The 57,671-nt window shown below is 68.9% G+C and carries 53 protein-coding genes (1 of these 53 running past the window's edge); 28 read left to right on the top strand and 25 right to left on the bottom strand.

The genetic code is table 11. The annotated features are described in order from the left end of the window. Positions 1-1,082 (top strand): hypothetical protein (locus tag MJ777_RS04645; protein WP_239373452.1); only part of this gene is annotated, 1,082 nt, incomplete at its 5' end. A gap of 102 nt (positions 1,083-1,184) precedes the next feature. Beyond that, the gene (locus tag MJ777_RS04650; protein WP_239373454.1) at positions 1,185-1,952 is read left to right on the top strand and encodes a hypothetical protein; all 768 of its coding nucleotides are present in this window, start codon (positions 1,185-1,187) and stop codon (positions 1,950-1,952) included. Between the two features lie 249 nt (positions 1,953-2,201). Here MJ777_RS04650 and MJ777_RS04655 read toward each other — a convergent pair whose 3' ends face one another. The 3 genes from MJ777_RS04655 to MJ777_RS04665 form a co-directional block, all read right to left on the bottom strand. After that, a complete protein-coding gene (locus tag MJ777_RS04655) occupies positions 2,202-2,843 on the bottom strand; it encodes a response regulator transcription factor (RefSeq protein WP_239313527.1) in 642 nt (213 codons plus the stop codon). 122 nt (positions 2,844-2,965) lie between these two features. Continuing rightward, on the bottom strand, positions 2,966-4,987 hold the full coding sequence (locus tag MJ777_RS04660; protein WP_239373456.1) for a hypothetical protein: 2,022 nt from the start codon (positions 4,985-4,987) through the stop codon (positions 2,966-2,968). Positions 4,988-5,081: 94 nt separating this feature from the next. Then, positions 5,082-6,293, bottom strand: a complete 1,212-nt coding sequence (locus MJ777_RS04665) for an aminotransferase class V-fold PLP-dependent enzyme (protein WP_239310182.1) — start codon at positions 6,291-6,293, stop codon at positions 5,082-5,084. A gap of 716 nt (positions 6,294-7,009) precedes the next feature. Here MJ777_RS04665 and MJ777_RS04670 point away from each other — a divergent pair. From MJ777_RS04670 to MJ777_RS04690, 5 genes are all read left to right on the top strand, one after another. Then, entirely contained in the window at positions 7,010-8,368 is a 1,359-nt protein-coding gene (locus MJ777_RS04670) for a S1 family peptidase (RefSeq protein WP_239310181.1), read from the top strand. A 363-nt stretch (positions 8,369-8,731) separates the two neighbouring features. Continuing rightward, complete coding sequence (locus tag MJ777_RS04675) at positions 8,732-9,424, top strand: hypothetical protein (protein ID WP_239310180.1); 693 nt, start codon at positions 8,732-8,734, stop codon at positions 9,422-9,424. A 159-nt stretch (positions 9,425-9,583) separates the two neighbouring features. Further along, entirely contained in the window at positions 9,584-9,814 is a 231-nt protein-coding gene (locus MJ777_RS04680) for a hypothetical protein (protein ID WP_239310179.1), read from the top strand. After that, positions 9,801-10,103: a hypothetical protein gene (locus MJ777_RS04685; RefSeq protein WP_239310178.1), complete on the top strand. Its 303-nt coding sequence runs from the start codon at positions 9,801-9,803 to the stop codon at positions 10,101-10,103. The genes MJ777_RS04680 and MJ777_RS04685 overlap by 14 nt, the downstream gene beginning before the upstream one ends. Before the next feature lie 43 nt (positions 10,104-10,146). Next, positions 10,147-11,034: a 2-dehydropantoate 2-reductase gene (locus MJ777_RS04690; RefSeq protein WP_239373458.1), complete on the top strand. Its 888-nt coding sequence runs from the start codon at positions 10,147-10,149 to the stop codon at positions 11,032-11,034. Between the two features lie 83 nt (positions 11,035-11,117). Here MJ777_RS04690 and MJ777_RS04695 read toward each other — a convergent pair whose 3' ends face one another. The 3 genes from MJ777_RS04695 to MJ777_RS04705 all read right to left on the bottom strand — a co-directional run bounded on the left by MJ777_RS04695 (position 11,118) and on the right by MJ777_RS04705 (position 17,089). Further along, positions 11,118-13,634, bottom strand: a complete 2,517-nt coding sequence (locus tag MJ777_RS04695) for a G8 domain-containing protein (protein ID WP_239373459.1) — start codon at positions 13,632-13,634, stop codon at positions 11,118-11,120. Between the two features lie 240 nt (positions 13,635-13,874). Further along, on the bottom strand, positions 13,875-15,158 hold the full coding sequence (locus tag MJ777_RS04700) for an L-2-hydroxyglutarate oxidase (RefSeq protein ID WP_239373460.1): 1,284 nt from the start codon (positions 15,156-15,158) through the stop codon (positions 13,875-13,877). 98 nt (positions 15,159-15,256) lie between these two features. Beyond that, on the bottom strand, positions 15,257-17,089 hold the full coding sequence (locus MJ777_RS04705; protein WP_239373461.1) for a glycoside hydrolase family 15 protein: 1,833 nt from the start codon (positions 17,087-17,089) through the stop codon (positions 15,257-15,259). 331 nt (positions 17,090-17,420) lie between these two features. Here MJ777_RS04705 and MJ777_RS04710 point away from each other — a divergent pair, with 331 nt between their 5' ends. The 4 genes from MJ777_RS04710 (at position 17,421) to thrS (ending at position 20,886) form a co-directional block, all read left to right on the top strand. Further along, positions 17,421-17,861, top strand: coding sequence for a hypothetical protein (locus MJ777_RS04710; RefSeq protein WP_239373462.1), 441 nt, complete (start codon positions 17,421-17,423; stop codon positions 17,859-17,861). Between the two features lie 122 nt (positions 17,862-17,983). Beyond that, the gene (locus tag MJ777_RS04715) at positions 17,984-18,262 is read left to right on the top strand and encodes a type II toxin-antitoxin system Phd/YefM family antitoxin (protein ID WP_239310172.1); all 279 of its coding nucleotides are present in this window, start codon (positions 17,984-17,986) and stop codon (positions 18,260-18,262) included. Continuing rightward, on the top strand, positions 18,259-18,651 hold the full coding sequence (locus MJ777_RS04720; RefSeq protein ID WP_239310171.1) for a type II toxin-antitoxin system VapC family toxin: 393 nt from the start codon (positions 18,259-18,261) through the stop codon (positions 18,649-18,651). The genes MJ777_RS04715 and MJ777_RS04720 overlap by 4 nt, the downstream gene beginning before the upstream one ends. A gap of 267 nt (positions 18,652-18,918) precedes the next feature. After that, positions 18,919-20,886: a threonine--tRNA ligase gene (thrS, locus tag MJ777_RS04725; RefSeq protein ID WP_370652646.1), complete on the top strand. Its 1,968-nt coding sequence runs from the start codon at positions 18,919-18,921 to the stop codon at positions 20,884-20,886. Between the two features lie 69 nt (positions 20,887-20,955). On the opposite strand, the gene MJ777_RS04730 is transcribed toward thrS, so the two are convergent. Together MJ777_RS04730 and MJ777_RS04735 are read right to left on the bottom strand one after the other, a co-directional pair. Further along, positions 20,956-22,221 (bottom strand): DUF5925 domain-containing protein, encoded by a 1,266-nt coding sequence (locus MJ777_RS04730; protein WP_239373466.1) that lies wholly within the window; start codon positions 22,219-22,221, stop codon positions 20,956-20,958. A 104-nt stretch (positions 22,222-22,325) separates the two neighbouring features. Next, entirely contained in the window at positions 22,326-23,876 is a 1,551-nt protein-coding gene (locus tag MJ777_RS04735; protein ID WP_239373468.1) for an NAD(P)/FAD-dependent oxidoreductase, read from the bottom strand. Between the two features lie 359 nt (positions 23,877-24,235). Here MJ777_RS04735 and MJ777_RS04740 point away from each other — a divergent pair, with 359 nt between their 5' ends. The 3 genes from MJ777_RS04740 (at position 24,236) to MJ777_RS04750 (ending at position 26,884) form a co-directional block, all read left to right on the top strand. Further along, positions 24,236-25,483 carry a cytochrome P450 gene (locus MJ777_RS04740; RefSeq protein WP_239373470.1) on the top strand — a complete coding sequence of 416 codons (1,248 nt, stop codon included), beginning with the start codon at positions 24,236-24,238 and terminating at the stop codon, positions 25,481-25,483. Between the two features lie 319 nt (positions 25,484-25,802). Then, entirely contained in the window at positions 25,803-26,663 is an 861-nt protein-coding gene (locus MJ777_RS04745) for a helix-turn-helix transcriptional regulator (RefSeq protein WP_239346334.1), read from the top strand. Continuing rightward, positions 26,660-26,884, top strand: coding sequence for a DUF397 domain-containing protein (locus MJ777_RS04750; protein WP_239310165.1), 225 nt, complete (start codon positions 26,660-26,662; stop codon positions 26,882-26,884). The genes MJ777_RS04745 and MJ777_RS04750 overlap by 4 nt, the downstream gene beginning before the upstream one ends. Positions 26,885-26,914: 30 nt before the next feature. Here the strand turns inward: MJ777_RS04750 and MJ777_RS04755 are convergent, their stop codons facing one another. Then, positions 26,915-27,592: a hypothetical protein gene (locus tag MJ777_RS04755; RefSeq protein ID WP_239373472.1), complete on the bottom strand. Its 678-nt coding sequence runs from the start codon at positions 27,590-27,592 to the stop codon at positions 26,915-26,917. A gap of 15 nt (positions 27,593-27,607) precedes the next feature. Between MJ777_RS04755 and MJ777_RS04760 the strand changes: the two genes are divergently transcribed. Further along, entirely contained in the window at positions 27,608-27,793 is a 186-nt protein-coding gene (locus tag MJ777_RS04760; protein WP_239373474.1) for a hypothetical protein, read from the top strand. Positions 27,794-28,058: 265 nt separating this feature from the next. On the opposite strand, the gene MJ777_RS04765 is transcribed toward MJ777_RS04760, so the two are convergent. From MJ777_RS04765 to MJ777_RS04820, 12 genes are all read right to left on the bottom strand, one after another. Next, the gene (locus MJ777_RS04765; RefSeq protein ID WP_239373476.1) at positions 28,059-28,913 is read right to left on the bottom strand and encodes a thiopeptide-type bacteriocin biosynthesis protein; all 855 of its coding nucleotides are present in this window, start codon (positions 28,911-28,913) and stop codon (positions 28,059-28,061) included. Between the two features lie 15 nt (positions 28,914-28,928). Then, positions 28,929-30,167 (bottom strand): lanthionine synthetase C family protein, encoded by a 1,239-nt coding sequence (locus MJ777_RS04770; RefSeq protein ID WP_239310162.1) that lies wholly within the window; start codon positions 30,165-30,167, stop codon positions 28,929-28,931. Beyond that, entirely contained in the window at positions 30,164-33,256 is a 3,093-nt protein-coding gene (locus tag MJ777_RS04775) for a lantibiotic dehydratase (RefSeq protein WP_239373478.1), read from the bottom strand. The genes MJ777_RS04770 and MJ777_RS04775 overlap by 4 nt, the downstream gene beginning before the upstream one ends. 94 nt (positions 33,257-33,350) lie before the next feature. Further along, entirely contained in the window at positions 33,351-33,560 is a 210-nt protein-coding gene (locus MJ777_RS04780) for an FxLD family lanthipeptide (RefSeq protein ID WP_239310792.1), read from the bottom strand. Positions 33,561-33,630: 70 nt separating this feature from the next. Beyond that, the gene (gene fxlM, locus MJ777_RS04785) at positions 33,631-34,857 is read right to left on the bottom strand and encodes a methyltransferase, FxLD system (RefSeq protein ID WP_239373480.1); all 1,227 of its coding nucleotides are present in this window, start codon (positions 34,855-34,857) and stop codon (positions 33,631-33,633) included. Between the two features lie 573 nt (positions 34,858-35,430). After that, entirely contained in the window at positions 35,431-35,961 is a 531-nt protein-coding gene (locus MJ777_RS04790) for a PGPGW domain-containing protein (protein ID WP_239373482.1), read from the bottom strand. 239 nt (positions 35,962-36,200) lie between these two features. Then, entirely contained in the window at positions 36,201-36,920 is a 720-nt protein-coding gene (locus tag MJ777_RS04795) for a response regulator (RefSeq protein ID WP_239373484.1), read from the bottom strand. 233 nt (positions 36,921-37,153) lie between these two features. Then, entirely contained in the window at positions 37,154-38,041 is an 888-nt protein-coding gene (locus MJ777_RS04800; protein ID WP_239373486.1) for a potassium-transporting ATPase subunit C, read from the bottom strand. A 5-nt stretch (positions 38,042-38,046) separates the two neighbouring features. Further along, positions 38,047-40,236 carry a potassium-transporting ATPase subunit KdpB gene (gene kdpB, locus MJ777_RS04805; protein ID WP_239310787.1) on the bottom strand — a complete coding sequence of 730 codons (2,190 nt, stop codon included), beginning with the start codon at positions 40,234-40,236 and terminating at the stop codon, positions 38,047-38,049. Next, the gene (gene kdpA, locus MJ777_RS04810) at positions 40,236-41,897 is read right to left on the bottom strand and encodes a potassium-transporting ATPase subunit KdpA (RefSeq protein ID WP_239373495.1); all 1,662 of its coding nucleotides are present in this window, start codon (positions 41,895-41,897) and stop codon (positions 40,236-40,238) included. Before kdpA ends, kdpB begins: the two co-directional genes overlap by 1 nt. Continuing rightward, entirely contained in the window at positions 41,898-41,987 is a 90-nt protein-coding gene (locus MJ777_RS04815) for a potassium-transporting ATPase subunit F (protein ID WP_239310785.1), read from the bottom strand. Then, on the bottom strand, positions 41,984-42,214 hold the full coding sequence (locus tag MJ777_RS04820; protein ID WP_239310784.1) for a hypothetical protein: 231 nt from the start codon (positions 42,212-42,214) through the stop codon (positions 41,984-41,986). The genes MJ777_RS04815 and MJ777_RS04820 overlap by 4 nt, the downstream gene beginning before the upstream one ends. Positions 42,215-42,472: 258 nt before the next feature. On the opposite strand from MJ777_RS04820, the gene fabI reads away from it, so the two are divergent. The 5 genes from fabI (at position 42,473) to MJ777_RS04845 (ending at position 44,951) form a co-directional block, all read left to right on the top strand. Then, entirely contained in the window at positions 42,473-43,246 is a 774-nt protein-coding gene (gene fabI / locus MJ777_RS04825) for an enoyl-ACP reductase FabI (protein WP_239310783.1), read from the top strand. 335 nt (positions 43,247-43,581) lie between these two features. Beyond that, positions 43,582-44,139, top strand: coding sequence for a Panacea domain-containing protein (locus MJ777_RS04830; RefSeq protein WP_239310782.1), 558 nt, complete (start codon positions 43,582-43,584; stop codon positions 44,137-44,139). Further along, on the top strand, positions 44,132-44,428 hold the full coding sequence (locus tag MJ777_RS04835) for a hypothetical protein (RefSeq protein ID WP_239373497.1): 297 nt from the start codon (positions 44,132-44,134) through the stop codon (positions 44,426-44,428). The genes MJ777_RS04830 and MJ777_RS04835 overlap by 8 nt, the downstream gene beginning before the upstream one ends. 98 nt (positions 44,429-44,526) lie before the next feature. Continuing rightward, on the top strand, positions 44,527-44,676 hold the full coding sequence (locus tag MJ777_RS04840) for a hypothetical protein (RefSeq protein WP_239310780.1): 150 nt from the start codon (positions 44,527-44,529) through the stop codon (positions 44,674-44,676). Next, positions 44,667-44,951 (top strand): hypothetical protein, encoded by a 285-nt coding sequence (locus tag MJ777_RS04845; RefSeq protein ID WP_239373499.1) that lies wholly within the window; start codon positions 44,667-44,669, stop codon positions 44,949-44,951. Before MJ777_RS04840 ends, MJ777_RS04845 begins: the two co-directional genes overlap by 10 nt. Here the strand turns inward: MJ777_RS04845 and MJ777_RS04850 are convergent. Further along, positions 44,897-45,655: an SDR family NAD(P)-dependent oxidoreductase gene (locus tag MJ777_RS04850; protein ID WP_239373501.1), complete on the bottom strand. Its 759-nt coding sequence runs from the start codon at positions 45,653-45,655 to the stop codon at positions 44,897-44,899. The genes MJ777_RS04845 and MJ777_RS04850 overlap by 55 nt on opposite strands. Before the next feature lie 145 nt (positions 45,656-45,800). Between MJ777_RS04850 and MJ777_RS04855 the strand changes: the two genes are divergently transcribed. Then, positions 45,801-46,583 carry an SDR family NAD(P)-dependent oxidoreductase gene (locus MJ777_RS04855; RefSeq protein WP_239310778.1) on the top strand — a complete coding sequence of 261 codons (783 nt, stop codon included), beginning with the start codon at positions 45,801-45,803 and terminating at the stop codon, positions 46,581-46,583. Between the two features lie 119 nt (positions 46,584-46,702). Here MJ777_RS04855 and MJ777_RS04860 read toward each other — a convergent pair whose 3' ends face one another. Next, positions 46,703-47,017 carry a DUF167 domain-containing protein gene (locus MJ777_RS04860; protein ID WP_239310777.1) on the bottom strand — a complete coding sequence of 105 codons (315 nt, stop codon included), beginning with the start codon at positions 47,015-47,017 and terminating at the stop codon, positions 46,703-46,705. Positions 47,018-47,186: 169 nt separating this feature from the next. Here MJ777_RS04860 and fabG point away from each other — a divergent pair, with 169 nt between their 5' ends. The 3 genes from fabG (at position 47,187) to MJ777_RS04875 (ending at position 49,995) form a co-directional block, all read left to right on the top strand. Beyond that, positions 47,187-47,903: a 3-oxoacyl-ACP reductase FabG gene (gene fabG, locus MJ777_RS04865; RefSeq protein ID WP_239310776.1), complete on the top strand. Its 717-nt coding sequence runs from the start codon at positions 47,187-47,189 to the stop codon at positions 47,901-47,903. Between the two features lie 253 nt (positions 47,904-48,156). Continuing rightward, on the top strand, positions 48,157-49,353 hold the full coding sequence (locus MJ777_RS04870) for a ferrochelatase (protein WP_370652645.1): 1,197 nt from the start codon (positions 48,157-48,159) through the stop codon (positions 49,351-49,353). Between the two features lie 117 nt (positions 49,354-49,470). Beyond that, a complete protein-coding gene (locus MJ777_RS04875; protein ID WP_239310775.1) occupies positions 49,471-49,995 on the top strand; it encodes a DUF3090 domain-containing protein in 525 nt (174 codons plus the stop codon). Positions 49,996-50,403: 408 nt separating this feature from the next. On the opposite strand, the gene MJ777_RS04880 is transcribed toward MJ777_RS04875, so the two are convergent. Further along, entirely contained in the window at positions 50,404-51,921 is a 1,518-nt protein-coding gene (locus MJ777_RS04880; RefSeq protein ID WP_239373503.1) for an FAD-binding oxidoreductase, read from the bottom strand. A 132-nt stretch (positions 51,922-52,053) separates the two neighbouring features. On the opposite strand from MJ777_RS04880, the gene MJ777_RS04885 reads away from it, so the two are divergent. The 4 genes from MJ777_RS04885 (at position 52,054) to MJ777_RS04900 (ending at position 56,259) form a co-directional block, all read left to right on the top strand. Then, positions 52,054-53,316, top strand: coding sequence for a glycosyltransferase family 1 protein (locus tag MJ777_RS04885; protein WP_239379993.1), 1,263 nt, complete (start codon positions 52,054-52,056; stop codon positions 53,314-53,316). Next, a complete protein-coding gene (locus MJ777_RS04890) occupies positions 53,313-54,536 on the top strand; it encodes a glycosyltransferase (RefSeq protein WP_239373514.1) in 1,224 nt (407 codons plus the stop codon). The genes MJ777_RS04885 and MJ777_RS04890 overlap by 4 nt, the downstream gene beginning before the upstream one ends. Next, positions 54,536-55,411 (top strand): GDSL-type esterase/lipase family protein, encoded by an 876-nt coding sequence (locus MJ777_RS04895; protein WP_239310228.1) that lies wholly within the window; start codon positions 54,536-54,538, stop codon positions 55,409-55,411. Before MJ777_RS04890 ends, MJ777_RS04895 begins: the two co-directional genes overlap by 1 nt. Positions 55,412-55,473: 62 nt before the next feature. Beyond that, positions 55,474-56,259, top strand: a complete 786-nt coding sequence (locus MJ777_RS04900) for a hypothetical protein (RefSeq protein WP_239310224.1) — start codon at positions 55,474-55,476, stop codon at positions 56,257-56,259. Positions 56,260-56,314: 55 nt separating this feature from the next. Here MJ777_RS04900 and ftsH read toward each other — a convergent pair whose 3' ends face one another. Further along, positions 56,315-57,671 carry the 3' portion of an ATP-dependent zinc metalloprotease FtsH gene (gene ftsH / locus MJ777_RS04905; RefSeq protein WP_239373524.1) on the bottom strand. It continues 623 nt past the right edge of the window, so the window shows 1,357 of its 1,980 coding nt (coding positions 624-1,980); the start codon falls outside the window, past its right edge; the stop codon is at positions 56,315-56,317.

Genomic DNA, 57,671 nt, shown 5'->3' on the forward strand with positions numbered 1-57,671 from the left:
GGCCGCCGGGGCCCGCGCCGGAGCGCGCGCACGCCGCGCGGCCACCGGGCCCGGATGAGCGGCCACGGCCGTCAGGCGGGCAGCGGCCAGCCGTGGCCGACCGGCCCGAGGCGTCCCGCCCGGTCCAGGGGCGTGACACCCTGTACCCATTTCCGCAGCATCGGGACTTCGACGTTCCGTCCGCTCCGTCCGCCGAGCCGGGCGGGGTGCAGCGAGGCCCGGTCGGGCACCGGCCGGCGTATCCCAGTGCCGACTCGGTGTTCGGGTACCACGGGCGTACCGCCGAGCCGCCCGCTCCCACCAGCGGCCCACGGGAGCGCGATCGTGGTCCTTTCCGTGCTCCGGCGGAAGCCGGCCAGCCTGGCGCCGGACCGGCCGGCGGATGGGAGCCGGCTGCGGCAGCCCCGGACATGAGCCTCGACGGCCGGGCCGGTGAGCTGCCCCAGGCGCGGCTGCGAGCCCCGGCAGGGAGATCTGGGCAGCTCCTTTCGGCCGAGCCTGCCGTTGCCCGGCAGCGTGCCGGCTGGGATGCCGATGCTCGGGAGAGCGCTGCCGAGGACGCCCCTGCCAGCGGTGTGGCTGCCGAACCGCCGCTGGGCATCGAGCGTGGCATCGTTGATCCGGATTGGGCTGTGCCGCCGCCGCGGCCGGCCAGGGCCGGCCGGCTCGCCGGCCTCGTCGTCGGTACGGCGGGCGCGGTCACCGGAGCGGGCGCGGTGTTGCCGTGGAGCACGCTGAGCAGCGGGGCGGAGACCCGTACCTTTTCGGGGCTGACGGTTGGCGACGGTCGTGTGACACTGGTTGTCGGTGTCGTCCTGTTGATGATCGGCTTCGCGCGCCTGTTCGGGCGTCCGGCGGGGGCAGCGGATGGGGTGGTTGCGCGGGTGCTCGCGGCCGGGGTCACGGTGCTGTCCACGATGGACATCATCGCGGGGCCGCCGCCGCTGGCATCCTTCCGTGGCATTTCCGCTGATCAGATGAGCGTTGTTCCCGGGCCCGGCGTCGTCCTGACCCTGGTTGCCGGGCTGGTCGCGCTTGTTGGTAGCTGGCTGTTGCGGCCCGCGCGCGTGATCCGGCGGTGAACATCCAAGGATCATGACTGGCCGGCTGGTTGGTCAGTCAGCTCCGCGGGGCGGCTGGCGCCATGGCCGGCCCGCGGCAGCTGACCGTACAGGGAGGAAGGCGTGTCCGAACAGGATCGCAGTCCATGGGGGCCGCCGACCGAGCGCATCGCTGACTGGAGCGGCGAGACCGATGCCGGCGGCCCGCAATCCCGACCCACTGGCGAGGACCGCGGACACGAGCAGGCACGGCGGTGGCGAGCGGAAAGGCGCGCGGCAATGGCCCGTACGGCCGATCCGCGCTGGGCCCGATCCGACGATGGCCCGCCGCCGGCGGACTGCGTCGCCGTGGCCGCGCTGGACGCTTGGGACGTCCCGAATGAGCTGGCGAGCGCTGGAGAACATCAGCTGTGGGGCGCGCCGCTGGGGGCCGACGCGAGAACAGCCGGTGGCGGGCCGGGCCTGAGCCGAACGCTCGGCGGCTTGGTGGTGCTTGCCGCCGGTGCCGCGACAGCCCTCGCTTCGTTCATGACGTGGGCTACCGTGAGCGCTTTCGGGCTGATCGAGATCTCGGTCAAGGGCACCGACGCGGAGCAGTACGGCGCGACGACGCTGCTGTTCGGTGTCGTGTCCGCCGTTCTCGGCGGGACGCTGATGGTCCGTGCGCGAAGCGGCCTGCTCTGGATCCTCGCCGCGGTCACCGGGTCCATGATCGTTCTTATGGCGATGCTCGACCTGTTCCAGCTCCTGCGTGGCACCCGGCCGGCCGGTCTGGATCTTGGCATGTCGGTCCGGGTCGGGCCAGGTCTGTGGATCACGCTTCTCGGCGGCTTTGCCGTTGTCGGCGGTTCGCTGTTCGCCCGCTTCGGGTCACGCCGCGGCCGTCCCTGACAGGGTTATCCCTGACAGGGCCGTCCCCCAGATGGGGGTCCTTTCGTCCTGAGCTGTGGGGTCATGACACCGCGTGGCATCCGGGCCAAGCTGGGTGACGGTCGCTCAGCGGCCCCGAATGGCGCGCGTTTCCACCCTGAGACGGGGGGCGGGGTGGGACGCGGCCTGACGGCACGGGCGACGGATGGGCTCAGGACACGGCATGCCGCGGGTCCGCCCAGCTCTCTGGCGGGGCGGGTGGGCGTGGGGTCAGCCGGCGCTGTCGGGCCTGAGATGGCCGTCTTCCACCGCCCGACGGTACAGGTCGATCTTTGTTGTCGCGTCGCGGCCGACCTTGCGGTACTTCATCCTGACCCGTTCGATGTACTGCTTGGCGGTCTCGGTCCCCACGTTCATGCGTTTGCCCACCAGCTTCATGGGCATCCCGCCCGCGTACAGCCGCAGCGCCTCGCGCTCCTGTGCGGACAGCGCCGGGCGATCCGGCGCGTCGTCGGTGAACAGGACGAAGGCGAGCTGGGGCGATACCCAGCCATTTCCGGCCGCCGCGGCCCGGATAGCCGTGGCTAGATCATCAACGGTTTCGGTCTTCGGCACGAAACCGTACGCACCGGCACGGATGGCCTCGCGGACAGCGGCCGGCGCCGCTGTCGCGCTGAACACCACCACGGCGGGGCCGGTGTCGATCAGCTGCCGGATGTTGTCCGGCGCGGTGCTGCCATCACCGAGGTCGAGGTCGAGCAGGACGACGTCGGCGTGCCTTCCCGGGCCGGCGAGCAGTTCCGCCATGGTGGTGGCCTTGGCCACGAGTGTGCAGTCGGGTGTCGCCGCGAGTAGTCCCTCAAGCCCGTGCAGGACGATCGGATGATCATCGACGGCCGCGACGGAGATCATTAGATCCGCGCTGCAAGGGCTCGGGCCCCGGGGCCTGGCAGGGCCTGCCACGTCACCCTTTCGAACATCTTGGTCCCTTCGGATCGGTTAAGAGCGACCGGCAACAGGGGTGGCGAGTGTCCTCATCGGCTCCATCGCAGTTCCAGGGAGCCGCGTCCGTCCGCCGTGTCCGTGAACGCGTCGAGATGGCCCTCCATCCGGTCGCCCACGCCGATGGCCCGGACGGCCCGCGCGCAGGCCGGAGAGGTGGGAGAGGCCGGAAACGACACGAACACCTGGGCCTCGTCGCTGCCGCCAAGCACGGTCAGCAGGACTCGGCCGGCGGCCACGGACGCGAGGGACTCGTCGACCATGCGGGCTATCGCGCTGCGGGCCCCGGCCGGTACAGCGCTGAGATCTCCGAGCAGCTGGGTCTCGATCCGCAGGCCCCGGCGCTCAGCGACGGCGATCACATGCTCGAGGTCCAGGACGGTTGTACCGGTGATCATCCGGCGCAAGGTCGCGGCCTGGGCGGCACAGCGGCTGCGCACGGCCTCGTCCGCCGGGTCGAGCAGACCGTCCGCGATCGCTTGGACCAGCGGCAGCGTACGGGTCGCAAGCATGTCCCAGCGGCGGGCGCGGTCGGCCCGGACCGTTACGGCGGAGATCTCCAGCGCGTTCAGCTCAGCCTCGGTGGCCACGATCCGCGCGACGGTCGGGCCAGCCGCGGCCATGGCACGGCGAACCACCATGACCGCCAGCGGCGGGACCCACAGCCCCCAGGCCACCGCGGCCAACCGGGTGAGCGCCAGCGGCCCCGGGCCGACCTCACGCAGGGCCAGCACGCCAGCCACAACCGTCACGGCCGTGGTACCGAGCAGGGCCTCCCTGACTGGGCGGCTCGCCGCCGTCGCCACCAGCAGCCAACCGGCACCGAGCAGTGCCCAGTTGGCGAAACCGACCACGTTGTAGCCACGGCAGGTCAGGCCGACCAGAAGTTCCGTGAGCACCGCGGTGGTCAGCAAAGCGGCGGACTCCCAGCCCCGCAGACCTCGCCGGAGCAGGACGGTGGCGGTGGCCACGGCGAGAACCGCCAGCGTGAGCCATAGCGCCAGCGAGAGCGCCGGCCAGCGGTAACTGCTCATCATGGTGACAGCCGGCAGCAGCACCGCCGCGTGCCAGCAGAGGACGAAGACGGCAACACCGCGGGCCAGCCCGGTCTCGTAGCGGGTGCGGATGAGCCGGCCGCTGTCACGGGTGAGCGCCGCCCGCTCGGCCTGTCCGGCGTCCCAGGCCGCTGCCGGCAGGTCGTGCCCGCCGTGGGTACCGGCGGCGCTGTCCCCAGGCGTCCCCCGGGCCAGGAACGCCTCCAGCACGGACAGGTCACGTGCGCAGCGGGCGCGGACATCGGCGGTGGGCACCGCCGTGGTCCCCCCCGCCCCGGCCGGGCCGGTGGGGTGAACGGCGCCCATCGCGATTCCGGTGAGGGTGTTGACGAGCGTGTCGTGAACAAGGCGTTCCTGCTCCCGGCGGTCCTGTGCCCGGGAGCGAACGATCGTTGCGATCCGGTACCGGCGTATTGCTGCGGCGAGGTCGACGTCGGCATCGACGGCATGGGCGCGGGCGGTCCGTACGGTAAGCGCCCAGGCTGTCGTGATGACCGCGAGCAGCACCACGGAGCGGGCCGGCACCCCCGGGGCCGGCCCGGACGGCCCCACCATGGCCGCACCCGCCCAGTACGCCGCCGCGACGCTCGTGACGGCCGGCACCGCGGCCCGCACCGGCAGGCACCACGCCGCCGTCACGGTGGCTCCGCCGACAGTGACGTAGACCCAGTTGGCCGCGTCCCCAACCGTCGTGGGCGGGATCATCAGCGCGCCGAAGCAGGCCAGCGGTCCGGCCAGGGCGAGCTCAAGCAAGCTGGCGCGCGGGTCGAGGCCATGACGGGTGAGAAAGATCACGACGAGCACGGCCCAGGCGGCCGCGGCGAGCGGGCCGGCGAGCGTCCACGGGTGCGACCAGGTCCACGACCACCAGATCGCGACCTGCGCGAGGCCCAACACACCAGTGAGGACACGGAACAGCACGGCCGCCCGGACCATGACCGCGCCGTGCGACAGGAGGGCGAAGCCCTTCGGGGCAGGCGGCGGTGCGTCAGCTGGCATGGTCACGCCGTCCTCAGCCGGTCAGGTCTGGCTACAACGCCTGCTATTTCAGCAAACGTGACATTCAGCTTCCACGACGCGTTGCCGGTGGCTGTCAGCGGGTCCGCGTGAACCTGTCCAGGGCGTCCGCGAGGGCCTCGATCTCGGCTGGGTCGCTGTATACGTGCGGGCTTGCGCGCAGGAGCGGGCCGGTCATCTCCCGGGGGGCGCGGCTGGTTGCGAAAGCGCTGGTCAGGATGCCAGCCTCGGCGTAAAGGCGGTCGCGGACCGCGTGCGGATCCACCCCGGGCGGCGGGACGAGCGTGACGATTCCGCTGGGCTCGGCCAGCGGCTCACCCACCCGCCAGCCGGCCAGCCCGTCAAGCCGCCGCCGTGCCAGCGTCCCGAGCGCCGCGATCCGCCCCGACACCGCCGCCGTCCCGGCATCGACAAGCTCGCCCACGGCGCGCGCGAGACCCACCCTGGCAGCCGCGGCAGACTCGCCGATCCCCAGCGCGGCGATGCCGGTCAGCGGGACGGGCGGTCCGTGCCCGTCCCAGCTCGCCGTGTGCAGGCAGCGGGCCGGTGCGACCAGCCGTTCGATGATCTGTTCCGAGATGGCGAGAACGCCCACCCCCCGCGGCCCGCACAGCCACTTGCGGGACGTCCCGACATAGGCTGCCGCGCCCAGCCCGACCGTGGGTACGTGCCCCAGGGACTGCGCGACGTCCAGCAGGAGCGGGACACCCGCGGCGGTGGCGCGCGCGGCGACCTCGGCGGCCGGCTGGACGATCCCGCGCTGGGAGGGCACGTGCGGGAAGGTCACCAGATCCAGGTCAAGGCCGGCGGGGCCGTGGCGGTCCAGGGCATCGAGGTCGATCCGCCCGTAGCCGTCCACCGGCAGGTCGATCAGGTCGATGCCGTCACGGGCCGCCCGCGCGGCCAGCACCATCGCGTTGGACCCGAACTCGCCGGGCACCACACCGATCCGGCCACCGGCGGGCAGCGGCCAGGCGTCGACAAGCGCGGCGAACGCGGTGGACGCCGAGTGGTGGAAGGCCACGTCGCCGGCCGACAGATCAGGGCCGAGCAGGTTCGCGAGATCCGCGCGTAGCTGTGCCAACGGCTCGCTGTGGCGGATCTCGGCGACGTACCCGCCGGCCCGGCTCTCCTCCGCCAGGTAGGCCCCTGTGGCGGCGATGGTGGCCCGGCTCATCCGCGCGCACCCGGCCGCATCGAGATGAATGATCTCACTGCTGTCGCGGGCGGCTTGCCAGCGCGCAGCCAACCGCTCGAAGGGTGTTGCCGGCAGGCCCGGAAGTCTCACGCGGGTGAGCGTCGCATCGATGCGCCCTGAGCCCAACCCGGAGCCCGCCCTGTTCCGCGCGTTGAGCGGCTGCTTCTTGCGGCTGACGCCGCCGGCATCGTCCGGGGAAAGATCGAATACAAAAGAGTGTGCGGATGACAGGCGTTCTTTGTGCCGCTACCTGCGGGTTTCCATATCCGTGGAGATCTTGGCCGCTATCCCCGGTCGCGCACTAGCGCAGCGGCCGGCTGTAGAAAATATCTACAGATTAACAACTCTGCGATTGATGTGGTGTGCGTGCGGATGCTTGCTGGCAGTATCTGTCCGGTGCCTTTCAATGCTAACGGATGGGCGTGTACAACTCGCTTGTCCCACGGCTCGATTTTCCGGTAACTCAATTATCCGTACTGGCGCCGCGCTGTGCGCGGTCTTTCTGGTTGGACTGACTGGAGTCGACGTTCATGTCAGCTGGCATACGGCACTGCCTCCCCGGTGTTTGTCCCGCCCCGTCGGGTGACGATTATCAGCGTTCCCGGCCGTCGTGGTCGTCAGGGGAAGGCCGGCTGGCCGCGGCTCTGTAGTCCGCTGATCTGCGGCGATGAATTTTTCCGCTCCAGCGGCTGTGTTTCTCGTTGGCGGCGTACAGCTTTCACCGAGCCGCTTCTCCTGTTCATGCGCACAGGCGTCCGTGGGCCTCCCGCCAGGCCGCCCCATTACCCGGGAAGGGTGGAACGACGATGCGAAACGATCCGGTCAGGAAGTCGGTAAGGAGGGCCGGCGCGCGGCGCGGGAAACTCACCGCGGCGCTGGCCGCTCTCCTGGCGTTAGCCACTTTCACCGTGCAGCTCGGTGCGACGGCCACGGCGGGCGCGGTCGCCACCGGCGCCGAGACGGCATCGGGGCTGCCGGGCGCGAGAGGTGACGCGGTCACCCGGGCGTTCATCCAGACCGTGGGGGCCACGACCATCAGTAACCAGGAAGCGCTCTCCGTTTTCAGGTCCTGGATGATCGACCAGGCAGGCTTCGCTGACAGTGGCTATGTCGGCTCAATCGACGACCTGGCGCGCAAGGCGATCACCATCATGTGGTACGGTCCCCACACGTCCCTGCTGTCAGCGATTGTCAAAGAGGGCGAGCGGCGTGGCATCGCGGTGTCCGTTCAGCGGCGCGCACACAGCTTGCGGCAGATCCGCGCGGCTACCAACGAGATCTGGCAGCAGGCGGCCGCGGGCGAATGGGCCGGGTTCAAGATTTCATTCATCGCCGCCGTCGGGGCGACGGATGACGATATCACCGTCAACGGGACCTACACCGCGGCCCCAGCGGAGCGGCGCGCACCGCAGGTGCGGTCGCGGGCTACGGCGGTCATGGGGGTACCGGTGCATGTCACACCAGGTGTCAGCGCTGACACGAGCACTGGCCGCGACGACGACTTCGCACCGTTCAACGCGGGTGGATACATGCTCAGCCCCTCCACCGGACACACCTGTTCCAGCGGGTTCGCTGTCAACCTCGGCGGGACGTCCAACACGACGACCGCACGTCACTGCAGCGCGGACGACTATCAGGATCGAGCCGCGTCGAACAGGTACGGGACCGGCGTGCGCACCTCCACGGACGGCGGCGGCCGGGTGCTGAGCGCTACCGGGGCGGCCTTGGCATTCGACGGGGCATACAATTCCAATAACTTCTGGAAGACCGTCATAGGCTACGCTGACCTGGGCGTCAACGACTTCGTGTGCACGGGTGGCGGTAACTCCGGCGAGCATTGTAACATCAAGGTCACAAACCTGTTGGTGTCATTCAATGATGGTAGTGGGTCGTTTTCGACCATCGAAGGTGTCCAGCAGTCGAGCGGTGCGATCGCGCAGATCCAGGGTGACAGCGGCGGTCCGGTGATCTCGCTCGCGAGTACGTCGTCCGGGCAGGTCCGGGCGGCCGGAATGATACAGGGTTTTCTGGGCTCGGGCATGACAGGCTCCGCCTGCGGCGCGGTGTACGACGCGGGAGGCAACAAGTGCAGCACGAACGTGCTTTTCTCGTCCATGCGGACGGTCGTCAACAGCATCCCGGGCGCGTCACTGCGGACCGGGTGACACCGGCCGCCCCCGACAATCAGGCGGTGTATCGGCGTTTTGTAGCGATCACTGATCGTTCGTCCCGCAAGAATGAGGTGGGGTAACGGCGTTATAACGTTATAATCAGGTCTGACATCCCCCAGGCAGGGGAAGGACCGCGATGCTCCGCCACCTCCTGGCTGAACCCGGCGAGCGGATCGCCCAGCTCTTCGGCTGTCCGCGCACCCGGTGCGGCGCGCCCGCGTCCTTCCCCCGCCCCCGCCCCCGCCCCCGCCCCCGCCCCCGCCGCACCGTGGCCTGCCGCGACCAAGGAGCGAGCACGGTGACCTCGAACAGCTCCTGGCATCCCGCGCCCAGGAGGACACCGATCCGGGCGCTGTCATGACCGCCCTCCACCCGAGCTTCCGCACCCGGCGGCAGCGCCGCAACCGCGCCCTCGTCATCGGCGGTCTGGCCGGGGCTGTCCTCGTCATCTTGGCCGCGGTGCCGCAGACATGGGCAACGCCACCCCGGCCGGCCACGACCGCCCAGCCGAGCGCGGCAGGAACGCGGGCCGCGGCAAACGGCTGCGTGTCGCTCTCCCTGCGACAGACGCTGGCCATAGCGGGGCAGCGCGGCGCGTCAGTGCTTGTCGCCAGCGGCTCGCTGACCGGTGAGACCGTCATCGACGGGCAGACGTTCCATCAAATGATCATGCATTCCGTGCGGACTCTCAGCGGCCCGGTCATCACCTCGGACAGCACGGGCTGGATCGGCAGCGCCAGCGGGGCAGTGGGGCCGATCCCCGGCGCGGACGCGGGCGCGCTATGGGGCACGGACGGGCGTCTGTTCGCCATCGCCTGGCCAGCGCGGCAGACGGGCACCGCGGTCGGGCCTGTCCTGCGCATCGCCCCGGTCGTCCACGATCAGGTGATCTTCAGTTCGGCCGGCTGTTGGGACATCACGGACCTGCCCACCGAGCCATACCACGGCCCGCTCGCGGAAATCCCGGGCAGCAACTCGTATGCCCGCGCGGCCCCAACCGGCTTCCACGCGGTTGCGCTGACGGTCGTCGAGCAGATGCTGGCCAAATGATCATTCCGGATGCTCGCGAGCGGGACAGCGACGGGTCGCCCCGCGCCTGTGGCGCGGGCGCCATGGCTACTTGGCCGTTGTGGTCACCGCGTCTGCGTCTCCGCAGGTGTGCCGCCACCCCGCCGGGACCGTGTGATGCTGCGTCATAGGGTGTGTGGCATGCCGAACCTAAACGTGTCCGTGCGGGCGGGGACCCTCCAGCACGCTCGCGCCGCGGCGACCGCCGCCGGCATGACGCTGTCGGCGTGGGTGGACAAGACGCTGGCCGAGTCGATCTGGACCGCTCGGTTCGCCCGCCAGCGGCAGCGCAACGCCGCGCTGGGCGTCACCGCGAGCTACCTGGTGGCCGAGTACACCCGGCTGGAGGAACTGCGGCGTGCGGCAGGGTGAGGTGTGGGCACGCGTCGATGTCCTCGCCCATGCCCTGATCGTCTCCGCGGACATGTACAACAACGCCGGCACCGGACGGGTGATCGTCTGCCCGGTCATCCCGGGTGACCCGCTGCCACAGGACGACTACGCCGCTGACGCCTGCATCGCCGACCCGATCCCCGGCACCGTCCTGCCCGAGCTGGTCGCCTGGCTGCCGACCTCGGCCCTGTCCCACTCTCTTGGCCCGATCTCCGAAGACGCGTGGCTGCGTGTCGACCAGATCCTGTGCCGCGTCCTGGGGCACTGAGGGTAGCAGGCCCCTGATGACGGAAATGGGCTGATCGACGACAATGGCGGGACGGCTGGCGGTCGTGGGCGTGGGTGCGGTCGGCGGGTTCTTCGCCGCCCGAGCGGCGGCCGCGGGGGCTGACGTACAGCTCTGCGTGCGCCGGCGGTTCGGCGAACTGGTGCTCCGGGGCCCTGACGGGGTGTTCCGCGCCGACCTGCCCGTCTGGACCAGCCCCGAGCATGCCAGGCCCGTCGACTGGGTGCTGTTGGCGACCAAGGCCCATCAGAACGCGGCGGCACTCACCTGGCTGACCCGGCTGGTCGGTCCGGACACCGTCGTCGTGATCGCCCAGAACGGTGTCCGACAGGCCGAGCGGGTCGCGGCGGTGGTACCCGCGGAGCGGGTGCTCCCCACCGTCGTCTACATCAACGCCGAACCGGTCGCGCCCGGTGTGGTCGAGCACCGCAACTACGGCTTCCTGCATGTTCCGGCCGGCGCCCTCGCCGACCGGTTCGCCGGGGTTCTGCCCAGCGCGGGGCTGGTGCGACCGGTGGACGGCTTCGCCGTCGAGGCCTGGACGAAACTGACCGCCAACACCGCGGCGAACTCGCTCACAGCGCTGACCGGCCGGCGCCTGGAGGTGCTGCGCCGGGACGACATGGCCCGGCTCGCGGTGACCATCATGCGTGAAGCGGTCGCTGTCGCCCACGCCGACGGTGCGGCCGTTGCCGACGAGCTGCCGGAACTGATCATCGAGCGGCTGCGTGACCAGCCCGCCGGGTCGGGCACATCGATGCTCTACGACCGGTTGGCGGGGCGCCCGCTGGAACACGAGGCTCTGATCGGTGCGGTGGTGCGTATCGGCGCCGAGCACGGTGTCCCCACCGTGGTGTCGGCGCACATCCTCCCGCTGCTGGCGGCCATCAGCGACGCCGCGCTGAGCCACTGAGCCACTGAGCCGGGTCACTGGGAGAAGCCCCGCGGCTCCGGGTACACGGCCAGATCTGGTCGCGTACCCGGAGATCAGAGCCGTTACCTGATGGTCCAGTACTGGTCCGCGTTGGACAGGCTGCGCAGGTCACCGCCGTTGCCGAACGTCACGCCCGTCCCGCCGACCTCGATACGCAGATACAGGTTTCCGCCGGAGACGAAGTACTGACCGTCCTTGCCGACGGTGGCGACGCTGGACGCCATCTTCACCGGGACGTCCTGGCCCCAGAACTTGAAGCCGGCCCTGGGGGCCGACCTGCCCGCCCAGGGGATGACCAGGTCGACAAAACCCGGATCGGTCCCGTGGATGTCGAAGTCGAGCGAGCTGAGCGTTCCCCCGGACGGTGGGGTCACCTGGTAGCGCTGGCCTTCGACCACGCCGACGGTGCCGCTGTAGCCGGTGACGCCGTCGGCGCGCTTCCACGTCCAGTGGTCGTCGACCAGGCCGAAGCGCAGGCGCATGAAGCCACGGTCGAGCGGGCTCCAGGTGCCGAAGTCCGCGCCCTGGAAGTAATCCGGACCGACTCGGCTGTAGATGGTCCTGTCCGTGGGTGACCGCAGCAGCGCGGAGTCGTTGTGGATGATCGCCGGTACTCCGTCACCCTTGACCGAACCGTCGAGGTCGGCGAACCAGTGTGAGTGGCCGGATTCCGCCGCTTCGAAGTACGGGCTGTTGCTGGCGAACAGGGTGCGGTACCCGTCGCCGAAGAACTTCAGCCCCTTCACCCGGTTGGTCGCGTCCCAGGTGCTCGCGCCGATGTCGCTGATGGCCGCGAGCCCGGGATCCGCTCCGGCGGCCTGCTTGAAGTTGGCGAGCCAGGTCCCGTTCGTGTCGCACTGGCCGTGATAGAAGCGGATCAGCGCCTGGATATGCCCTGTCTCAGTACCGGTGTTGGCGGTGTTGTTGCCGATGAGCAGGCCGTTGTTGATGGCGGTGTCCTGGCAGTTGAGGGCGATGCTGTTGTTCGCGGCGGTCGGGTTGTCGGTCGTGAGCGCACCGTCGATCCACAGTCCGAAGCCCTCGTTCTTCCACACGTTCGGATTGATCATCCGGCCGCGCCGGGTGAAGTCACCGTTGTAGGCCTCGACGCTGATGCCCGAACCCGGGACGCCTTCCGCCGGGAAGTCGGCGGGGTGGATGGTGTGTGAGTGGGCGGTGCTGTTCTGGTTGAGACCGAACGGTTTGTCGACCGCGTCGTGGATCGCGTCGTCGCTGGCGTTGCCGGGGTCGACCGCGTTCATGTCGAAGTCGTACCAGATACCCACGCCGTCACCGCCGGCCGCGGAGTTGCCGCTCAGGATGTTGTTCGGATCGGTGATCCAGAATTCCGACGGGATCTGGTCCGACGCGCGTAGCGGCCTGGTACCCGCCGGGACCTGACGGACGCCCATCACCAGGTTGTTGGTCAGTACGTTCCCTTCCTCGACGCGATCTTCGAGGAAGAAGCCGGCGCCGTAGGTCTCATCGGCCACCACGCCGTTGACATGGACGTTGTTGCTCCGGTGGATGGTGACCATGCGGTTGAAGCTGTCGATGATGCTGACGTTGTCCACCAGCGAGGCGCTCTGGTCGCCGGCCCAGTGCCAGTGGATCGGGTAGCGGGCGAGTACGCCGAACTGGCCCATGTGGTCGAGTTCGGTGTTCGACATGCGCAGCGTGCCGTCTTTCATGATCATGACATGGCCGCCGAACTTCGTCGCCGCCGCGTTATCCGGGCCGGTGATGACGATGTTGTGCGACAGCAGGCCGACCTCGGCCCGCTCCTCGACCGAGCGGGTCTCGCCGCCGGAGGTCTGGGCGGTGACTATCGACGCGTGCCGGTGGGCCAGCGGCCTGTCGATCGTGATTGTTCTGCCGTCCGCGGAGACCCCGGCGACCGTGACACGTTCCTTGTGGTTCACGTCGAGGTCGGAGGAGGCGACGACGATCAGATCGCCGGTACGCCACGACACGGGGTCGATGAGCGAAAGAGTGGTGGCGCCAGCGTTGGCCGTCTGTGACAGTTTCGTCCAGGTATGGCCGGAATCCCTGCCGTGGATCTCGATGCGGCCACCCATCGAGCCCAGGACGTCCGCGCCCATACCCATCGTGTTGTCGGTCGGGCGCCCGTCGAGGATGAGCCTGATGGCGCTGGTGAGCGGGGCACCTTCGGTGCCCATCCAGAAGCTTCCGTGCACCATGATGTAGGCCGTGCGCAGCGTCGTCGGCCGGTCCGCGAAGGCGAGGTCGCCGTCGACCTCCAAGCCTCCCAGTTTGGGTACGTCGACGTCGACGAGTATCCGTCGACCCGCCGCGACCGTGACGACCGCACCGGCGGCGGGGACTGTGCCCCCCCACGTCGCGGGATCACTCCACTTGGCGAAGGTGCTGAAGTCGGGTGGGGCGATCCCGGGCTGGGCCGGTGGCACCGGTACTGTCGCGACACCCTCCGACACGGTGGTGGACGCGCCGGTGGCGTCGGGGCTGCGGCTGGCGGTCGGGCTTGTCGGAGCGGTCGGATTCTGACACGCCGCGAGCGCGGACAGCAGGCCGATAATGGCGACACCGGCCGCCGTCATCCTCGTTCGGCGCCGGCTGAATCGGCGGCGTCCGCCAAGAACAGGGAACATCTGGCTACTTCCCTACTTTACATTTGGTAACCGGTCGACGTTCTGACTGCCCCCCCGATCACGTAACGTGACCATGAGCATCATGATAGACCAACAGGCCAAAGGCACCGTTTTGGGATCGAGCCACGGTTGCGGCGCCACGCACTGGGTGGCGGCCGGGTGACCCGCGTCCCCTATTGCCAGTCGCTCTTACGCGGCCGGTTCCGCGACGACCTTGCTCACGATGTGCTCGGCGATCGCCAGTGACGCAGTGGCACCTGGTGACGGTGCGTTACGCACATGCACGATCCGTCCGCGGATCGACAGCACGAAGTCATCCACCAGGCCGCCGTCGCGGGCGACCGCCTGCGCGCGGACGCCCGCGGGACCCCTGACGACATCGGCGGCCCGCAGCTGCGGGACATACCGGCGGGCCTGTGCCACGAACGCGCGTCGGCTGGCCGTCCACAGGATCTCGCGCGCCCCGGTCCGCCAGTGCGTGCGGGCCATCTTGTGGAAGCCTGGCCAGGCGATCGTCTGACGCAGGTCCGATCCATCGACGGCCAGGGCTGTGTACCCTTCCCGGGCGGTCGCGAGCACCGCGTTCGGGCCGACCAGGACCTCGCCGTCCACCCGCCTGGTGAGGTGGATGCCGAGAAAGGGGTACCGCGGGTCCGGCACCGGATAGATCAGCCCTCGTACCAGCTCCCGGCGTTGCGGTCGCAGCAGCCAGTACTCGCCCCGGAAGGGGATGATCCGCGGTGAGGGATCCTCGCCGGTGAGCCTCGCGACTTGGTCGGACTGTAGCCCCGCGCAGGCGATGACGAGGCCGAACGGCCCGGCCGTCTCGGACACCTCCGTCACCGTGCCGCCAGCCCTCGACGCGGTCGCGTGGTTTCCGTTGGGGGCCACCCGGGCCGTCCCCCGCACCCGCAGGCCCAGGTGGACACCGTCACCGCGGTCGTCGACGGATACGACTTCGGCGCCGGTGCGGACCGACCCGCCCGCGTCCCGCACGTCGTCACGCAGCGCACGGGCCACGGCCTGGTAGTCCACGATCGCGGTCGTGGGGGAGCGCAGCGCGGCCACCCCACGGGCATGCGGCTCGTAGCGACGCAGGCCGTCCGCGTCCAGCATGGCCGTGCCCGGGACGCCGTTGGCGCGCGCCCGGTCGGCGATGTCGGCGAGCCTGTCCAGCTCGCTGTCGTCGACCGCTACGACAATCTTGCCGCATTCGTCGTAGCGGATGCGGTGGACGGCACAGTACTCCTTCAGCAGCGCGACACCGCGCCGGCACAGGGTCGCCTTCAGCGAGCCGGGCTGGTAGTAGAGCCCGGCGTGAACCACCCCGCTGTTATGCCCGGTCTGATGGCAGGCGACGTCGTGCTCCTTTTCGAAGACCGTGACGGTCACGCCCGGATCGGCCTGCCCGATCCGCCGGGCCACTGCCAGCCCCACAATCCCACCGCCGATGACCGCGACCTGACCCGCCACGTGTGCTGCCCCCTTTGGTTGTCTGCCACGGTTGGTGTGGCCCGTACCCAGTATCGGCGGATGTGGACGGGTGGTTCGCCCTGGTGGATCCCTGCCGGCTACCCGAAGAAGTGGCCGGGAGGGTATGCCCGGTCGGTGCGGGAGCGCGGCATGCCCCGAAGCGCGTCCGTCAGCGTCCGCGCGGTGTTGACCAGCGGCACATGGCTGAACGCCTGGGGGAAGTTGCCGACCATGCGCCCCAGCCGCGGGTCGTACTCCTCGGCCAGCAGCCCTACGTCGTTACGCAGGGCCAGCAGCCGCTCGAACAGCTCCTGGGCTTCGTGGACCCGGCCCGACAGCGCGTAGTTGTCGGCGAGCCAGAAGGTACAGGCCAGGAACGCGCCCTCACCAGCGGGCAGCCCGTCCACGGCACCGTCGGGGGCGGTCGGGTAGCGCAGGACGAAGCCGTCCTCCATGAGCTCGCGTTCGATGGCGGTCACGGTGCCCACGACCCGTCGGTCCGTCGCGGGCAGGAAGCCGACCAGCGGCATGTAGAGCAGAGCCGCGTCCAGTTCGGTGGAGCCGTAGAACTGCGTGAAGGTGCCGCGGTCGGCGTCGAAGCCACGGACGCAGACCTCGTTGTGGATCTCGGCTCGCAGCGCGCTCCAGCGCTCCAGCGGTCCGGGCAGGCCCGACTCGGTGATGCCCTTGATCGCTCTGTCGGCCGCCACCCAGGCCATCACCTTGGAGTGCACGAAGTCCCGCCGTGGCCCGCGCACCTCCCAGATGCCCTCGTCGGGCTTGCGCCACCCGGTCTCCAGGAAGTCCATCAGCTTGGTCTGCAGGGCCCAGGAGTCGTCGTGACCGTCCACATCGGTCGCCATCCGGGCCACGTGCAGCGCATCGAGCACCTCGCCGTAGACGTCCAGCTGGAACTGCTCGACGGCGCCGTTGCCGACCCGGACGGGCGCGGAGCCCTCGTAGCCGGGCAGCCACGGCACCTCGTATTCGGTGAGCCGGCGCTCACCGCCGACCCCGTACATGATCTGTACTCGAGAGGGGTCACCGGCCACCGCGCGCAGCAGCCACTCCCGCCATGCGGTGGCCTCGCTGGTGAACCCGGCATCGAGCAGCGCGAGCAGGGTGATGGTGGCATCGCGCAGCCAGCAGTAACGGTAGTCCCAGTTGCGGACGCCGCCGATCATCTCCGGCAGCGACGTGGTGACCGCGGCGACGATGCCGCCGGTGGGCGCGTACGTCAGCGCCTTGAGGGTGATCAGGGAACGCCGGACCGCCTCCTGCCACTGCCCGTCGTAGGTGCAGCCGGCCATCCACTCCGCCCACCACGACTCGGTGAGGTCGATCGCCCGACGGACGTCGATCAGGGTGTGCGCCGGCCGGTGCGAGGGGCACCAGGTCAGGGAGAACGGCACGGACTGGCCAGCGGAGACGGTGAACTCCGCGTAGGTGGCCATGTCATGGCCTTCCATCGGCGCGGTGGTACGCAGGGTGACCGCGTCCGGCCCGGCGACCGCGACGATCGTGTGGTCATCCAGCCGCCGCACCCATGGGACGATCGAGCCGTAGTCGAACCGGATGCGGGTCTCGCTGCGCATCCGCACGTTCCCCTCGATGCCTTCGACCAGCCGCAGCACGATGTGCTCGCCTGACCTCGGGTACATGGCGTCGACGATGCGCACGGTTCCGGTCGCCGTGGTCATGTCGGTTTCCAGGACAAGGGTGTCGCCCCGGTAGCGGCGGCTCACCGCGAGCACGGGACCGACCGGAGCGATCTTCCAGTGACCGGAGTCCTCATCGCCGAGCAGCGCGGCGAAGCAGGCGGTCGAGTCGAACCGCGGTAGGCACAGCCAGTCAATCGAGCCGTCCCTGGAGACCAGCGCGGCCGAATGGGTGTCGCCTATCACCGCGTAGTCCTCGATACGGGAGGGCACGGTCTCTCCGGGGTTTCTTGGGGCCTGCGACGACGCGAGGAGGCCGTCCCGACAGATCGCCTCGCGATCCCCGCTGGTCCCCCATGCTCACGTCGTCCCTGGCCGGCTTGGACAGGTCGGTGTGATGAACATCGCTCGCGTTTGCGCGGGCAAGAGCGCTTACCTTAAGGCCTCATCGAAACGGCTAAGTTAGGGGCACGCCGTACTGGTGGCGATCCGGTGACGGATCAAGATCAGGATTGTCGCTGCGCCGCTGCCGACCCCAGCTGACCATCCTAACCGGCCACCCCAACCGCTATCGTTTCTGCCTGATCTCGTCCGAAGGAGGCTCGTGACCTCGCAGGACGTCCCGGACACCGCTCCACGGGCGAGGGCCCGGCGCTCACCCGAGCCGGCCGCGGCGCGGTTGGCTCGGGCCCTCGTCGACCGGCGTCACCGGCGCTGGGTGCTGCTGGGCGGGCTGGCGTTCGCCGCACTGGCCGCTTTTGGCGTGTATGCCTCGGTCGCCGGACCACCGCCACGGATCGAGGCGGTGGTTTACTTCACCCCCACCGCCACGGACGCGCAGAAGGACGCGGTCCGCGCCGCGTGCCCCACAGCTGGCCAGGCCGTCCAGGAGGCACGTGATCACAACACGGCCCAGTCCAGCCGCGTGTACCCGCTGCGTTACAACGTCACGTACGCCTCGCCAGCGGACAAAGCCATGATCTATCGATGCGTGCACGCCCAGCCCAACGTGATCGGCATCAGCGAGTTCACGGCTGGCGAGTAACCCGTCGGGCACCTGCGCCGGCTGGATATGGCGCATGGATGAGGGGAGCGTGAAGCGGGGAAGCTCTGCCTCTGTCGGGGTTTGCGGGTGTCATGTGTAGCACATGGGTGCTACATTGGGGTATGGAATCGATCGGTATTCGTGAGCTGCGCCAGCACGCGTCCCGCTATGTGGCCCTGGCCAGCAGCGGCCAGCGGGTCGCGGTGACCGACCGGGGCGTCCTGGTGGCCTACCTCGTGCCCGCCGACGCAGGATCGCCGTTGGATCGGCTTGTCGCCGCCGGCCACTACGAGCCCGCGGTCGGAAGCATTCTGGACCTCCTACCGCCGCCCGCCGCGCCTGTCGGTACCCGACCGTTGTCCGCCGTCGTGGAAGAGCTGCGGGACGAAGAGCGCTGGTGATCTACCTTGACACATCGGCCTTCGTGAAGCTGGTCCGGGCCGAACAGGAGACGCCCGCGCTGCGAGATTTCCTCACCGCACGGCGCGGGATGCCGCTGGTCTCCAGTGTGCTTCTGGTTGTGGAGACCAGGCGGGCCGTGCTGCGCGAAGATCCGTCGTTGCTCCCCGATGCCGACCTGCTGCTTACCCGGGTCGGACGGGTGGACATCGCGCACGCCGTCGTCGAGACCGCCAGCCGGCTTCCCGGCGTCGGGCTCCGTTCGCTGGACGCCATCCATCTCGCGACGGCCCTCTACCTGGGGAACGGGCTGGACGGCTTCGTCACCTACGACAGGCGGCTGGCTTCCGCGGCAGGGGAGCAGGGCCTCCCGGTTCGCGCACCCGTCTGACGGCGCGACGCCCTGAGCGGACCCGAGCCACGCGGTGGGTGGCCGCGGCGCAGGGCAGGGGTCCCACCTCGACCTGCGCCAGGCACCGTCCCGGGTGCCGCGCGGCGGAGATACGTTACCCAGCCTCTAGGCTATGGACAGCGGCTGTCACAGCATGTCTCGGCTGTACCTGATCCAAACCGGTCCAAACCGATCCAAGGAGACTTCGAAGTGCCTGCATCTCGTCCCGAAGCCGTGGCCGAGCGCGTCGTCGTCCCGGCCGGGACGATGGCTGCCCAGGCGATCGCCGCTGCGAAACTGCCGCTCGTCGGGCCCAACGCGATCGTCGTGGTCCGGAGTCCTGATGGCGTTCTGAGAGATCTCGACTGGGCTCCCGACACCGATCTCGACGTCGAAGCGGTGCCGATGTCCAGCCCGGACGGGCTGCGCGTGTTGCGGCACTCGACCGCGCACGTCCTCGCCCAGGCGGTCCAGGAACTTTTCCCCAAAGCCAGGCTCGGCATCGGCCCGCCGATCGAGAATGGTTTCTACTACGATTTCGACGTCCTGAAGCCATTCCAGCCAGAAGACCTCGATCGTATCGAGCAGCGCATGCGCGAGATCGTAAAGGCCGGCCAGCTCTTCCGGCGGCGCGTGTTCCTGTCTCCGGCGGCGGCGCGGGCCGAGCTCGCCGACGAGCCCTACAAGCTGGAGCTGATCGACGTCAAGAGCGGTCTTGATCTTGGCGAGGTCATGGAGGTCGGCGGCGGTGACCTGACTGTCTACGACAACATAGACCGGGTGACGGACAAGGTCTGCTGGTCTGACCTGTGCCGCGGTCCGCACCTGCCGAGCACGAGACTGATTCCCGCCTTCACGCTCACCCGCAGCGCCGCCGCATACTGGCGGGGCAGCGAGAAGAACCCCCAGCTCCAGCGCATCTACGGGACCGCCTGGCCGACGCGCGAGGCGCTCAAGGATTACCTTCGGATGCAGGAGGAAGCCGCCCGGCGCGACCATCGCCGCCTCGGCGAGGACCTGGATCTGTTTGCGTTCAGCAAGGAGATCGGCAAGGGGCTGCCGCTCTGGCTGCCAAACGGCACGATCATCCGGGACGAGCTCGAGGGATGGGCGCGCGAAACCGAGCGGCAGCTCGGGTACAAGCGGATAGTGACCCCGCATATCACCCGAGAGGATCTCTACTATCTTTCGGGGCATCTGCCGTATTATAACGAAGACCTCTACTCGCCCATCGACATTGAGGGTGAGAACTACTATCTCAAGCCAATGAACTGCCCGCACCATCACATGGTCTACAAGGCGCGGCCGCACAGCTATCGCGAGCTGCCGATAAAACTGGCCGAGTACGGCACGGTCTACCGCTTTGAGCGGAGCGGGCAGCTGCACGGACTGATGCGGGCGCGTGGTTTCACCCAGAACGACGCGCACATCTACTGCACCGCCGAGCAGGCGAAGGATCAGTTTCTCGAGGTCATGCGGATGCATGCCGACTATTACCGGACGCTCGGCATCACCGACTTCTATATGATCCTGGCATTGCGCGATCCGTCGAACACGGCGAAGTACCACGACGATGAGCGGATGTGGGCGGATGCCGAGCGGATCACGCGAGAGGCGATGGAGGAATCCGAGATTCCGTACGTCGAGGAAATCGGTGGGGCCGCGCATTACGGCCCGAAGGTCGACTTCATGATCCGTTCTGTGACGGGTAAGGAGTTCGCGGCCTCGACCAACCAGGTCGACCTCTATACGCCCGACCGCTTTGGGCTCACTTACCACGACTCCGACGGGTCGGAGAAGTCGGTGGTCGTGCTCCACCGAGCCCCGCTCGGCTCGCACGAGAGATTCGTCGCATATTTGATAGAGCACTTCGGCGGGCTCTTTCCCGTGTGGCTGGCGCCAGAGCAGGTCCGGGTCATCCCGATTTCCGACGAGCTGCTGAGTTACGCGAACGAGGTGCGGGACAGGCTCCTCCAGGCGGGCCTGCGGGCTGATGTCGACGTGAGTGACAATCGGCTCAACGCGAAGGTGCGGACCGCGATCACGCGAAAGATCCCGTTCGTCGTGGTTGTCGGCCGACAGGAGGTGGCGGACTCGTCGGTGTCCGTGCGGTACCGCTCCGGCAAGGAGGAGCGTATGCCGATAGACACATTCGTTGACCAGGTGCGGGAGCAGGTCCGGGTAAAAAGCCTCGTGGGGTCCGGCTACCTGCGGCGGGAAGCCGCGACGGAATAGCGACGGAATAGCGGCGAAACAGCGCACCAGCCAGCTACGGCCGGTGCCGGGTTACCGGTGGCCGGGCCGTCACAGGTAGAGGCCGGAATGCGGGTCCGGCCGCGTGCTCCGCACCGGTGCCCGGCCGTCGCGGAGCGCGAACAGTTCGGCCAGCGTCATCATCGGCCCGACTCCCTGCGCGGTCCCGAGCCAGGTGACGGCCTCGCCGTGGGGCAGCGGTCCCACCTCGACCTGAGCCAGGCACCTGCCGGGACGCACGATTGCCGGGTGCAGCCGGACGAGATCCTCGTTGGTGGTGAGCGCGACAAGGACGTCCCGCCCCTGCCCGACCAGGCCGTCAGTCAGGTTGAGCAGCCGTGACAACGCCTGCCCCGAGGAACTCCGGGTGTCGCCGCGGACGAGCTCGTCGCAGTCCTCGATCACCAGCAGCCGCCATCGCCGCCGGACACCGCCCAGCTCGGCGGCCTGTGCGGTGCCGCGGTCGCCGGGCACCGGATCCAGCGCCCCCCGGCCAGGGCCTTCGCCATCGTGGGCATGGTCATTATCGTCGGAGTCGTCCTCGTCGCTGTCGAAGCCGATCGCGACCTCCATCAGGTATCCAGGGTCGGCGAACAGCGCCTCCGGGTCCAAGACGCAGTCGACCTGGCACCAGCGTCGCCACTCGTGGGCCAGTGCCCGCAGGACGGTGGTCTTTCCGGTGCCAGCCGGTCCGTGCAACAGAATCAGCCGGCCGGCCAGAGCTTCGTGCCGGACAGCCATGAGCCGGTCCAGCGCGTCGCGGGCGCTGCTGGAGTAGTTGTCCCGGATCGAGGCCCACGACGTCGTGGCCGCCTTGCGGGTGGTACGGGTCGGGCCGCGTCGCGCGGACATGTACCAGAAGCCCATCGTGACGGCGCTGTCGACGTCCGATTCGGCGACGGCCTCGCGCACAACTCTGCTGAGTACCGTGCGCGCCAGTTCTTCACTGACCGCCGTCACGGTCACCTCACCGCCGCCGCCGCGCCAGCGCACCGCGCGCAACGTCCAGCCGTCGCCCGCGGCGAGCCGTGAGTCACGCGAGTCTTCGATTACCGTACGTAGTATTTTGGCGTCGGGTGGCAGCAGGGACGCGCCTGAACGGAGACGGTCGATCCGGGCGCTGTGCGCCCACGGCTGTTCCCCCGTCGTGAACGGGGCCAGCGCGAGGGCGTCGACCACATCGTATGGCGTGTCCGAGTCGTCCAGGCCGACCACGAACGGAAGCCCGGTAGCGTGGCCCGCGGACTCCGGCGCGGTGGTGGCCGCGATAGTGGCCCAGTACTCCGGCTGTGAGGCTTTCTGATGAGGGACGGGCACACCACCGATAGTCGACGACCAGCCTCGCCGGCACCACCGACTTCCGGTTTTCGCGGCGGGACTGTGGCTATGTCACCAGCTGGCGGCGATGGTCAATATTTTGATCATGTAGAGCCGGAGCCGGAGCCGGAGCCGGAGCCGGAGCCGGAGCCGGAGCCGGAGCGGTGCTGGGCGGCGGGCGGCACCCGCATCGGTTGGAGCGGGTGTGCCCGGCCATACCGGAGGACTCCGGCTATCACGGTGGGCCTGAGCAAGGCGGTGGGAGCGTCCACGAGGTTCAACCAGTTCATCAGTGCACGGGCCACGGCGGCATCGCGATGCGCGGCGATCTGTACCCGCTCCCCGTATGCCCCGACCAGCCGGCCACGTAGGCCGCGCCGCCCCTGGACGCCGGGATAGCGCAGGTCGGCGCCGGTCGCCAGCTCCCAGGCCGCGTCCACGAGGCAGCTGGCCTGTCGGTAGAAACGGGCCGGCAGATCCGGGCCGGCGACCCGCAGGCAGTTCCGCAGGGCCAGCGCCTGCTGAGCCGCCACGGTCATCCCCTGGGCGTAGAGCGGATTGAAGCTGCAGATCGCGTCGCCTATGGCGAGGAACCCCGCGGGTGGGTTCCGCAGGCGCTCGTAGCGCCGCCGCAGCGAGCCGGAGAACCGGTGGGGGATCGGGTCGGTCAGCGCGTGTGCCGAAGAGATCAGATCGTGGATGTCGGGTACGGGCAGCGTCCGGGCGAACGCTTCGAAACCGTCGGGGTCCGCCGGCGGATGGTCCCCGAGCATGCCGGCGAGCGTTATCTGCCAGCGTTCACCCTCCAGCGCCACGGCGCCGCCACCGCGGGACCCGGGCATCGTGGAAACAATGATGGAGCGCTGCCCGCCAAGGTCTTTGGGATCACGCCGGTAGAGCCGTGACGCGTAGCCGAGGTCCACGTCGACCCGCTGTTCCAGGGGCCGGGGCAGGCCGAGGGCGGTGAGCCAGTCCGCACCGCGGGAGCCACGCCCGGTCGCGTCGACGACGAGGTCCGCACTGACGAACTCCGCCCCATCGGCGGCCGTGGGCTCCGGCCGCAAGCCGTCGGGAGCGCTCCGCCCCGCCCGGACGATCCGCACGCCGATGATGCGTTCGCGCGCATGGGGAGCCGCGACAAGCCCGGTCGCCACTGCCCGCTGGACGAGCTCCACACCCGGCATCCCACGCAGATTCGCCTGTATGACGGCTTCCAGCAACGGCCTGCTGGCAAGGAGCGAGATCAGTCCGGTCTCGGTGGGGTGCACCCGTAGCCCCCGCAGGTACCAGCGGGAACCCACCAGCGTCTCGATCGCCGGAGCGCCCCTCGCGCCGAGCTCGGCGGTCAGCCCGGGAAACAGCTCCTCCATGATCTGGCGGCCGCGGTCGAGCAGGCCGTGCAGGTGCCGGCCCTGGGGGACGCCGCGGCGTGGGTCCGCGGTCACCAGAACGTCCCGTTCGAAGACGGTGACCCGGTCGAAGCTTTCCGCGAGCACTCGGGCCGCGAGCAGCCCGGCGATACCGGCGCCGAGGACAACCGCGTGGGCACGTTCGCCGCCGGTCGCGGCGGTCGGGGCGGGCCGAGCCTGGGACAGATCATCAACGTCGGTCCCGCGTCCTTGGCCCGGGTGCCGGACCGTCCCGCCGTGTGCCATCACGCCTCCGTGGCCGTCATGTGCTCGCCGCCGGTATATGGGAGCGCTGGCATCGACCTTATTATCATTCTTTTACGCGGTCTCTCGGTTATCGGATGCTCCGATAGATCTATTTGTCGCCGCAATAACCGGAAGGAATGCGATCCGGCCGGGAGGGAGTTCGTAAGGAATGTGTCGCGTCAGGTAAACGAACTGTTCACCGCAGTGCCGGTCGGCTCTGTTGATATATTACTTTACCGGTCGATCCGACACGCTCGCCAATGTCCGTCCAGGCGTCGGCGCCGGCATATCAGTCCCTGCCGTCGGCGCTTGTGCCCGGCGACCGGAGAAGTGCCGAAGAATCGTGCGAGGGAGCCGAAATGGATCTGGCGACCACCCCGGCGCGGACGCGGAACGACGCTGCCGTACCGCCTCTCCTGGATGAGCTGTTCGAGCCCGCGAACCGCGCCGACCCCTACTCGCGATACCGGGCCCTGCGCGACGCCGGGCCGCTGCACATGTCAGCCTTCGGGCTGCACCTGGCAACCCGTTACACGGACTGCGTCACAATCTTGCAGAGTGCGGACTGGGGCCATGACAAGGAGGCGGAGCAGCTGCACCCCACGATTCCGGCAGCCGCCTTCCCCGACACATTCCTGTGGATGGAGCCGCCTGATCACACCCGGCTACGTGGCCTGGTCACCAAGGGTTTCACCGCACGGCGGGTGGCCGAGCTCCGGCCACGTATCACCGAACTGGTCGACAGCCTGTTCGACGCCGCGCTGGACGCCGGCGAGTTCGACCTGATCGAGATGATGGCCTACCCGCTGCCGCTCACCGTGATCTGCGAGATCCTGGGCGTGCCCACCGGTGACCACCCGCTTGTGCAGAAATGGTCGCAGGCGCTTTCGCACGCGTTCGATCCGGACGTCTACCTGACCGCCGAAGCGCTTGCCGCCCGTAACGAGGCGCTCCCCGAGTTCGCCGCGTACTTCCGCGCGCTTGTCGACGAACGGCGGCGTAGCCCCGGAGACGATCTGATCAGTTCCCTGGCCGCGGTGGAGGAGCAGGGCGACAGGCTCACCGCGGACGAGGTGCTTGGCACCTGTATCACTCTGATCATTGCGGGCCATGAGACGACCGTGAACCTGGTCGGCAATGGCTCCCTCGCCCTGCTGCGCAACACCGATCAGCTCGAGCTGCTGCGCGGGCGGCCGGAGCTGATTCCCCGGGCCGTCGACGAGTTGCTGCGCTACGATTCGCCCATCCACCTGAACACCCGTGCGGCCAAGCGGGAGCTCGTGGTCGGCGGCCGTACCTTCGCTCCGGGGGAAGGCGTGGTCGCTCTGATCGCCTGCGCGAACCGCGACCCGGACGCCTACGTCGAACCGGACCGGCTCGACGTCACCCGCTTCTTCGGGGAGCGTCCGGTCTCCCGCCACCTGTCCTTCAGCCTCGGCCACCACTACTGCCTGGGCGCGCCGCTCGCCCTGCTGGAGATGGAGATCTTCCTCAGCGCGCTGGTGCGTCGCGTCAGGTCCGCCGAGCTGCTCAGCGCTGACCCCCCCTACAAGCCGAACATCCTCATCCGTGGCCTGACGCGTCTGCCGGTCCGATTCACGGCCTGAGCCCATCGTTTTTCAGCGCGTAACGAACGCGGAGAGTGAGACCATGCATACATGGTCGGCGGTACTAGAAGATCGCCAGTGTCGGGACTGCCTGCCGGCAGACCTGTTCCGCCGGGCCAGTGGATGCCGCACCTGATCGGCACTGCCCGGCGCGACGCTTGCACCCGCCAGCGCGCCCCCTTACGTAGGCTTGCCAGCCCCAGGATGCAATGCGCAGCAGTACGCTTCGTTCGAGTTGGCCTTGCCATGGGATGCGCTGGCGGTGCCTGGTCGGGTGTGCCAGACTTGTCGTCACCTCGCCCGAGAAAAGGAGCGGTTCGTGCCTAGCGAGACGAGCCCAACGATGCGGCGCCGTCAGGTCGGTGCCGAGCTGCGCCGTCTGCGAGAGGCAGCTGATGTCACCATCGACGAAGCCGCGGAGCACCTTGGCTGTTCGGGCTCGAAGATCAGTCGGATGGAGACCGGAGTCGGCGTCCATCGGACTCGGGATGTCACGAAGCTGCTGGACCGCTATCGCGTGACGAGTGACGACCTCCGTGGCCAACTGCTCGACCTGGTGCGGGATTCTCGCCAGCGGGACTGGTGGCACAGCTTTCCCGACGCCGTGCCCCGGTGGTTCGAGCGGTTCATGGCCGCGGAGAACAGCGCGGTGAGCGTGGACAAGTTCGAGACGCAGATCGTTCCCGGCCTGCTACAGACGCCCGAGTACGCCCGTGCGGTCCTCCGGGCAGCCAACACCAGCCTGGACGACGACGAGATCGACCGGCGGGTCACCGTCCGCATGGAACGTCAGAAGCGGCTCGGCAGCGAGGACCCCCTGACTCTCTGGGCCGTCCTCGACGAGTCCGTCCTGCGGCGCCACGTTGGTGGCGTCGATGTCATGCGAGCGCAGCTCGATCATCTTGCGAGTTGCGCGACGCAGCCGAACATCACCATCCAGGTGCTGCCCTTCACGTTCGGCGCCTATGCCGCTTTCGGCTACCCATTCACGATCATGACTTTCGCCGGATCGACGGGCGGTGAGGTCGTTCACATGGATCAGCTCCACAGTGGGCTCTACCTGGAGCGGGAGCCCGATCTGCGCCGGTATAAGCTGGCCATGAACCGTCTGCGGGCTGCCGCCCTCGACCCAGAACGGTCCCGCGAACTGATCGTTGAGGCGGTGGAGGCACTGACATGAGTACCACCCCATACGACCCCACCCGCGTCCCTGCTGAACTCGTCTGGCGCAAGAGCAGCTACAGCGGCGGCAACGGAGGCGACTGTGTCGAAGTCGCTGTTACCCCCGGCGAGGGCCGGGCTGTCCGTGACTCCAAGGACCCTCATGGTCCGGTACTTGAGTTCACGAAGGCCGAGTGGATGGCCTTCCTCGCAGGCGTTCGCGACAGGCAGTTCGACTGACGCCTTCTCGTGCGTGAGCTGGTGCGCCGCTCAGCTTGCCGCTGTGCTACCGCGACTGTCCGCGTTGAGCTGATCCAGATCAGCTCTTAGTTGATCTTCGGCAGATGCCGCCGCGTCCATCAAGTCGCCGTACATCGGCTCGGGGATCGCTCCAGCGCCGAGCCCGGAGGCCCTGACTAGATCGGCCAGGTCCCGGGCCTGGCCTGCTGTCGTTTTCTCGGGCAAGATCCGGTGGGCGAGCGCGTCCCGGGCTACGTATGTGTCACCGAACGCACTATCGATCAGCGCTTCATGTAGTGCTTGGACCTGCGGATCATCGTGCTGGTGGGCGAGACCAAGCGCGATCATGCCAGCCCTGGCGCGGAACACCGCGGTGGACGGGTCCGGCTGTCGCAGCACGTAGAGCACGGTTGTGAGCATCGGCGAGATGTGGAGGCTGGCGTCGGCGCCGGCCGCGCGCAGACAGTGGACGCGTAGGAGACTTTGCACCGCGCGCTCCCAGGGTTCGAGGGTAACACTCTGCTCGACCAGAGCGGCGGCCTGCTCTGGCTGACCGTTCTGCGCGAGCGCCAGGATCGTGACTTGCCGGCCGTCGAGCGGTCGTCTGCCGACGCCGCGGTGGGCCGCCGCGCGCTGCGCGGCTTCTTGCCAGCGTCCGGCCCGTGCGAGCGCACGGGCACCGTCGGCTAGGAGCGCCGCCCAGATCACCGTGCAGGTCAGCCGATGATCGTCGGCAGCGCACGTGACGTTCCGGAGGCTCACATATCGTCCGTCGATCATGGCTTCCGTTCGGCCGCGTGCGGCACGGTAGAGGGCGTGGAGCATCGCGTAGGCGCCATCGCCGTCACCCTCGCGAATCAGCTGGCGCGGCAGGTTCAATACCGGCTGGAGGGCGAGTTCGGTGGTTGAGGTGGGTAATGGTCGCGCTTGATTGAATACGTCGTACTGTCGCCAACACAGGGATCGGGCGAGTTCCGACTGTCCGCAGTCTGAGGCGATCAATGCGGCTTTGTTGCATACTTCGGCCGCGCGGGAACATTGATCGTTGCTTTCTGCCTGTGCGACCAGGTCCCGCAATTGTCTGACCCTGATCTCCAAGGGAAGGCCCGGAGGGCGGGTGCGTTGCACAAGCGGAAACCAAGCGAGATCGTTCTCGGTCAGCTGGTCCGCGCGGTCACTGTTCACAGTCTGCCATTTTCCGAGTTTGATGATCCGCTGTGAGATCAGGCCCGAACACTACAGTTTTGGCTGTATAGGCGATCACGGCCTGGGTAGCGTGTGGAATTCCATGCCGGTTCCAGGTAAATATGATGTGGTGGGCTAGGACCGCGCGCAATCCGCGATGGAGCAGCCCGTGGGCCGCCAGGTCGGCCAGTTCCGTTCCAGCGGCGGCAAAAGCGCGGGCCCATCCATCGGCGAAGGCGAGGGGGAAGCCGCCACCTGTCAGGCCGCCAGTGTCGACGCTCAGTAGCCGTCGCAAGCGAACCTGCAGTAAGTCAGCTTTGTCCTCGGAGACTCGCTCAGGTGGTTCGCGGTGAGCAGCTACCCGGGCCCAGACATCTCCTTCCTCGTACCAGTCGAGTCCAGCGGTGTGGAGCAGGTTCGCGCACAGGATGATTGACAGCTCACGGCGGTGCCTGCTGGCTGGCGCATGCTTCGTGTCCTGGAGATAGGTGAGCAGGTGCCGGCTGTCGCGATGAAAGAGACGGTGGGTGGTATCCATGCTTTCGATTCCGCCGAATGCGTGGATTTCAGGCTCGTAAATGGCGGGGGTGAAATTTTCGATATGACGTGCGCGTTTGAGGTCGTCGAGGTGGCGCTGGATGTACGTTTGCGCCGTTCCTGCCGGTCGGTGGGGCAGATAGCGAATCCGCCAGCACGGAGCTTTGCGCACAAAGTACCAGGATGCAATGAGCTGATTGGTCTCGGCTGTGTCCAGAACGGGGGCCAGGTGGGTTAGGGCAGTGTTCTCGGCACGCGCCCAGTCGGCAAAGGCAACGTCGACTTGGTGCCAGGGGCAGGTGTCCATGTTGTCGGCTCCAGGTCAGGTTAGTAGGAGGAACGCATCCCAGCCGGATATCGGGACGGTACCGGTGCCTGCGGTATGCAGGGCGAGCGCGGCCCCGGCCGCGCCGTCGAGAAGTTCGGGGTTACGTATGGGATGATCTATTTGTCTGATTAGTCTTGCTGTCAGGCCAGGGAGTTCGGAGGCGATGTCAGAGTTTCGGGTGTCGGTGGCCATCCGCCAGGTGGCTTGGAGTAGTCCAGCTGTTCCGTGACACAGCCCGATCTCGGGCAGCTGATCCATTTGTGTGTGGTCCCGCAGCACCGCGAGCAACGCGCTTTCCGCGGCCTGCTGCCGTGCCGCGTCGCCGAGGGCCATGCCGGCGAGTTGCTGGGCGCGCGCGGTACCGCTGATCCCGTAACACCACGAGGGCCGCGGTCGTAGCGTCGGCTCGACGCGGCGCTCGCGGACCTGGTTGACGGTGATGAATCCTGGCCACCACGGACCGGCATCGCCGTGTTGGCGCCACAGGTCGGTCCACGCGCAGATTCGTGCTATTGCTTCGTCAGCCCCGACAACCGGTAAGCCTCGAAGGCGGACCAGGGAGAGTAGTGCCAGAACGGAGCCGATGCCGTGCGCGAGTCCGAAGTTCCCGTGGCCCCGCGGGTATTCTGGGCTTGGCTCGCCGTTGGGTGCTACGTCGGTCCACCAGGGTGGGAAATCGCCTTTCGCGCGGAGCGGTTGGGTCAGCCGTACCAAGTATGTGAACAGTGCGCTGGCGATCTCGTGCTCTGAGTGGCGACGAAGATGGTAAATGCCCATTCCGGCCAGGCCCCGGATGAGGTCGAACTCCTTCATCGCGGGTCGTTGACCGCGGTCGATTCGCGCGTTTGCCGCGATCAGGCGACTTCGCGTCATCGCGATGACGGCCCGATCGAGCTTGTTGAGGGCACGGCGGTATTTGCCCGATGGTCCGGCGGCGAGATGGCTGGCATATGCCAGGGCGGGAGCCCCGAAGAACAATCCGGCGTTGGCCGCCGCGGTGATTTCGCTGGAGGCTGCGGCGGACAGCCAGGCGTGCGCCGTAGTCCAGTCGCCACGGCCGGAGTAAGCCCGTTCGATATGCAGCAGGGCGATGCCCGCCGCACCGCTGGCGAGGGACTGCGGCCAAGCCCTTCCTCCGGTCGACGGTGCGGCGGCCCACGCGGTGCGCGGGTCGGCTAGCGCTTCGGCGATGGAGTCCGCCACGGCCAGCGCGTCCGGGTTTGATCGGATCATGATCTATTCCTCGCTCGCGCGGTCCAGCTCAGCGCGGCGGCGCGAGCCAGGTGCAGACACGCGCGTTCGCCCGCTGGGCTGGTTCCGGCCATGCGGACGTGGTGAAGATGCAGGAGATCGGGCAGCAGGACGCTGGGATCCGCGGCGCTGGTCTCTTCGAGCACCCGCCGGTAGGTGGCAAGTGCTTCGCGCCGCAGCGCCCAGCGGGAGACGACGTGCGTGCCTCCTGGCTGTGCGGCCAGCTCACGCTGATCAATCGGATTCGCCAGCGCAAGGGCCTGCTTGTAGAGTTCTCGGGCGGGTGCGGACGGTTCCGTCCGGGTGTGGCCGATCAGCCAGCTCATCGCCGCGGTTGGGTCGGCGAGCAAGCCGATCACGATGTCAAGCATGCTCGCGGCGGTTAGGGCGCGTGTATCGGGACCGCCTTTCTCGCGGCTGGCGGCAAGTTGCGTCAGTGCGGCGGCGGAGTCGGCGGCAAAGTACGCCTCGGCCGCGTCCATAGCCGCCGCGCCCCCGAATCGCGCGGTCTCGGGGAAGTAGGTGTCCCATTGTGCGTGGGAGATCAGACCGGCCCGGCGCAGGCGCTGGGTCCACAGGCCGATCCGGGTGGCGGCTTGCGCGTAGCCGTCGGCGGGGACAAGGAGCCGCACACGCAGATGCTCGGCGGGATCGTGGTAGCGCACGAACCAGGACCGCGCCGGGGCTGTCGTTAGCAATTCACCCAGTTCGTTCAGCAGGTGCGGCATATGACGGACGATGATGCTGTCCTGGGAGGCGGGTCTGGCGTAGAGCTTGATCGAGAACCGCGAGCCGCAGCAGGGAAGATCTCCTTCATCGCGGCCGACGAGGTGTGTTTCCCGTGCTCGGGGCGTCGTCGGCGGCGGTGGGGCGGCAGCGACTAGGGGGATGACGATTTCGTGAGCGTGCCCATCGGTCCAACCCGCTGCTTCGGGTTCGGGGGCGGCGCGCAGCAGGACGGTGCCGGCGCGGTCAAGCTGGGAGCGCAGCAGCACTCGGTGGGCCGGCTCAGACAGGTCTAGGCCGATGCGTTGGTCACCTTCGCCAAGGTAGACGGCTGCTGGGAGTGCTATCAGCTCCCGCCACCTGGCCAGTGCGCGATCCCACTCCTGCCAGCCGGCCGGAGCGGGGGGTAGATCGGCAGCCTCGAGGAGCCACCGCGCCGGGGAGAGGATCGTGCGCCCATACCGCAGCGCCGGCAGGAAGGGCAGCCTGGCTGCGGCGCCCCAGTCGAAGGGGGTGCAGGGAACACTCAGCGCGCCCGTGGCTTCGGCAAGGAACCGCACCAGCGGTTGCGCGCGGCGAACTGGCTCCACAGCGTTGAGCACCACCGGTTCCACCAGTTGGCGCCGGGATAGGGAGAGCAGGTAGATCCCGTGCACGTCCGCTGTGACCGCGATGTCGTCGAGCGTGATCCGGTTCTCGCTCTCAACGCCCCGGCCGTCGTGGTACTCGCCTAGTGAGAGCAGATGTCCCGTCACGTGCGGGGCCCGTGCCACGGTGTCGGTGACCGGGTATCGCGTGGGTGCCGAGATCTGGACGACGAGCGCGCCATGGTTCACGGTGGGAAGGCTCGCGTAGAGCGCGGACATGCGTCGACGATCCGCGTCGTCGAACAAGTCCAGGAAACGCCCGGTCGTTGTGCCGGCTGTCCGCGACACCCCAACCACCGCAAGGGTGAACTCCCCCCGGTCTACTGAAGATGCGCTTGCCGCGTGGATGCGCACGGTGAGTTCGGTGGTGGGCTGGATGCGGGCGGACCGGTCGATGACCGTTAATTCGTTGATCATTATTTCGTCCAGCAACACTTCCCGCTCTCGGCGCAGCGCGGCTCTCTGCGCCACCGCCAGCAGTTTCACGTCCCGATTGGTCAGCGCGGCGCCCGCGGGAGCATTGACTCCAACGTAACCGGCCGGATACCCTAGCCCGATCTCCGCGTCGACCACGTCGAGTACGGGGACTAAGGCATGTGGGCCGTACCGTTCGAGGAAACGACCATGCCAGGCATCCCAACCGGGGCTAAGCGTGGAGCGTCGAGCCAAGCGCACCAAGACGCCCGCTGCCGTCGCCGCCTCGTTTACCACGGAGTGAGGCACGGCCAGATCCCAGTCCATCCGTAGGTCTACCCCGAGCGCCAGCTCCGCTGTTGGGTGGATGTCCGCCATCGCTTCGATAAGACGCGCGCGATGTGTGCTCGCACTGGCCCAGCTGGGCGCGCCGTCATGCGTCCGCAGCCTTTCGACGATCTCTTCCAAACGGAGGGTGATCTTGGCAGGCTCGGTTTCCACCATTGTTTGCAGAACACGTATCAAATGATCAAGAGGGTTGGTTGCCGTCATCGCGGGACGCAGCTCTGTGAGCAGGAGGCGCTGCGCTACCAGATCCGCAATGAGTGCATCGACGATGCCGGCCGGGACAAGCGGGGAATCGGCTCTTAGCCTGACGGTGAGATCCCCGAGCCGGATCGGGCGGCTCGCCATGCTCATCGCGGCCCTAACCGGTTCTGTCGCGCGCACCTGGACGTGCATCGGCGGACCAGCCTCGTCGCCGCTCGGGCGGTGCTCCAACGCGAGATAGCCATCACGCTCGAACACGAGGTTGTTGGCCATCGCTTTCAGGTGCGGCCAGATTGCCGGGTCGGCTTCCAAACGCTCGATCAGCGCCGTAAGCCATACGGCGTCGACCCGGGCAACAGCGCGGTGCCCCGCGCCTATACGCGCCGACGTACGGTCGGCGACTCGAGCTGGTGCAACGCCCGCGAACAGGCCGAATGGCGTGGCGCGCCCCGACGCGCGAAGCAGGTAGCGCATCACGGAGAGCACCGCGCGGCCCGCATCGGGTTCGGACACCTGTCGTCCATCACAGATGTCGCGAACACGACGGGCTAGGACCGGGCTGGCTTGTTCAAGCGCCATCGTGAAGGCGGGATTTTGCATCGTGCGTCGCAACCATGGACGCATAGAGCCTGGCGTGTCCGTCTGTTCCACCAGGTCGGGCCATTGCCCGCTGGCCACATCCACTAGCCGGCCGACGGAAGCGCGCACCACCAGGGAATCGAGATGCTGATACACCGGCCACTCCCGATGGTGGGGCGGCGTCCGTCCAGGTGGGGTGCGCCCGGACGGACGCCGCGTACTTCAGCCGTCGAGGCGCGGGTGGCGCCCGCTACGGGCAGGTGGTCGTACAGGCCGACTCGCACGTCTTGCCGCAGCCGTCGTCGGTCATCCGGATGAGCCGGTCAGCGGCCGGCCCGGACTCGACGATTGAGATGTCCAGGTCCCATTCTGTGAAGTCCTCCTCTTGACCCGCTCCCTCTTGACCCGGTCCCGCTTGCGGGACTCCAGCCGGTACTGGATCGTCGAACTGGATGGACATGCAGACCCTCCTTCGTGGTGGTGTTGCGTTTTCCGGACTCCCGGCGACATTCGACCGGGAGTCCGGAAGTCTATGGCCAGGTCACTTCAACAGCGCCGTGCCGTTTCGGGATGAGACCCACGAACTGTGCAGGCATGTCAGATTCCTTCGGGAAGTATTGGATGCGCGCGGCGCTGCGGCGCCGGTGGTCTCGCGCCCACCGGCGAAGTAGCTCGATATATTGCTCGGCCACGCCCTCGGCATCGGGACCGTGGGCGAATACGCCACTCTCGAATCCGCCAGTTTTCTCATTCGCACGCTTTGTGCGGTAGGCGAAGCTACCGTTGTCTATCAGGGTGGGTACGCCTCTAGCTGTTGAGGGAGCGAACTGGCCACTCTTGACGAGTTTCTCATCCACATGCAGCATTGCGGCCTGCGACACGTTGGTGACGAGGAAAAGCTCCAGTTCATCAGGCAGGTCGAAAGGAGCTCCCGACCAACGTTCCAGCCGTGGAGAGTCCAGTGCCTGCCGCAGTGCCTCTACGTCGTAATCCCACAACCCGTCGTCGACACGCAGCGCGGCATCGTCGGTCAACGGAACCACTTGCTCGCGGCGCGAGCCAACGCCCTGCATGGGAACAAAGCCGCACAGACGATAGCCACGGCTGATCAGGCTCGCCTTTCCGTCCGTGCTGATCCGGTCGAATGCGATAGAACGCGTCAGCCCTCTGATCCGTAGCGGCACGACGATTCTGCCACGATCGGACAGCTGATCCAGCCATGCGGGTGGGAGGTCGTAGGCCCCAGCTGTGACGATGATCCGATCATAGGGGGATCTCTCGGCTACACCGGCCTCAGCGTCAGCCACCACCACCTCAACATGGCCATAACCCGCCTTATCGAGGCAGGCGCGCGCCCGTACAACAATTTCTTGATCGATATCGACCGAAGTAACCGACCCACGATCGCCGACAAGTTCCTGGATCAGGGCGGCGTTGTAGCCGCCCGAACCGACCTCCAGAATCCGCATGCCGGGCTCGATTTCGGCCTGCTCCAACATGACCGCCTGAATATGGGTGGCCGACAGGGAGCTAATCGCCCTTCCGTTTTGGTCACGTTTGATCACCAGTGCTTTGTTGGCGGCGTACGCCGCCTCCAGCGACTCCCCGGGGGCGAACAGGTGTCGGGGTACCGTCGCGACGGAGGCGGCCACAGCCTCCGTCGCGATCCCGTTGTCCGATGCGCGGAGTTCATCTACCATGGCGGCCCGCAGCCTGGCCGCAGTTTCGTCGATGCTTGAATCTCGGACTGGAATCATGCGGGGAACCTTAGTAAGTTGGAAGTGGTGGTCAGGGGCCAGTCGTTCTCTCCGCTAGAGATCCAGAAACTGTAGGCCAAACAGGGAATCCTCTGGAGACCAGCGCTACTCCATCTTGCGCAGATCGGGCGGTGGATTCCTAGCGCAGGGTGTGGCGACGTGTGGCCGCGCGCGTGACGGCAATGTGCTCGCCGTCGAGCGGGTGCGGGGTCCGGCGGTGTGGGTCACCAGGACTCGGGACCGGAACGCCTCAGTGCGCCTGTCACGAGCGATACGCGCCACCCCTCATCTTCGCGTAGTTGGTATGAACTCCCCCGGCTGGCTGAGGTGCGTTCCGGTCCGCTGAGAGAAGGATGCCATCCCTGCACCTTCGGTGCAATGCACTTCCAGCAGAAACGCTCTGCCTGGCAGTGTGTTTGCACGCCCATCGCTGTGGGCCGCACGCCGCGGATTATTGAGCGCGGCGGCGAAGCCAAGCCCCGCTGACCATCGCGGCCGGCAGGCAGCCGGTCGGCCAGCCACGCCGCGATGCTTTCGACAAGCCCATCGTGCTGGGGGTTCTCACACACGCTCTCAGGCAGGCGGTGGCTCACCTGGTTGGGAACCTCCAGCGGTGGAGGGAGAGACGGCCGACGCCCGCTCGCGGCGTTGGTGTTCCTCCGCCCGGTCGAGCAGCTGCGCCGGGGTCAGCCGGCCGGCGTTGCGCGCCTGCCTGGCCTGCCACAAGCTGACCAGCATCGTGGCGAGAATCACCAGGCCACCGAAAATGAGGCTGCCTCCCGTCCACGCGGAGGAGAAGGGCAGCCCTTTCACCGTGATCCACACGATACCGGCGGCAACCATGCCAAGCCCGAACACGATCGTGAAGGCGGCTGACCACATTGCCGCCGCGGCCTGGTCAGCAAGGTCGGCGGCCTTTTTCCGGGCCTTGTCGAACCGCCGGCGGGCCCATTCGTACTCCAGACTCAGGATGAAGAACCCCAGCGCGATGATGAGGAACCCCGGGCCGGGCAGGGCGAGCAGCGCGACGCCCACCCCGAGCACGCTCACCCCGGCCGTGGTCACCGCGATCCGGCGAACGAGGCGAACACCCCTGTTCAACACCGCGGCACCGCCTTCCCACGGATCGTGCCGGTATCAATAACCGTCGGCGTCGACGCCGGTCCGGGCACGTCCTCGCCACGGTACCCAGCCAGCGGCACCGGAAGACGCGGGGCTGGGGCACGCACCTCGCCACGTTGCCGTCAGTCGCCACCCACCACCTCCGGTGGCTCCCTCCACCGCCTCGCGATGCACGCACCCCAGCCCCGCTCCGTGATCCACGCCCCTGTCGCCGGAGCCTCTTATGGCCGGAAGCGGCAGCCCATGCCCGGTTCGGTGAGCAGGTGGCGGGGGCGCGATGGGTCGGGCTCCAGCTTGCGCCGGAGCCGGGCCATGTATTCGCGCAGGTAATGGCTGTCTGGCGTGGATGGTCCCCACACCGTGGTGAGGAGCTGGCGTTGGCTGACCAGCTTGCCCGGGTGGCGTAGCAGGACCTCCAGCAGCGCCCACTCGGTCGGGGTGAGCCGGACGTCGCGGCCCGCCCCAGCCGGCACGGCCGGGCCGCGGGCGGCCCTCGCCGCGGGCACAGCACAGGTGACCGTATGGGCGGCGAGGTCGATCTGGCAGTTGCCGATGATGATCGGTTCCAGGTCCTCGCCGCCCGGCGTACGGCGTGACACCGCGCGCAGGCGTGCTAACAATTCGTCGATGTCGAATGGTTTGGTGACGTAGTCGTCGGCCCCGGCGTCGAGCGCCGCGACCTTGTCGCTGCTGCCGACCCGGCCTGACAGCACGATGATCGGGACCGTGCTCCAGCCGCGAACCCCGCGGATGATCTCAACGCCATCAAGGTCCGGCAGGCCCAGGTCGAGCAGGATGATGTCGGGCTGGTAAGAGCCCGCGCGGCGGAGCGCCTGCCGTCCGTCCTCGGCGGTCTGCACCTCGTAGCCGCGCGCATGCAGGTTGATGCGCAGGGCACGCACGAGCTGTGGCTCGTCGTCGACGACAAGGACCCGGCTCATGGCCGGCGCGCCGGATGCGCGGCCCCCGCGGCGGGGCTGGTGCTGGCCGGAGCCGCGCGCCCCTTGTCGGCAGCTCCGCCGACCGAACCATGACCGGGCATGTCCGACTCCGTTCCTCGGCGCGGGCCGCTCATCCGCGCCAGCGGGTCAGGCACGGAACGGGTGCGCGGTGCCCCGGGTTTTGGCGGCTGTCATCTGGCCGCTGTCAGCTGGCGACTACTGTGCAGTCTGCTTCAGCGCAGCCGCTCCAGCGCCCTGTTCAGGTTGAGGACGTTGACGGTGGGCTCACCCAGGAAGCCCACCGCCCGGCCGTGGACGTGGTCGTCGACCAGCGCGCGGACAACGGCCGGATCGAGGCCACGGGCCCTCGCCACCCGGTTGACCTGCAGGCGGGCATAGGCGGGGGAGATATCGGGGTCAAGCCCACTGCCACTGGCGGTAACCGCGTCGGCAGGCACCGCCGGTGTGGCGGGTGCGTCGCCACGCACGACGACCAGCTTGCCGGCGGAGACATCGTCACCGAAGGTGTGGCACTCGACCTTCACCCCGGCGAAACTCGTGATGAACGGAGCAGCCGGGCACTCCTCGTTGACACTGACCACGCGGGTGACAGCGCCCTGGTAGCCGGGCTGGTCGTAGAACACCGACAGGACGGCCCCGACGCCGCCAGGCGTGCAGTTCGGCCGCGACCCGTCGACGCCCTCGAGCGTGCCGATCGCGGCGCTGCGGGCACAGACCTGGGTGAGCAGGCTCTGCTTGCCGGAATCGTCGGTCACGTTCGGGTCCGCCAGGGTGTCGACGATGCTTTCCGGGCCCAGGTTGCTCGCGCTGGTCGCGGTCGGGTCGTAGCCGCCGCCGGCCGCCGACGGCCGGCTCTGGAAGTACTTCGTGATCGGGTTGCCCTTGTCGTCGGTGAACGACTGGCCGATCAGGCTCGAGCCGGCCACGGTGCCCCTGGCATCGCGGACGAACGAGCCGTCGGCCTTGTCCTTCAGGCCGGGGAGCTGGGCGATGGCGAGAACCAGCAGCGGGTAGCCCAAGCCGAGCAGGATGGTGAAGACGAGTATCGCCCGTAGCGCGGCAAGGTGCTGGCGGATCCAGACAGGGACGCGAGAGAACATGACAGTCACCGGGCTCCGGGGATGAACTGGATGGCCAGATCGATGAGCTTGATGCCGATGAACGGAACGATCAGCCCGCCGAGACCATAGAGGCAGAGGTTACGGCGCAGCATCCGCGAGGCGCTCGCCGGCCGATAGCGCACCCCGCGCAGGGCGAGCGGGATCAGCGCGATGATGACCAGAGCGTTGAAGATGACCGCGGACAGGATCGCCGACTGCGGGCTGTGCAGCCGCATGATGTTGAGTGTGTCCAGGCCCGGGTACACTGCGGCGAATATCGCCGGGATGATCGCGAAGTACTTGGCGACGTCGTTGGCGATGGAGAACGTGGTCAACGCCCCGCGGGTGATGAGGAGCTGCTTGCCGATTTCGACGATCTCGATGAGCTTCGTCGGGTTGGAATCGAGGTCGACCATGTTGCCGGCTTCCTTCGCCGCCGACGTGCCGGAGTTCATGGCGACGCCGACGTCGGCCTGGGCCAGCGCGGGAGCGTCGTTGGTCCCGTCGCCGGTCATCGCGACCAGCTTGCCACCCTCCTGCTCCCGCCGGATCAGCGCGAGCTTGTCCTCGGGGGTCGCCTCGGCGAGGAAGTCGTCGACCCCGGCCTCCTCGGCGATGGAGCGGGCGGTCAGCGGGTTGTCACCGGTGATCATTACTGTCCGGATGCCCATCCGCCGCATCTCGTCGAACCGCTCCCGCATGCCCTGCTTGACGATGTCGCGCAGGGCGACGATGCCGAGGACCCGAGCAGCCCCGTCCGTGGCCTCGGCGACCAGCAGCGGGGTGCCGCCGGAGGCGGAGATGCCGTCCACCAGCTCACCGGCGTCCGGCGGGATCGTCCCGCCGCGTTCGGTGACCCAGGCCATGACGGAGCTGGCCGCGCCCTTGCGGACCTCGCTCGCCGGCTGGCCCCCGGCGCTGCCGCCGAGGTCCACCCCCGACATCCGGGTCTGCGCGGTGAACGCGACGAACCGTGCGTGGGTCAACTCGCCGGGGGCGCGTTCCCGCAGGCCGTAGGTGTTCTTGGCGTAGATGACGATGGAGCGGCCCTCGGGCGTCTCGTCGGCCAGCGAGGACAGCTGCGCGGCCCTGGCCAGCTCGTGCTCATCGGTGCCGCCGACCGGGAGGAACTCGCGTGCCTCCCGGTTGCCGATTGTGATCGTCCCGGTTTTGTCCAGCAGCAGGGTGTTGACATCACCGGCGGCTTCCACGGCCCGGCCGCTCATCGCCAGCACGTTGCGTTGCACCAGCCGGTCCATGCCGGCGATGCCGATCGCCGACAGCAGCGCACCGATCGTGGTGGGGATCAGGCAGACCAGCAGCGACACCAGGACGATGCCGGTCACCCCGTTGCCGCCCAGCGCCGAGGTGTCGGGGATACCGGGCTGCTGTGCTTTCGAGAAGATCGCCAGCGGCTGCAGTGTCGCGACCGCGAGCACGAAGACGATCGTCAACGAGGCCAGCAGGATGTTCAGCGCGATCTCGTTCGGGGTCTTCTGCCGGTTCGCGCCTTCCACCAGCGCGATCATCCGGTCGATGAAGCTCTCTCCCGGCTTCTGGGTGATCTCCACGACGATGCGGTCGGACAGCACCCGGGTGCCGCCGGTCACCGACGAGCGGTCGCCGCCCGCCTCGCGGATCACCGGCGCGGACTCGCCGGTGATCGCCGACTCGTCCACGCTGGCGATGCCCTCGACGACGTCTCCGTCACCGGGGATGAACTCGCCCGCTTCGACGACGACCCGGTCACCTTGGCGTAGCCGCGGTGCGGGCACCTGTTCCTCGCCGCCCGCGGGCGTCAGGCGCCGGGCGAGGGTGTCGGTCTTCGTCCGCCGCAACGCTTCGGCCTGTGCCTTCCCGCGGCCTTCGGCGACCGCCTCGGCGAGGTTGGCGAACAGCGTGGTCAGCCACAACCAGATGACGATCAGCCAGGCGAACGCCGTCTCGTCGCGGATCGCGAGCACAGTGGTGAAGACCGCGCCGATCTCGACGATGAACATGACCGGGTTGCGGTAGAGCGTCGCCGGATTCAGCTTGCGCAGCGCGCCCGGGGCGGAACGCCACAGCTGTCTCGGGTCGAGCAGCCCGCCCCGCACCTGGCGCGGTGGCCCCGGCTGCCCCGGCTGGGCTGGGTGCGCCGGGTGGGCTGGGATGTCAGGCGGTGACACGGGCGCTCCGATCGCAGTGGTGGACATCAGTGCAGGCCCTCCGCGAGAGGCCCGAGCGCGAGCGCCGGGAAGTAGGTGAGCGCGACGACGATGACGGCGACGCCGGCGAGCATCCCGGCGAACTGCGGCCGTTGGGTCGGCAAGGTTCCGGCCGAGATCGGCACCGGCTGCTGGCGGGCCAGCGACCCGGCCAGGCCGAGAACGAACACCATCGGCAGGAACCGCCCGGCGAGCATCGCGATGCCCAGCGCCGTGTTGTACCAGTTGGTGTTCACGGTGATGCCGGCGAAGGCGGAGCCGTTGTTGTTCGCCGCTGAGGTGAAAGCGTAAAGGACCTCGGAAAGGCCGTGCGCGCCCGCGTTGAGCATCCCGGCCCGCTCACCGGGCCGGGCCATCGCGGCCGCCGTGCCGATCAGCGCGACCGCCGGTGTGGTGAGGATGTAGAGGGAGGCGAACTTGATCTCCCGGCTGCCGATTTTCTTCCCGAGGTACTCAGGCGTCCGTCCGATCATCAGCCCGGCGACGAACACCGTGATCACGGCCAGGATGAGCATGCCGTACAGCCCCGACCCGGTGCCACCCGGAGCGATCTCCCCGAGCATCATGTTCACTAGGAGTGTCGCCCCGCCGAGGCTCGTGTAGGAGTCGTGGAACGAGTCGACCGCCCCAGTGGAGGTCATCGTCGTGCTACTGGCGAATGCGGCCGAGTCGGGTATCCCGAACCGGGTTTCGGTGCCCTCCGCCGCCGCGCCGACCGCGCCCGGCACGGTGCCGTGGTGGGCCATCTGGAAGCCCGCGTTCACCGCGAAGCTCGCGATCAGCAGGCTGGCCATCACCGCTACGATCGCGAGCCCCTGGCGGGTGTTGCCGACCAGCCGGCCGAACGTCCGCGGCAGCGAGAAGCCGATGAGCAGCAGCAGATAGATCTGGAGCCAGTTCGTCCAGCTCGTTGGGTTCTCGAACGGGTGCGCGGAGTTGACGTTGTAGAAACCGCCGCCGTTGGTGCCGAACTCCTTGATGGCCTCCTGGCTGGCCACCGGGCCGCCGGTCACCCTCTGCGTGCCGCCGGCCAGCGTGGTGATGGCGCGGCTGCCGTGCAGGTTCTGGATCACGCCGCCGGCGATCAGCACGACCGCGGCCACGACGGCGACCGGCAGCAGGATGCGCAGGCAGGTCCGGGTCAGGTCGACCCAGAAGTTGCCGACCTGGTCGGTCCGTTTGCGGGTGAGGCCGCGGACCAGCGCGATCGCGACCGACATGCCGACCGCGGCCGAGACGAAGTTCTGTACGGCGAGACCGGCCATCTGCGCGAGATGGCCGAGCGTCGACTCACCGGAGTACGACTGCCAGTTCGTGTTGGTGACGAAACTCACCGCCGTGTTGAACGCCTGGCCCGGTTCCATCCCCGCGAAACCGAGGCTGAGCGGCAGCCGATGCTGCAGCCGCAGGAGGGCGTAGAGGAACAGCACGCCGACGACGGAGAACGCCAGCACGCTGCGCAGGTAGGTGCTCCAGCGCTGGTCGGCCTCGGGATCCACCCCCACCAGCCGGTACACGCCGCGTTCCACCCGCAGGTGCCGGGTGCCCGTGTAGACGCGGTACATGTAGTCGCCGAACGGCCCGTAGGACAGGGCAAGGGCGCCAACGAGCACGACGACGAAGACGAGCCCCGCGGTCGTCGTGTTCATCTAGAACCTCTCCGGGAACAGGATGGCGACCACCAGGAAGACCGTGGTCGCGGCGGCGAGGACCAAGCCGACGATGTTTTCCGCGTTCACAGCTTTTCCGCTCCCTTCGCGGTCAGCGCGAGCAGCGCGAAGACCACGATGGTGATAAGCACGAACAGAACGTCACGCATGGGCGCTCCTGGCCTTCGAGTCGGTCGGGCAGGGGATGTCCGGTGGCCGGCCGCCACCGGGCTCGTCACACGGGCAGCGGCGGAAGGCCAGCCGGATGCCGTCCGCCCGCAGGCGCGGACCTGCCAGCCCCGCGGCGCACCGGACACCGCACACTCCTTCAGCTCACGGCAGCCGCCCTGGTCTGCCGTCGGTCATGCTGGACCAGGCGGGCGGCACATGCGGCCGGCGTTGACGCCCTGTGTACGGTCATCCGGAAAATTCCTACGCCGTGTTGACGCCGGCCAGCGTCATCGAAGCGATCATGCTGTGGGCGCTCGGTCGTGCGGGATCCACGGCTGGCGGCGGGTGAATTTGTCGGTGCGGCGTCTCGCCAGGCACTGGTGATGTTTGACAGGATGCCGCCTGTGAGTGGACTCCTTGTAGGTAAGCGCATCCTTGTCACCGGCGTCTTGACCGATGCGTCCATCGCGTTCGGGGTCGCCCGGATCGCCCAGGAACAGGGCGCGACGGTGGTGCTGACAGGCTTCGGCCGCGGGCTGTCGCTGACCCGGCGGATCGCCAGGCGGCTGCCTGCCGAGGCTCCCGTCATCGAGCTGGACGTGACCGACGAAGGGCACCTGAGCGCGTTGTCCGACCGGGTGCTTGAGCACACCGACGGGCTGGACGGCGTACTGCACGCGATCGGCTTCGCACCCGAATCCGTGCTGGGCGGGAAGCCGTTCGTGGAGGCCCCCTGGGCCGAGGTCGCCACCGCGGTACAGGTTTCGACCTGGTCGCTGGCTGCCCTGTGCCGGGCGGCCCTGCCGCTGTTCAGCGAGCGGGTGTCGGTCGTCGGGCTCGACTTCGACGCGGCGGTGGCCTGGCCGTCCTATGACTGGATGGGGGTGGCCAAGGCCGGTCTGGAGTCCGCCACCCGCTATCTCGCTCGTGATCTTGGACCTCGCGGGGTGCGGGTCAACCTGGTCGCGGCGGGGCCGCTGCGCACGATGGCCGCCAAGAGCATCCCCGGGTTCGAGCGGTTCGAGAGCGTCTGGGACGAGCGTGCGCCACTGGGCTGGAACATCCACGACACCGGCCCCACAGCGCAAGCCTGCGTGGCGCTGCTGTCGGACTGGTTCCCCGCCACCACCGGGGAGATCATTCATGTGGACGGCGGTGTGCACGCGATCGGCACCTAGCCGAACAAGAGCGACCGAGGATAGGACTGTCCGGCTCGCGGCTCCCCGCATCCCGCCCGGCCGCGTTGTCGTCAGCCGGCGCCCAGCAGCAGGGCGCCTTCCTCTGCCCGCGAGCTCCAGGTGATCCGGCTGGAGCGGGACCTCGCCGAGCATTAACGCCCATCCGGCCTACAGGGTGGTGTGGCTGGCGGCCGTAGGGTCCTCATCGCCCCTACGAGGGATTGAAACCGACGATCGGACGGACGTTATCCGCGCGGCTCCGGTCCTCATCGCTCCCAGGAGGGATTGAAACTACAGTAGCCAGAGACATCCTTGACGACCGATCAGGAGGCGCCATGCCGATCCCGGCACGCGACGTGGCAGCCATCCTCCGTGCCCGGCTTCCCGGCCTGGGCGCGAAGAAGCTGCACAAGCTGCTCTACTACTGCCAGGGCCACCATCTCGCGGCCTTCGACGAACCGCTGTTCAGCGAGGCGATCTCAGCGTGGGACATGGGCCCCGTGGTGGCTGAGCTGTGGCGGGACGAGAAATACGGGACGGCCCGGCCGCCCGGCCGCGTCGACGCCGGCGGCGAGGCCGAACTGAACACCATCGGGTACGTGCTCAGCCGGTACGGCGCGCTGACGGGCCACGACCTCGAGATCCTCAGCCACGGCGAGCTCCCCTGGTACACGGCGAACCAGGGTCGGCGCCCCGGTGACTCGGCGCCGATTACCGTGCAGTCCATGCGGGAGTACTTCGCGACCGCCGGCGCACCGGCCACCGCCGAGGACGAACCCGTCCTGGACTCCGCGGCGGTCGCTGGCTGGCTGGCCGGCGCGGCCGAGCGGCGCGGCCCGGGCCGGCCCGATGACCTGAACGAGCTACATGCCCGGCTGGGACAGAGTGGCTGACACCACACCCTGGCAGCTGGTCGGCTTCCTGGAGCGGTTCGACCTGTGGGCCGATCAGGAGAAGCCGGCTGACAAGCTACGCCAGCTCGTATTGGCCTGGATCTTCACCCGTATCGATGATCCGTATCAGGGTGTCCGCCGGGAGCCGGGCTTCCCGAACCTGTGGTTCGGTCCGGTACCGAGCTCTGAGCATGGCGAGTGGTCGGTAGTCTGCTGCTCCTACTGGATCGAGGAGCGAGATCATGTGGTGCGCTGCGACAGCTTCGCTACGCTGAACCGGCCTGTCTGATCCTGGGAATGGAACCCAGGTGCCTCCGGGGCTGTAAGAACAACGGTGTAACTCCCATATCGCGCTCTGTGTATAGACGCAGGTAGGGGAGGCACCAGATGACCAGCATGGCGACACATCCAGCAGCGGAGACCATCGCGGGCGAACGAGCGGTCGCCGGTACCGAGAGCGGCGCTGCGATCCTCGACGAGGAACTGGAACTCACTCGGCGTCTGGTCGAGCAGGCAAGGGCCGAGGGGTGTCGCTGACCGGGCCGGGCGGGATGCTCAGGAAGTTGACGAAGCTGCTCCTCGAGACCGCGTTCGATGCCGAGATGACCACCCATCTCGGCTATGAGGCCCACGACCCGGGTCTGTCTGGTGGACGGTGGTCGATGCGGGCGGTGATCCAGAAGGCGGTCCGCGCGGCTGCGGCTCGTGGCGGCACGCCGGTGGCCGGTGTGCCGCCTGTCGAGACGAGCCGGCGGCGTCAGCGCAGGAACGCCTGGCCACCGTCAAGAGCGATGGTCGTGCCGGTTATGTAACCGGCCGCGTCGCTGCACAGGAAGGCCACGACGCCTCCGATGTCGCGCAGCGGGTCGCCGAGCCGGCCCAGCGGGATGGCGCTGAGGCTGCGGGCGTACTCCGCGGGCTGGGCCTGCGCCCACGCTTCCGCGGCCGGGCTGGTGGACGCGGGCAGTACCGTGAGCACCCGGATCCCGTCCTTGCCCCACTCCGCCGCCGCCACCCGGCTGAGCGTGTGGGTCGCGGCTTTGACCGAGGCGTAGACACCCCGGCCGACCGGCATCGGGTTCACCGCCGTCGAGCTGCCCAGGTTGATCACGACGCCGCCGTTGCGCAGGTACCGGTGAGATGCGCGCATCAACCGGAAGGTGGCGAGGGTGCCCGATTCCCAGCAGGCCTGGAGAGCGGGCTCGTCGATGTCAAGGAGCGTGCCGAGCGCGGTCTGCTGGGCATTGTTGACGAGGATGTTCAGGCCGCCGAGGCTGTCGACCGCCGTGGTCACGCTCCGGGCGATGTCCTCGGGGCGGGTCACGTCGGCGGGTATCGTCACCGCCTCGCCGCCGACCTCACGGATTTCCTTCGCGACGTCGAGCAGTTTTGACTCGGTCCGCCCGACAAGGGCGACAGCGGCGCCCTGCGCGGCGACCGCGAGAGCGATGCCCCGGCCGACCCCCTGCCCGGCGCCGGTGATCAGCGCCTTGCGCCCGACAAGCATCCCCGTCATCACCGGTCTCCGTCCGTCCGCATGGATCTAATTAGAGTTAATTTATCTGGCTACTTGATGGGATGTCGATTGTCTGGCGCGCCAGGTCCCGTCGTTGGCGACGGGCGGGCGGGCTGGTGCAGGGAATGGGAGAGGGCTGATTACAATGATCAACTGTCTTGACGGCCGTACGGCGATCGTCACCGGCGGTGGTTCGGGGATCGGGCGGGCAACCGCACGCCTGTTCGCGGCCCGGGGCGCCCACGTCGTGGTAAACGACCTTGATCATGGTCGGGCGAAGGAGACGGTCGCGCGGGTCCATGCCGACGGCGGTAGCGCCGAGCAGTATCCCGGCGACGTCACCCAGCCGGACTTTGTCGACAGCCTCGTCAACGATGTCGTGGCCAGCCGGGGACGGCTCGACGTCATGCACAGCAACGCCGGTGCCGGGCTTGCGCAGGGCCCGCTGGCGTCCATCGACGACGCCCGATGGCGCGCGGAGATCGCACTCAACCTTGATGCCAATTTCTACTGCGTCCGTTCGGCGCTGCGGGTCATGGCGGCGGCCGGGCGTGGTTCGATCATTGTCACCGCCTCCGGCGCGGGCATGGGCGCGGTGCCGGGGACAGGCCCCTACGGGACGGCCAAGGCCGGCGTCGTACAGCTGGTGCGTTCCGCCGCGGTCGAGTACGGCTCCAGCGGGGTTCGGGTGAACGCCGTCGTGCCCGGCGCCGTCGCGAGCCCGCGGTTCACCGACCGGATCGGTGGAGACGACCGGCTCGCCCGCTACGAACGGCAGATCCCCCTCGGCCGGCTGGCGACCGCGGAGGAGATCGCCGAAGCCGTGTTGTGGCTGGCATCGGATGCGTCGGCGTATGTGACGGGTGTGGCGCTGCCGCTCGACGGTGGGACGAGCGCGAAGCTCGCGCTGCCGTATCTGGGCGACTGACCTGCCGGAGGCGACACCCCCTCGGCCTCGGGCCCGGCCCCGGCCCCGGCTCGGTGCTCGGCAGCCGCCGGCCCGAGGGCGGGCCCGAGGTCGAGGCCGAGGCCGTCGGGGGTGTCGACTCACGTTGGCGGCCGGGCGGGGCCGACAGCGAGCTCGGCGAGCCGGTCGTGTAGCTCGGGCTCGGGCCGCCCGCCGATGTCGACGGTCTTCATACGGCTTGTCATCCCCTTTACCAGCACGACTTCGCCGCGGCGGACGCCAAAGGCGGTGGCGAGCGCCGCGAGCGCCGCCGCGGTCGCCCGGCCGTCCACAGCGGGGGCGGTGACGCGCACGACGAGCGCGCTGTCGCTGGACCGGCCGTCGGTCGCGCCATGGTGGAAGCCGCCGACCGAGGTCCGGGCCGATCCGGGGTGGACTCTGATCGTCAGGCGCATGGCCGCATCGTCTCGCGCATCGTCCACGCGAATACGGCCACCGGCCAGGGCGCGGATCGGGCTGGCGGCGGCCGGGAAACAGCCGGCGGCAGCCACCGCCGCGGGAGCTCGGTGTGTTGGCAACGGTGAAGAGCTCTGGGCGCGCCGTTTGGCGGTTACCATCCGAACTATGGCGGAGGCTCAAGGGCGTGTGGCGCTTGTAACCGGGGGTAACCGAGGCATTGGTGCCGCATGCGCGGCCGCGTTGGCCGCGACCGGTGACCGGGTGGTCGTGGCCAGCCGCGGGGGAGACGCCCCGCAGGGGATGTACGGCGTTCGGCTCGATGTCACCAGCGCGGAGACGGTCGACAAGGCCTTCGCCGAGGTCGAAGCTGAGCTGGGGCCGGTGGAGGTGCTGGTGTCCAACGCCGGGATCACCCGCGACACGCTTCTGCTGACCATGAGTGAGGACGTCTTCCAGGACGTCATCGACACCAACCTGCTCGGCGCGTACCGCGTGGCCAAGCGGGCGGCTCGGCCGATGCTGCGGATGCGGCGCGGCCGTCTGATCTTCATTTCGTCGGTGGTCGCGACGGTGGGTGCTGCCGGGCAGGCGAACTATGCCGCGTCCAAGGCCGGGCTGATCGGATTGTCCCGTTCGCTTGCCCGCGAGCTCGCGCCGCGCGGTATCACCTCGAACGTGGTGGCTCCCGGCCCGATCCGCACCGACATGACCGACGCACTCACCGACGCCCAACGCGATAATATGGTCGCTCATGTGCCGGCCCGGAGCATGGGCGAACCGGAGGATGTCGCGGCGCTCGTGGCGTTCCTGGCCTCGCCGCAGGCCTCCTACATCACCGGGGCGCTGATCCCGGTTGACGGTGGGCTGGGCATGGGGCATTAGAACTTTTTCGGAGCCTTTATCCGGGTGATCCGCACCCAGCTGGCCCCTGGCTGCGTTGCCGGCCGAACCGCGATACAGCTCATCTGGAACCACACCCGGCCGGGCGGGCTGCCCGGGAGGGTCGTCAGGGCGTTCGGGTGGCTGGCGGCGTCAGCCATGCCCGCTGGCCGGCGTACCTGATGAAATGCTGAAAGCGGGGTCGCACAGCAGGCCCGGGATGCGGTGCGCACCGTGCGCGGGGGACGATCGAGGCGTGTCGGGCGACAGCGGGATCACAGGTGTTCGTATCGGAAGCGGCCCAGGGCCGGTCGATCCGGTCGGGATCGACGCGTTGCTCCTGGTCTCCTTCGGCGGGCCGGAGGCGCCCGAGGACGTCATGCCGTTCCTGCGCAACGTCACCCGTGGGCGCGGTGTCCCCGATGACCGGCTGGCCGAGGTCGCCGAGCACTACCGGCGGTTCGGCGGCCGCAGCCCGATCAACGACCAGAACCGGGCACTGCTTGCCGCGCTGGAAGCTGAGCTCGCACCGTTGCCCGTGTACTGGGGCAATCGCAACTGGTCGCCGTTTCTCGGTGACGCTCTTGAGCGGATGCGCCGTGACGGCGTCGGGCGGGCGGCCTGCTTCGTCACGTCTGTCTTCGCCTCCTACTCCGGCTGTCGCCAGTACCGCGAAAATCTCGCCGACGCTCGGGCCGCGGCCGGCCCGGCCGCCCCGAAACTGATCAAGCTGAGGCACTACTTTGATCATCCCGGCTTCGTTCTGCCCATGGTCGACCACGTCGTTGACGCGCTTGGGACGATTCCCGAGCCGGCGCGGGAGGGCACACGGCTGCTCTTCGTCGCCCACTCGATCCCCGTCGCGCAGTCGGTGGCCAGCGGCCCGGACGGTGACGTGTACCCTCGGCAGTTCGCGGCGGCGGCCACCGCGGTCGCCGACCGGGTGGCTGCCCGGACCGGCCACCGTTATCGTCACGATCTCGCCTATGTCAGCCGCAGCGGGCCGCCGGGCGTCCCCTGGCTCACCCCGGACATCGGCGACCAGCTGGCCGCGTTCGGCGCCACTGATACCATCACTGCGGTTGTGGTGGTACCGATCGGTTTTGTCAGTGACCACATGGAGGTCGTTTACGATCTTGATGTGGAGGCAGCCGCGCGGGCCAGGGCCGCGGGTCTGGTATTCCGCCGGGCGGCAACGGTGGGGATCGACCGGCGGTTCGTCGTCATGGTCCGGGAGCTGCTGGACGAGCGTAGGTATGGGGACGGCCCACGGCTAGCGGTCAGCGAGCTGGGGCCGAGCCACGATGTGTGTCCGCTGCGGTGCTGCGCCGACCGGACGTGTCGACCGGCCGCGGCCGGTACGCCGGCGGATGAAGAGCCTACCCGCCATACCACTACCAGATTCGATATCGCTAACGTTGCCGGGGACGAATCCCGGCGGACGCGACGTTGACTGATCTAGCGATCGAGAAGTGCACAGTCATGATGTTGTTCGCGCGCTCGCGGGCACCGAGGGCACCGAGGGCGTCGAGAAAGGCCAGCGTGGCCAAGGGCATCAGGGAGGGATGAGGTGTACCAGCAGCAGCGGCACGTGTTCGACTCGCCAGACCGTTTCGTGGTCGGAACCGTCGGCCAGCCCGGCGAACGTGACTTCTACCTTCAAGCCAGCTCGCGTGGACATGTCGTCACTGTCGGCCTGGAGAAGATCGAGGTCAATGCGCTCACTGAAGGGCTGACGACGTTGCTCGGCCAGCTTAGCCGCACCGGGGGAGTGCGGGTACCCGAGGCCCGGGAGGTCTTCGTCGATCTCGCGCCGCTGGACGCCCCCTTCGAGGAGGACTTCCACCTCGGCCAGCTCACCGTGTCATGGGACGGCAAGCGGGTGCTGGTCGAAGCCGCGGGCAGAGCTCGCGGTGAGGCAGGCGCCGCCGCCGACGACACCTCGCTCGACACCCTCCAGGTATCCCTCTCCCTTGACCAGACCAAGGCTTTCGTGGAACGGGCCCGCAGCATCGTCGCGGCTGGTAGGCCCCCGTGCGTGCTGTGCGGACGCCCGGACGGGCCGACCGGGCACTTCTGCCCCCGTCTCAACTGATCGTCCTTTGGCCCTTGCCCTTTGGCCCAGCTCGACGACCACCGGTGGATGACGCGTTTGTTTGTGTGGCTCGTGGCATATGTTGATTGATGCGAGCCGTCATATTTCGCTGGCAAGATCGGCGTGTGTTTGTCGTTGGGTACGTTTAGAGCGACCGGCAATAGGGACGCGGCGTCGCGGGGCTGGGGCACGCACCTCGCTGTGTTGTCGTCGGTCACCACCCAATACCAGGGTGGCTCCCTCCGCCGCCTTGCGATGTACGTGCCCCAGCCCCGCTCCTTGATCCACGCCCCTATTGCCGGGCGCTCTTATGCGGCTGAAAACCGTACATAACAGCAAGCACGTCGAGATCATGGATCGTGTGGTGGTTACGGATAGGATCCGTGCGCTCTCCTGGGGTGCGGTGGTCTACGCGGGGGGCGGGGGCGTGGGCACGGGCGAGCCTGGCGTGAGCGCGATGCCGTAGGGCGGGACGAGGACACCGGGGTTGAGCAGGCAGGCCGGATCCAAGGCGTGTTTCACGGCGGCGATCACGGCAAGCTCGGCGGGGGAGCGGGACAGGCCTGCCCAGGCCATTTTGGCGCGTCCCACGCCGTGTTCGGCGCCGATGCCGCCGCCGTCGGCCGCGACCCGGGTGAGGATCGCGTCGGTGAGCCTCTCGCGCCCGCGGCTGTCGTCGCGGTCGAGGCCGGTCACGTTGACGTGCAGGTTCGCCTCGGCGAGGTGCCCCCACAGGTGGAGGCGGGCCGGCCGCGCCACGGTTGGCACCAGCTCGCGCAGGTCGTCGATAAAGGCGGTGATGCGGGTGAGGGGGACCGCGACATCCAGTTTGACGGGGACGCCGAGGGCGTTCACCGCCGCGGTGTGGCCCTCCCGGTAGGCCCACAGCCGCGCCTGCTCGGTGGGGGTGGCCGCGACGGCGACGTCGAGGACGCCGCTGGCGGTCTCGACCACGGCGGCGAGCTCGTCGCTGGGATCGGTGCGCCCGGCGCACTCCACCAGCAGGTAGGGAGTGTTGTGCGCCCGGGACGGCCGGGACCGGTCGGCGGGACGGTCGGGAAAGGGCGGCGGCAGGCCCTGGTGGGCGCGCACCAGATCGATGCCGTCGTCGAACATCAGCTCGACGGCGTCCAGAGAACCGACCGCGGCCCGCAGCCGGGCGAGGAGCTCGACCGCGCTGGTGACGTCGGCCAGGGCGATCAGCGCGGTGGTCCGCGCGCTGGGCAGCCCGACCAGTCGCAGCTGCACCCTGGTGATGACCCCCAGGGTGCCCTCACTGCCCACGAACAGGGCGGGTAGATCGTAACCGACGTTGTCCTTGGGGAGCCCGGTGAGCCGCCGCACGACCCGGCCGTCGGCGAGTACCGCTTCCAGCCCGGCGACCTGGCCGCGGGTCATCCCGTGCCGTAGGACCCGTTCACCGCCGGCGTTGGTCGCGGCGATGCCGCCCAGCGTCGCCGAATCCCGTGCGGCGAGGTCCACGCCGCTGTCGAGGCCGGCCGCGCGCGCATGCGCCTGGACGTCGGCGAGAGTAGCGCCCGCGCCCGCGGTGACCAGGCCCGCGGCCGCGTCGACCGGTTCGATCGCGGTGAGCCGGCGCAGGCTGAGCACCACCGCGCCGATGGCGGCCCCGGCCGGTACCGAACCGCCGACCAGGCCGGTGTTGCCGCCCTGCGGCACGACGGGTACGCCATGGGCGGCGCAGACGCGCAGCACGGCGGCGACCTCATCGGTCGACCCGGGCCGGGCCACGGCGGTAGCCCGACCGGTGAAGGCCCCCGTCCAGTCGGTTTCGTAACCGGCGGTGAGATCGGGATCGACCAGGACGTGGGCCGCGCCAAGGAGCTCCATGAGATCCGTGATCAGCCGGCTGTCGCCAGAACGGCCGGTGTTGCGCCGGACGGTCCCATCCACGATCCCGCTCACGATCCCGGCCTCCATGAATGACTGCCTTCTCACGCTACGCCGCGATCAGTAACACCAAGTCGTGCCACAATGTTCACGTTGTGGACGAGCGGATGTCCGGGATCTATAGCCGTAGCTTGGGAGCGTAATGTTGTGCGCGTAGCGGTGGTAACCGAGTCGTTCCTGCCGCACGTGGACGGGGTGACAAACTCGGTTTGCCGTGTGCTCGAACACCTTCGGGACCGCGGGCACGAAGCGCTTGTCATCGCCCCAGCCGCCGGCACGCACGTACCCGCCGCCGATCCGGACATCTATGCCGGCGCTCGGATACTACGCGCACCATCTGTTCCGCTGCCAGGGTATCCGACATTCCGGGTGGCCACCCCGTGGCCCCGGCTGGTCGGTGTGCTGGCGGGGTTCCGGCCCGACGTCGTGCACCTGGCGGCTCCGGCGGGGCTGGGCGCGCAGTCGGCGTTCGCCGCGTGGCGGCTGGGGCTGCCGAGCGTCGCCGTCTACCAGACCGACTTCGCCGGCTTCGCCGCTCGCTACGGACTGGGCCAGGCGGAACGCACCATCTGGCGATGGGTGGCGACCGTCCACCGGCTGGCCGGGCGGACGCTCGCGCCGTCCTGGCCCGCGGTCGACATGCTGCTGAGCCAGGGCGTTCACCGGATCGCCCGCTGGGCCCGCGGGGTCGATCTCGAGCGGTTCAACCCGCGTCATCGGGACGCCGAGCTGCGCCGCCGCCTCGCGCCCGAGGGCGAGGTACTGGTCGGCTACGTCGGCCGCCTCGCCCGGGAGAAGCGGATACACCTGCTCGGCGCGGTGCGGGATTTTCCCGGGGTCCGGCTGGTCATCGTCGGCGACGGGCCGATGCGGGCGACGCTCGAACGTCAGTTGCCGCAGGCCACGTTTCTCGGTTTCCAGTCCGGCCGGGAACTGTCCGCGACTGTCGCGAGCCTCGACATGTTCGTCCACACCGGCTCCCACGAGACGTTCTGCCAGGCCGCGCAGGAGGCGAAGGCCAGCGGCGTCCCGGTGGTCGCCCCGGCCGCGGGCGGCCTGCTCGACGTGGTCGATGACGGGCACACCGGCCTGCACTTCACCCCGGACTCCCCGGCCGCGCTGGCCGACCGCGTCGCGATGCTCCTCGCCGACGGCGATCGGCGCCGGGCGATGGGCGCCGCCGCCCGGCGATCGGTCGCGGGCTGCGGGTGGAGCGCGATCGGGGACGAGCTTATCGGCCATTACCACGACGTCCGCGGTTTCAGGATGGCGCAGGCGCGGGTCGGCGCCCTGCGTTCGCGGACCGTCCTCGCCCGCCGGGCGCGGCTCCGCCGGGCCGCTGTCGACCACTACGGCCCAGACAGCGGCGGGAACGGCGCATATCACTACGAGGACGGGAGCATCCGGTGAAAATCGTTCAGGCCGCCAACTTCGTCGCGCCGCGGTCCGGTGGTATCCGCACAACCATGCGCCATCTCGCCGCCGGCTACACCGCGGCCGGTCATGAGGTCATCCAGGTCCTGCCCGGGGAGCGGGACAGCGTCCGTTACGCTCCCGAGGCTCGGGTGGTGACCATGCGCGCACCGCTGGTGCCTGGCACGGACTACCGTGTCCTGACCGACCCATGGCGGGTCATCCGGCATCTTGACGCCGCGGCGCCCGACCGCGTCGAGGTGCACGACCGGGCGTCGCTGCGGCCGCTGGGCCGCTGGGCCAGCCGTGCCGGCGTGGGCTCTCTCGTCGTCAGCCATGAGCGCCTTGACCGGTTGTTGAACCTGTGGACGCCGCGTCCGCTGCGCGGAGTGCTGCCGGTCCGTGCCGCGGCTGACCGGTCCAACAGCGCGCTTGCCCGGACCTTTGACACGGTGGTCGCCACCACCGCGTGGGCCGGGACCGAGTTCGTCCGCATCGGCGCGGCGAACCTGCGCCAGATCCCGCTGGGCGTCGATCTCGATCGTTTCCACCCCGGCCGTTACGACACCGCGCTGCGTCGGGCGTTCGCCCGTGACAGCGAGGTGCTCCTGGTCAACGTCGGCCGGCTGTCGCCGGAAAAACGGGCGGATACCGCCGTGGACGCGCTGGCGGAGCTCGTCCGCCGCGGGGTGGCCGCCCGCCTGGTGATCGCCGGTGACGGTCCGAGCCGGGGGCGGCTCACCCGGCGCGCGAGCGGCCTCCCGGTCATCTTCCTCGGTCACGTGGCGGACCGGGACCGTCTGGCCAGCCTGTTGACCACCGCGGACGCGGTACTCGCTCCCGGGCCGGTGGAGACGTTCGGCCTGGCGGCGCTGGAGGCGATGGCGAGCGGTACCCCGGTGGTCGTCCACCACAGCAGCGCGCTTGCGGAGCTTGTCACACCGGGCAGCGGAATCGTCGCGGCAGGCAGCGGCTGGACCTTCGCCGACGCTGTCGAAGAGCTGCTTGCCATCGATACGCCCACCCGTCGGCGCACGGCTCGGGCGCGCGCCGAGGACTTCCCGTGGGCCGTCACCGTCGACGGGTTCCTCGCCGCGCACGGCCTGCCCTCGCTGCCCGCGCATAGCGTCGTGTTGGGCGTTGCCGGTGACCAGCACGTTGCCGCTGACCAGCACGTTGCCGGTGGGCATTACGGCGGCGCCACGCGAGCGGCCTGATGGCCACGGCGAACGGGATCTGTTTTGTCGCGCTCGGCGACAGCATCACGGCCGGGCTGGGTGACGGGGTCAGCATGGGCCGGTACCGCCGGGCGCAGGCCGAGCGCGCGCTCGCCGGCCGAGGATGGGCCGCCACGCTGGCCGCGTGCCTGGCCCCGGCCGGCCAGGTGCGGTTCGCGAACCTCGCGGCCACCGGCGCGACCACGCGGGATGTCCGCGGTAGCCAGATCCCCGTAGCCCTCGCCATGCGCCCGCAGATCGTGAGCCTGATCGCGGGCATGAACGACGTGCTGTCACCGGGGTTCGATCCGCTGCGCCTGCGGCACAACCTCGTGTGGAGCGTCCGGGATCTGCGGGCGGCGGGCAGCTGGGTACTGATGGCGCGGTTGCACGATCCCGGACGCCTGCTGCGGTTGCCCGGCCCGGCGCGGCGCTTGCTCACGACCCGGGTCGGACACCTCAACGCGGCCGTTGACGCCGCCGCCGCGGCCGACCCCGGTGTGCTGGTCGTCGATCTGGCGCGCCATCCCGACGTCTACCAGCTGGCCACCTTCGACGTGGACCGGGTGCACCCGGGGCCTCGCGGCCACCAGCTCATCGCCCGGGCCTTCGCCGAAGCTCTCCACGAAGCCGGTGCTTCCCCGGTGGTCCTGCCCACGGTGGGAGCGCCGCCCGTGGCGCCTACCCGGCTCGCTCACGCCCATTGGCTGGCGTTGGTGGGCCTACCGTGGCTGCTGGCCCGCCCAGCCTCGCCCATGCGTCGCCAGCTCCACCGCATCCGGGCGGCGCGCGAGAAATCGTCGCCGGGGCGGATGTACGGATATGGGGTTATGCCGGCCACGACCGGTTCGTTGCCAACTGTCGAACGCATGTGACCCTCAGCAATCCTAGCCCGGATCGTCGCAGGACAGGGGCATCATTCCTTAACGTAGGCATCGTGATTTGCGGCCAAGCTGCCTCGCCTCGCTCGGGGGCACTCACCGGATGGGGTAATGCCTGGCTCGCCGGGCTTGTCAGCACTGACGAGGCGATCGCCCAGATCCAGCGGGGTTCCGGCGGGCCCGGCGCCCCGCACACCGTCGACGGGCAGGGACTCGCGCTGGGGCTCGGTTGGCTGCGGACCGTCGGCGCCCGGCGGCTGCGGCTCGTCCTGCCGGTACCGGGCGATGTCAGCGGTCTGCCGGGACCGCCGGAGACCAACCGGGAAGCCCTTGCCGCCGGCGAGGCAATTGTCCTGCTCGGCCCCGTCCCGCCGCTGCTCCTGGTGCCTTCGGTGACCGCGCACGGTCCGGCGGTCGAGGGCGGCCTGGAGTCGGTGCACTGGCGCTCGGCGGCCGGTGCCCACCTGCCGCCGCCACCCTCGCCGTTGCGCGCGGCGGAGCACGAACTCAACGAAGCCATCCGGACCGCGACCACCGCGCTGGTCACTCTTGACCGCGCGAAGGCAGGGCCCGCGGTGCTCTCGGTGCTCCGTGACCGCCACACCGACGAGCCGGCCGCGTTGCTCGCGCCGGGCTACCCGCCGCCCGCGCACGCGTTGCTCGCGCGGGCCGTGCGGATCGCGGGCCTGATCGACCTCGCGGCCCGCGACGATGGGGCGGCGGTCACAGCCGAGGAGATCGGCCGGCGCTCGACCACCCTGCGTGCGTTGTCCGCGGCGGTCCGCCGAGCCTGCGAGTCAGCCTACGGCGCCTTCGATCCCTCGCAGTCCATGGCCAGATAGCGGTCCCGGTCCCGGTCCCGGCCGTGCTCGTGGTCCGGTCCCGGTCAAGGAGGCGTCAGTTCCTACCCAGCGAAGTCCGCGGGGAGGCCGGTGGGGACGGCGGGCTGGCTGGATCGGCCGGGCCAGCCGCATACGCCGGTGCGTGCTCGCGCAGAACGCTGTCGAGAACGTCGCCGTCGACGGTCTCGCGTTCCAACAGGATGCCGGTGAGCGCGTCCAGCGCGCCGCGGTGGGTCCGCAGCAGCGCCACGGCGTGTTCCTCGGCCTCCCGCAGCAGCCTGGCCACCTCCGCGTCGATGATCCGTTGGGTCTCCTCCGAGTACGGTCTGGAGACCAGCTCCTCACCGCCGAGGTACTGGGGGCTGCCCGAGGTGTAACCCACCGGCCCGAGCACGGGGGACAGGCCGAACTCGCGGACCATCCGGGTCGCGAGCGCCGTGGCGCCGGCCAGGTCGTTGGCGGCCCCGGTCGAGCCCTGGCCGAAGACGACCAGCTCCGCGGCCCGCCCGCCGAGGCGCACCGCCAGCGACGCGTACAGGTAACTCTCGGTGTAGAGGTGTCGTTCGTCCTCGGGCAGTTGCTGGGTGGCGCCAAGCGCCATTCCCGCTGGCAGAATGGTGATCTTCGCTACCGGATCGGCGTGCGGCGAGAGCGCCGCCACCAGCGCATGCCCGGACTCATGGACGGCCACCGACTGTTTTTCCTCGGGCAGCAGCACATTGGTGGCGTCGCGCCGGCCCAGGATGATCCTGTCCCGGGCCGCGTCGAAGTCATTGGCCGTCAGCACGCCGCGCCTCTCCCGCACGGCGTTGATCGCGGCCTCGTTGACGAGGTTGGCGAGATCGGCGCCGGAGAACCCGGGAGTCGCCCGCGCGACCACGGTCAGGTCCACCTCCGGGCTGAAGCGTTTGCCCTGGCAGTGCACCTTCAGGATCTCCGCCCGTTCCCGCTGGGCGGGCAGCGGCACGGTGACCTGCCGGTCGAACCGTCCAGGACGCAGCAGCGCCGGGTCGAGGGTCTCGGGCCGGTTGGTCGCGGCGAGGACAACCACGCCCTCGGCCGGGTCGAACCCGTCCATCTCGGCCAGCAACTGGTTGAGCGTCTGCTCACGCTCGTCGTGACCGCCGCCGATGAGACCGGACCCCCGCTTGCCCCCGATAGCGTCGATCTCATCGATGAAGATGATGGAAGGAGCGCGTTTGCGTGCCTCGTTGAACAGGTCGCGGACGCGGGAGGCGCCGACCCCCACGAACATTTCGACGAACCCGGAGCCGCTCACCGACAGGAACGGCACCTCGGCCTCACCGGCGACCGCTCGGGCGAGCAGCGTCTTGCCGGTACCGGGCGGCCCGACCATGAGCACCCCACCGGGGCCCTTCGCCCCGGCCTGCCGGTATCGCTCGGGATGCCGC

The sequence above is a fragment of the Protofrankia sp. Cj5 genome, from assembly GCF_917627405.1.
Lineage (GTDB): Bacteria > Actinomycetota > Actinomycetes > Frankiales > Frankiaceae > Protofrankia.

Coding starts and splice junctions, on each gene's coding strand:
- MJ777_RS04655 (WP_239313527.1), bottom strand. CDS start 2,843: ATGATCTCCGTCGCGGCCGTCGATGATCATCCGATCGTCCTGCACGGG.
- MJ777_RS04660 (WP_239373456.1), bottom strand. CDS start 4,987: ATGCCAGCTGACGCACCGCCGCCTGCCCCGAAGGGCTTCGCCCTCCTG.
- MJ777_RS04670 (WP_239310181.1), top strand. CDS start 7,010: ATGCGAAACGATCCGGTCAGGAAGTCGGTAAGGAGGGCCGGCGCGCGG.
- MJ777_RS04675 (WP_239310180.1), top strand. CDS start 8,732: ATGACCGCCCTCCACCCGAGCTTCCGCACCCGGCGGCAGCGCCGCAAC.
- MJ777_RS04680 (WP_239310179.1), top strand. CDS start 9,584: ATGCCGAACCTAAACGTGTCCGTGCGGGCGGGGACCCTCCAGCACGCT.
- MJ777_RS04690 (WP_239373458.1), top strand. CDS start 10,147: ATGGCGGGACGGCTGGCGGTCGTGGGCGTGGGTGCGGTCGGCGGGTTC.
- MJ777_RS04695 (WP_239373459.1), bottom strand. CDS start 13,634: ATGACGGCGGCCGGTGTCGCCATTATCGGCCTGCTGTCCGCGCTCGCG.
- MJ777_RS04715 (WP_239310172.1), top strand. CDS start 17,984: ATGGAATCGATCGGTATTCGTGAGCTGCGCCAGCACGCGTCCCGCTAT.
- thrS (WP_370652646.1), top strand. CDS start 18,919: ATGGCTGCCCAGGCGATCGCCGCTGCGAAACTGCCGCTCGTCGGGCCC.
- MJ777_RS04735 (WP_239373468.1), bottom strand. CDS start 23,876: ATGGCACACGGCGGGACGGTCCGGCACCCGGGCCAAGGACGCGGGACC.
- MJ777_RS04740 (WP_239373470.1), top strand. CDS start 24,236: ATGGATCTGGCGACCACCCCGGCGCGGACGCGGAACGACGCTGCCGTA.
- MJ777_RS04750 (WP_239310165.1), top strand. CDS start 26,660: ATGAGTACCACCCCATACGACCCCACCCGCGTCCCTGCTGAACTCGTC.
- MJ777_RS04760 (WP_239373474.1), top strand. CDS start 27,608: ATGATCGTCGGCAGCGCACGTGACGTTCCGGAGGCTCACATATCGTCC.
- MJ777_RS04765 (WP_239373476.1), bottom strand. CDS start 28,913: ATGGACACCTGCCCCTGGCACCAAGTCGACGTTGCCTTTGCCGACTGG.
- MJ777_RS04770 (WP_239310162.1), bottom strand. CDS start 30,167: ATGATCCGATCAAACCCGGACGCGCTGGCCGTGGCGGACTCCATCGCC.
- MJ777_RS04780 (WP_239310792.1), bottom strand. CDS start 33,560: ATGTCCATCCAGTTCGACGATCCAGTACCGGCTGGAGTCCCGCAAGCG.
- fxlM (WP_239373480.1), bottom strand. CDS start 34,857: ATGATTCCAGTCCGAGATTCAAGCATCGACGAAACTGCGGCCAGGCTG.
- MJ777_RS04795 (WP_239373484.1), bottom strand. CDS start 36,920: ATGAGCCGGGTCCTTGTCGTCGACGACGAGCCACAGCTCGTGCGTGCC.
- MJ777_RS04800 (WP_239373486.1), bottom strand. CDS start 38,041: ATGTTCTCTCGCGTCCCTGTCTGGATCCGCCAGCACCTTGCCGCGCTA.
- kdpB (WP_239310787.1), bottom strand. CDS start 40,236: ATGTCCACCACTGCGATCGGAGCGCCCGTGTCACCGCCTGACATCCCA.
- kdpA (WP_239373495.1), bottom strand. CDS start 41,897: ATGAACACGACGACCGCGGGGCTCGTCTTCGTCGTCGTGCTCGTTGGC.
- MJ777_RS04830 (WP_239310782.1), top strand. CDS start 43,582: ATGCCGATCCCGGCACGCGACGTGGCAGCCATCCTCCGTGCCCGGCTT.
- MJ777_RS04840 (WP_239310780.1), top strand. CDS start 44,527: ATGACCAGCATGGCGACACATCCAGCAGCGGAGACCATCGCGGGCGAA.
- MJ777_RS04850 (WP_239373501.1), bottom strand. CDS start 45,655: ATGACGGGGATGCTTGTCGGGCGCAAGGCGCTGATCACCGGCGCCGGG.
- MJ777_RS04855 (WP_239310778.1), top strand. CDS start 45,801: ATGATCAACTGTCTTGACGGCCGTACGGCGATCGTCACCGGCGGTGGT.
- MJ777_RS04860 (WP_239310777.1), bottom strand. CDS start 47,017: ATGCGCCTGACGATCAGAGTCCACCCCGGATCGGCCCGGACCTCGGTC.
- fabG (WP_239310776.1), top strand. CDS start 47,187: ATGGCGGAGGCTCAAGGGCGTGTGGCGCTTGTAACCGGGGGTAACCGA.
- MJ777_RS04895 (WP_239310228.1), top strand. CDS start 54,536: ATGGCCACGGCGAACGGGATCTGTTTTGTCGCGCTCGGCGACAGCATC.